Raw genomic sequence first — 57,671 nt, forward strand, 5'->3', positions numbered from 1 at the left:
TCCAGCCGGATCAAGGGTGCGCGCTTCGTCGACCTCGAAGGTGACCAGAAGCTGCTGGCAGCCGAAGCCTGGAGCGCGCGCAAGCCGATCCAGCAAGGTGGCCTGCTGAAGTTCGTCCACGGTGGCGAATACCACGCGTACAACCCGGATGTGGTCAACACCCTGCAAGCCGCCGTGCAGCAGGGCGACTACGCCAAGTTCAAGGAATACACCACGCTGGTCGACCAGCGCCCGGTGTCGATGATCCGCGACCTGTTGAAAGTGAAAGTGGCCGACGAGGCCTTGCCGCTGGATCAGGTCGAGCCGCTGGAGGCCATCCTCAAGCGCTTCGACTCCGCCGGTATCTCGCTGGGCGCATTGTCGCCGGAAGCTCACGAGGCCCTGGCCGAGGCGATGAACCGCCTGGGTGCACGCTCCAACTCCGGTGAGGGCGGTGAAGACCCGTCGCGCTACGGCACCATCCGCAGCTCGAAGATCAAGCAGGTGGCCACTGGCCGCTTTGGCGTGACCCCGGAATACCTGGTCAACGCCGAAGTGCTGCAGATCAAGGTTGCCCAGGGCGCCAAGCCCGGCGAAGGCGGCCAGCTGCCAGGCGGCAAGGTCAACGGCCTGATCGCCAAGCTGCGCTATGCGGTACCGGGCGTGACCCTGATCTCGCCACCGCCGCACCACGACATCTACTCTATCGAAGACCTGGCCCAGCTGATCTACGACCTCAAGCAGGTCAACCCGCAGGCCCTGGTTTCGGTCAAGCTTGTGGCCGAGGCTGGCGTTGGTACCATCGCCGCCGGCGTGGCCAAGGCCTATGCCGACCTGATCACCATCTCCGGCTACGACGGTGGTACCGGTGCTTCGCCGCTGACCTCGATCAAGTACGCTGGCGCCCCGTGGGAACTGGGCCTGGCTGAAACCCACCAGACCCTGCGCGGCAACGACCTGCGCGGCAAGGTGCGGGTACAGACCGACGGCGGCCTGAAGACCGGCCTGGACGTGATCAAGGCCGCCATCCTCGGCGCCGAGAGCTTCGGCTTCGGCACCGCGCCGATGATCGCCCTGGGCTGCAAGTACCTGCGCATCTGCCACCTGAATAACTGCGCCACCGGCGTGGCCACGCAGAACGAGAAGCTGCGCAAGGACCACTACATCGGCACCGTCGACATGGTGATCAACTTCTTCACCTTCGTCGCCGAAGAAACCCGTGAGTGGCTGGCCAAGCTGGGCGTGCGCAGTCTTGGCGAGCTGATCGGCCGTACCGACCTGCTCGACGTACTGCCAGGCGACACCGAGCGCCAGCAGTATCTGGACCTGTCGCCCCTGCTGGGCAGCTCGCACATCCCGGCCGACAAGCCGCAGTTCTGCGAAGTCGACAAGAACCCGCCGTTCGACAAGGGCGAGCTGGCCGAGAAGATGGTCGAGATGGCCCTGCCGGCGATCCGTGACCAGGCCGGTGGCGAGTTCAGCCTCGACATCTGCAACTGCGACCGTTCCATCGGTGCCCGTATTTCTGGCGAAATCGCCAAGCTGTACGGCAACCAGGGCATGGCCGACAAGCCGGTAACCTTCCGCTTCAAGGGTACTGCCGGGCAGAGCTTCGGCGTGTGGAACGCCGGTGGCCTGAACCTGCATCTGGAAGGCGACGCCAACGACTACGTCGGCAAGGGCATGACCGGTGGCAAGGTCACCATCGTGCCGCCAGCCGGCAGCCCGTTCGCCACCCAGCACAGCGCCATCGTCGGCAACACCTGCCTGTACGGTGCCACCGGCGGCAAGCTGTTTGCCGCAGGTACCGCAGGCGAGCGTTTCGCTGTGCGCAACTCCGGCGCCCACGCTGTTGTCGAGGGTACTGGCGATCACTGCTGTGAATACATGACCGGTGGCTTTGTCTGCGTCCTGGGCAAGACCGGTTACAACTTCGGTTCTGGCATGACTGGCGGCTTCGCCTACGTGCTCGACATGGACAACAGCTTCGTCGACAAACTCAACCACGAGCTGGTGGAAATCCAGCGCATCAGTGGTGAGGCGATGGAAGCTTACCGTAGCCACTTGGCGCGGGTCCTTGGCGAATACGTGGAAGAGACCGGCAGCGAGTGGGGGCGTGAGCTCTTCGAGAACCTGGACGACTACGTGCGGCGCTTCTGGCTGGTCAAGCCGAAGGCGGCCAACCTCAAGCAACTGCTGTCCAGCACCCGTGCCAACCCGCAGTAAGAACAGCTGCAAGTGACGGCCCCGTGCGCGGGGCCCGTCGTGCTCAAGTGATCGTCTTGCAGCTTGCAGCCTGAGGCTGGCAACTGCGGTAAAGAGGTTTTGAAAAATGGCTGAACGTCTGAACAACGACTTCCAGTTCATCGAAGTGGGCCGCAAGGACCCGAAGAAAAAGCTGCTGCGCCAGCGCAAGAAGGAGTTCGTGGAGATCTACGAACCATTCAAACCGCAGCAGTCCGTGGAACAGGCGCATCGCTGCCTGGGCTGCGGCAACCCGTATTGCGAATGGAAGTGCCCGGTACACAACTTCATCCCTAACTGGCTGAAGCTGGTCTCCGAAGGCAACATCCTGGCCGCGGCCGAACTGTCGCACCAGACCAACACCCTGCCGGAAGTGTGCGGCCGTGTGTGCCCGCAGGACCGTCTGTGTGAGGGTGCCTGCACCCTGAACGACGGTTTCGGCGCGGTGACCATCGGCTCGGTGGAGAAGTACATCACCGACACCGCCTTTGCCATGGGCTGGCGCCCGGACATGTCCAGGGTCAAACCAACCGGCAAGCGCGTCGCCATCATTGGTGCGGGCCCGGCTGGCCTGGGCTGCGCCGACGTGCTGGTGCGAGGTGGCGTGACCCCGGTGGTGTTCGACAAGAACCCGGAAATCGGTGGTCTGCTGACGTTCGGTATCCCCGAGTTCAAGCTGGAAAAGACCGTGTTGAGCAATCGTCGCGAAGTCTTCACCGGCATGGGCATCGAGTTCCGCCTGAACACCGAGGTGGGCAAGGACATCACCATGGAACAGCTGCTCGCCGAGTATGACGCAGTGTTCATGGGCATGGGCACCTACACCTACATGAAGGGTGGCTTCCCGGGTGAAGACCTGCCAGGCGTGCATGACGCGTTGGACTTCCTGATCGCCAACGTCAACCGCAACCTGGGCTTCGAGAAGTCGCCGGAAGACTTCGTCGACATGCAGGGCAAGAAAGTCGTGGTGCTGGGCGGTGGCGACACCGCGATGGACTGCAACCGCACCTCGATTCGTCAGGGCGCCAAGTCGGTGACCTGTGCCTATCGCCGTGACGAAGCCAACATGCCGGGTTCGCGCAAAGAGGTGAAGAACGCCAAGGAAGAAGGCGTCAAGTTCCTCTACAACCGCCAGCCCATCGCCATCGTCGGCGAGGACAAGGTCGAAGGCGTGAAGGTGGTCGAGACCCGTCTCGGCGAGCCAGATGCCCGTGGCCGTCGCAGCCCCGAGCCGATCCCGGGCTCCGAAGAGATCCTGCCGGCCGACGCCGTGGTGATCGCCTTCGGCTTCCGCCCGAGCCCGGCACCGTGGTTCGACCAGCATGGTATCCAGCTGGACAGCCAAGGTCGCGTGGTGGCCCCTGAGAAAGCCAAGTTCAAGCACCAGACCAGCAACCCGAAAGTATTCGCCGGTGGTGACATGGTGCGCGGTTCGGACCTGGTGGTGACGGCGATCTTCGAAGGTCGCAACGCTGCCGAAGGTATCCTGGACTACCTCGAAGTCTGATCGATTGCTTGGGGCCGCTTTGCGGCCCCAAGCATTTTTGTATACAAAATCGTTTGATCTGTGGCACCCAATAGACAAAACGCATGGCCATGACCGTGCCTTTTGCGCTGGCGTCTGAGAAAATGCCCGCACTATTTTTCCGGATGCCGACATGACTGCCCTGAAGAACGATCGATTCCTGCGCGCGCTGCTCAAGCAACCCGTTGACGTCACCCCTGTCTGGATGATGCGCCAGGCCGGCCGCTACCTGCCGGAATACCGAGCTAGCCGAGCCAAGGCTGGTGATTTCATGAGCCTGTGCATGAACCCGCAGTTCGCCTGCGAGGTCACCCTGCAGCCGCTGGACCGCTATCCGCTGGACGCGGCGATCCTGTTCTCGGACATCCTCACCATCCCGGACGCCATGGGACTGGGCCTGTACTTCGAAACCGGCGAAGGCCCGCGCTTCAAGAAGGTCATCAGCACCCCGGCCGACATCGAAGCGCTGCCGATCCCTGACCCGCAGAAAGACCTCGGCTACGTGATGGACGCGGTCAGCACCATCCGCCGCGAGCTCAATGGTCGTGTACCACTGATTGGCTTCTCCGGCAGCCCGTGGACACTGGCCACCTACATGGTCGAAGGCGGCTCGTCCAAAGACTTCCGCAAGACCAAGGCCATGGCCTACGACAACCCGCAAGCCCTGCACCTGCTGCTGGACAAGCTGGCCCAGTCAGTCACCAGCTACCTCAACGGCCAGATCCTTGCTGGCGCCCAGGCGGTGCAGATATTCGACACCTGGGGCGGCAACCTGTCGGCGGCGGCTTACCAGGAGTTCTCCCTGGCCTACATGCGCAAGATCGTCAGTGGCCTGATCCGCGAGCACGAAGGGCGCAAGGTGCCGGTGATCCTGTTCACCAAGAACGGCGGCCTGTGGCTGGAAAGCATCGCCGAAGCCGGCGCTGATGCGCTTGGCCTGGACTGGACCTGCGAAATCGGCGACGCTCGCCGCCGCGTCGGTGACAAGGTAGCGCTGCAGGGCAACATGGACCCGACCGTGCTTTACGCCAAGCCAGAAGCTATCCGCAACGAGGTGGCACGCATTCTGGCCAGCTATGGCCAGGGCTCCGGCCACGTATTCAACTTGGGTCATGGCATCACGCCGGAAGTCGACCCGGAGCACGCGGGCGTGTTCATCAACGCCGTGCATGAACTGTCGGCGCAGTACCACCAGTAAGTGCGCTGAAACGAACAGCCCGGCCAAGTGCCGGGCTTTTTGTTGCGATTGATACGCCACCCCACCTTTGAAGCCGACGCCATCAAGCCGAGAAGGAGATACCTGAAGAACTCCAGGTCTTTTCCTACATATCTGCGCCTTGGTCATCCCTAGACTCGCGCACTCCTGTCGGGCCTCCCCGACGCAAGCTTTGGTAGTTCGGAGTGCGTCATGAGTACAAGAAAGAATCTGCGGAGGTTTGCTGCCAGCGGTATATGGCACAGCAGTTGCTGTGCCACGGTATGTCTGATGCAACAACATAATTATTGCTGGCAGCAGATCCTGTTGCACTGGGTCTCTGCCTTGGTCATCGTCTGGGCGTTGGTGAGTGGTTTTTACGTGACCGGCTTTGTTGTCGAGCCCGCCACTGCACAATGGGTCGGTTTCGTGAATGTTGGCCTGACCACGCTGTTTATTCCGGTCTTTCTGTTGCGCTGGTTGATGCGCTACCTGAAGGCCAGGCCGAGCGCACTGAACGAAAATGCCTTGGCACGGCGTATGGCGCATGTTGTCCACGAAGGCATCTATTGGCTCATCGCATTGGTGCTGACTTCAGGCGTGCTGATGATGGATCATGCGATTGACGTGTTTGGCTGGTTTGCAATAGCGCCCTTTCTGACGGATCCATTTTGGCTAAGCGCCTGGCTCACGGTGCATATAGGAGCAAACGTCGCCCTGGCTTTGACTGTGGCGGTGCACGTGTGTGCAGTCGCCATGTATGAATTTGCCGGGCGGAGTATATTGCGTCGAATGCTGCCTTGAGCTAATGAAGCATTCTTCTGTCTGGTCTTGGATGGCAAACCCTCTGCTGGCTGCGGTCATGCTCGTCTGGCGCGAAGCCATCGACGAGGCATGACGCCTCGGCATTTCAGGCAGTTTTGGGTTGCAACTTGCTCAAGTGCAGGGCCACAAGCAAGGCCACCGCCAGCAGGCTGCCGATGAAGTAGCCGATCCCGTTCCACCCCCATTGATGCCAGAATACCCCACCGGCCGTACCAGCGACGCTGGACCCCGCGTAATAACTGAACAGGTATAGCGACGAAGCCTGTCCCTTTGCTTTCAGCGCGCGGCGGCCGATCCAGCTGCTGGCCACCGAGTGCGCACCGAAGAAGCCGAAGGTGAACACCAGCATGCCGACGATCACCAGCGCCAGCGGGTTGGCCAACGTCATCAGCAAACCCCCGGCCATCACCACGATACTGGCCCAGAACACCTTGCGCCGGCCCAGCTTGTCAGCCAGGGCACCGACCTGCGCCGAGCTGTAGATACCCGACAGGTACACCACCGACAGCAAGCCGACCAGCGCCTGGTTCATGTGGTAAGGCTCGGCCAGCAGGCGGTAGCCGATGTAGTTGAACAGGGTGACGAAGGCGCCCATCAGCAGGAAGGCTTCGAGGAACAACCACGGCAACCCGGCATCCTTGAAGTGCATGACGAAGCCGTCCAGCAGGCTGCGCGGGTTCATCGACTGCGGGCGGAAATTGCGCGATTCAGGCAGCACTTTCCAGAACACCAGTGCAGCCACCAGGGCCAGGCCACCGATGGTCAGCATCGCGGTGTGCCAACTGACGAAATCGATCAGTACCCCGGTAATCAACCGCCCGCTCATGCCACCGATGGCATTGCCGCCGATGTACAGGCCCATGGCCAGGCCGATGTGCTGCGGGTGGATTTCTTCGCTCAGGTAGGTCATCGCCACCGCCGCCAGGCCACTCAGCGACAGGCCCACCAGGGCGCGGGTGACCAGCACCAGCTCCCAGCTCGGCATCACCGCGCTGGCCAGGGTCGACAGGGCGGCACAGACCAAGGCAAACACCATCACCGGCTTGCGGCCGATGCGGTCGGAGATCGGGCCGGTGATCAGCAGGCCGAACGCCAACATCGCAGTGGATACCGACAGCACCAGGCTGCTCTGCGCCGCGTTGATGGAAAATTCCTTCGACAGCAGCGGCATCATCGGTTGCACGCAGTACAGCAGGGCGAACGTGGCGAAGCCGCCGCTGAACAGGGCCAGCACGGTTTTCATGAAGGCGGGGGTGCCTTTTTCGATCCACATGTCGTTCAGGGGGGCAGGTTCTGGGCCGGCAGGAAGGGGGGCTACAGCAGTTTTCACGGGCGGTACCTCTGGCGCAATGAAAAAAGCATATAGCTGGCTAATGATTAGATCCAATATATTGTTCGACCTATTTGAGACGTTTAGCGACCTGATTGGAGCCGATCATGGAACTGCGCCATTTGCGTTACTTCATCGCCGTTGCCGAAGAGCTGCACTTCGGCCGTGCGGCCCAGCAACTGGGCATCTCCCAGCCACCGTTGAGCCAGCAGATCCAGGCACTGGAACAGGAACTGGGCGCCCGCCTGTTCGAGCGGACCAATCGTCGGGTCGAGTTGAGCGAGGCGGGTCGCCTGTTCCTTGAAGAGGCGCGCCAGGTGCTGGCGCAGGTGGAGAAGGCGGCCGATGTGGCGCGCCGTGCGCAGCTGGGTGAACTGGGTGAGATGAAAATTGGCTTCACGTCGTCGGCGCCGTTCACGTCTAAGATTCCCAAGGCCATTCATGCCTTTCGCCAACGCTTCCCCGCCGTGCACCTGAACCTCAAGGAAATGAGCAGCCGGGATGTCGCCGAAGGGGTGTTCGACGAATCCATCGAGGTCGGTCTGATGCGGCCGATGCCGCTGCCGGAAGGCCTGGTGGCAACGGAGCTGTTCCGCGAGCCGCTGGTGGCAGTGATCAATGCCTCGCATCCGTTGGCGGAAGGCACGGAACATGGCGTGCACATGGCCGCCCTGGCCCATGAACCGTTCGTGTTCTTCCCGCGCAGCTACGGCAGCGGGTTGCATGCGCAGTTGCTGAGCCTGGCACGCGAGGCCGGGTTCAGCCCGCACTTTGCCCAGGAAGCGGGGGAGGCGATGACCATCATCGGCCTGGTATCGGCGGGGCTTGGGGTCTCGGTGCTGCCGGCATCGTTCCAGCGCATGCGCATCGAAGGCGTGGTGTACCGCACGCTGCTGGATGAAGGGGCGATGTCGGCAGTGTGGCTGGTGCAGCGCGAGCGTGGCGGTTCGGCGATGGCCCGGGCGTTTGCCGAGTTGCTGACGGGACTGATGGCGGCCTGAACCGGCGAACGGGCAAATGGCACTGGCCATTGCCGCTGCGCCGCCACATACTCGGGCATTCGTTGATACACGGAGGTCAATCATGCGGCGCGTGGTGTTCAATCAGAAAGGTGGCGTGGGCAAGTCGAGCATCGCTTGCAACCTGGCGGCAGTAAGCGCCAGCGAAGGTTATCGGACCTTGCTGATCGACCTGGATGCCCAGGCCAACTCGACCCAGTACCTGACCGGCCTCACCGGCGACGATATCCCCATGGGCATTGCCGACTTCTTCAAGCACAGCCTGTCCAGCGGACCGTTCAGCAAGAAGAACAAGGTCGACATCTACGAAACCCCCTTCGATAACCTGCATGTGGTCACCGCCACGGCGGAGCTGGCCGACCTGCAGCCGAAGCTTGAAGCCAAGCACAAGATCAACAAGCTGCGTAAGTTGCTCGACGAGTTGGACGAGGACTACGAGCGGATCTACATCGATACGCCACCGGCGCTTAATTTCTATGCAGTTTCCGCATTGATCGCCGCTGATCGCGTGCTGATCCCCTTCGACTGTGACAGCTTCTCGCGCCAGGCACTGTACGGCCTGCTGGCAGAGATCGAAGAGCTCAAGGACGACCACAACGAAGACCTGGTGGTCGAAGGCATCGTGGTCAACCAGTTCCAGTCTCGCGCCAGCCTGCCGCAGCAGATGCTCGACGAACTGCTGGCCGAAGGGCTGCCGGTGCTACCGGTGTACTTGGGCAGTTCGGTGAAGATGCGTGAATCCCACCATGCCAGCCTGCCGCTGATCCATCTGGAGCCGCGGCATAAGCTGACACAGCAGTTTGTAGAATTGCATTCACTACTTGAAGAAAACGCTTAGACCCCTTGGCTTCGCAGCCACTCCAGCAACGACTGGAGTGGAAACGCCCCGGCCTGGCGGCTGATTTCTCGGCCGTTCTTGAACAGTATCAGGCTGGGGATCGAGCGGATACCCAGCTGCCCTGCCAGGTTGCGATTGGCTTCGCTGTCGAGCTTGGCCAGGCGGCAGCGGCCGCTGAGCTGGCGAGCGGCCTGCTCGAAGGTTGGGGCGAAAGACTTGCAGGGGCCGCACCAGTCGGCCCAGACGTCGATCAGCAGTGGCAGGTCGCCCTTGATCTGGCTGGCGTAGTTGGCTTCGCTGAGCTCGAAGGGCTGGCTCAGCAGCACGTCCTGTTTGCAGCGGCCGCATTTCGGGGCGTCGCCCAGGCGTGCCGCCGGCAGGCGGTTGAGGCCGTTGCAGTGGGGGCAGGGGATTACCAGTGGGTCGGACATTTGGGTTCCTTGAACATTATGAAGAACAGCTGATTTCCAGGTGCTTGCCCCACTCCGGTGGGCGCTCGGCATAGGCCTGCATGCCGGCTTGCTCCTCGAACGGCTGGCTCAGCACCTGGTGCAGGCGGCGCACCTCACTGTAATCCCCCGCTTCGGCCGCTTCGATGGCCTTCTGCGCCAGGTAGTTGCGCAGCACGTAAAGCGGGTTCACTGCACGCATGCGCTCACGACGGCCTTCGGCATTGCCCGCCTCGCGCTCGCAGCGGGTCAGATAATCTGCGCCCCAGGCATCGAACCCGGCGAGATCAATGAAGTCGTCGCGCACTGCCTTCAGCGCCTCGGCGGCAGGCTGCTCACCCAGCTTGCGGAAGAACAGGTTGTAGTCAACGCCACCACTCTGCATGCGCTGCAGCAGGCGTTCGACCAGCGCCATGTCGTCGTCTTCTGCAGTGGTCAGGCCCAGGCGCCGACGCATCAGGTCCAGGTAGTGCGCCTGATACAGCGGCAGGAACAGGCCCAGCGCTTCCTTGAGCGGTTCCACCTCGATCACCGTGGTCAGGGCCTGGGCCAGGGCGCTGAGGTTCCAGTGGGCAATCGGCACCTGGTTGGCGTAGCTGTAGCGGCCGCGGTCGTCAGAGTGGTTACAGATGAAGTTGGCGTCGAAGTCGTCGAGGAAGGCATAGGGGCCAAAGTCGAAGGTGATGCCGAGGATCGACATATTGTCGGTGTTCATCACCCCGTGGCAGAAGCCATAGGCCTGCCAGCGGGCGATCAGCTCTGCATTGCGCTCGACGATGGTGCGGAACATGGCCAGGTAAGGCTGCTCGGCATCGCGGCATTCCGGGTAGTGCTGCTCCAGCACGTGGTCGATCAGCACACGCTGCTGTTCCGGCTGCTTGGTGTAGTAGAAGTACTCGAAATGCCCAAAACGCACATGGCTCTGCGCCAGGCGGGTGAGCATTGCCGCGCTCTCGCGGGTCTCGCGCCACACCGGGGTGCTCGAACCGATCACGCACAGTGCCCGGCTGGTGGGGATGCCAAGCGCGTGCAGAGCCTCTGAAGCGAGGAACTCGCGGATCGACGAGCGCAGCACGGCGCGGCCGTCGCCCATGCGCGAGTAAGGCGTCTGGCCGGCGCCCTTGAGGTGCAGGTCCCAGTGCTCGCCCTGATCATTCAGCACTTCGGCCAGCAGCAGGCCGCGGCCATCGCCCAGGCGAGGGTTGTAGGAGCCGAACTGGTGACCGGAATAGACCATCGCCCGCGGGTCGGCCTCTTCCCAGAGCTTGTGGCCGCTGAACAGCTCGGCGAATACCGGCTCATTGGCCTGGGCCGGGTCGAGGTCGAGGAGGGCCATGGCCGACTCGCTGGCCACCACCAGGCGCGGCTCGGCAATCGGCTCGGGCAGGACCTGGGTGGAGAACGCATCGCCCAGGCGGGCGAAGCGGTTGTCGAAGGTGAGTTGGTCGAGGGCTTTCACGGGCTGCTCCTGAGATTCAGCACAGAATAAAGCATTCGAGCCTACTCAGGCCGGTGCAGTGCCATCCGGTTTAGGTTGCTCCATCGGGATCAGCTGCTGCTTGCCGCCTTTCGGGTCCATCAGGAACACCTCGACCTGGCGTACCGAGATCTTGATGTTGTGGGCCTTGAACTCGCGGTTGATGTAGCGGTTGATCTCGTCAAGCGTCGGGTTGCGGTCACCGAGGTCACGCACGTGCATGCGCAGCTCGTGGTCCAGCGAGCTCTCGCCGAAGTTGAGGAAGTACACGATCGGCTCCGGGTCCTTGAGCACCCTTGGGTTGTCGTGTGCGCCCTTGAGCAGCAGGTCGCGCACCAGGTCGAGGTCGGAGCCGTAGTCGATGCCCAGCTTCAGCGTCACCCGGGTGACCGTGTCGGTCAGCGACCAGTTGATCAGCTGGCCGGTGATGAAGGTCTTGTTGGGGACGATGATGTCCTTGCGGTCGAAATCGGTGATGGTGGTGGCGCGGATGCGGATCTTGCTCACCGTGCCGGACAGGTTGCCGATGGTGATGGTGTCGCCGATCCGAACCGGGCGCTCGAACAGGATCATGATGCCGGAGATGAAGTTGGCGAAGATCTCCTGCATGCCGAAACCCAGGCCCACCGACAGCGCGGCCACCAGCCACTGCAGCTTGTCCCAGCTGACCCCGAGGGTCGACAGGGTGCTGACGATGCCGACGCCGACGATGGTGTACGAAAGCAGTGTGGTGGTGGCATAGGCGCTGCCCTGGGCCAGGTTCAGGCGCGACAGCACCAGCACTTCCAGCAGGCCCGGCAAGTTGCCGGCCAGGGCGAAGGTGATGCCGACGATCACCAGCGCGCCAAGCAAGTCACCGAGGCTGATCGGCACCATGCTGGCGGCGGTGCCGGTGCCGCTGGTGTATTCGTACAGGACGAAATTGTTGAGGTAGGCGAATACCGTGATCAGGTCCGACCAGACCCAATACAAGCCGGCGATGAAGCCACCGAGCAGGGCCAGGCGGATCAGACGCAGCGACTGCTGGTTGACCTGTTCGATGTCCAGGGTCGGCTCTTCGGTGATGACTTCGCCATCCAGCCCTTCCTTGGCCGCCTGGCGCTTGCTCAGCGCCCGCTGGTAGGCCAGGCGCCGTGCCGCCACCGACAGGCCGCGCACGAATGCGGCTTCGATCACCAGCCAGAACATCAGCAGGTAGAGGGTGTAGATGAGCCGGTCGGTGAGCTTGAGCGCGGTGTAGTAGTAGCCGAAGCACACCGCCACGAACAGGGCGATCGGCAGGGCGGTGAAGGCCACCCCGACCGCCCGGCGGAACAACGAAGTGTCGCGGTGAGCCGGGCTGCTTGCCAGCAGCCGGCTGAGCAGCCAGGCCATCAGCGCATAACAGGTGAGCACCACACCGATGCCCAGCACATCGTCGGCCAGCGCCGAAGGCTGGTGTTCCGCGACCGCCACCACGCCGACCAACGCCAGCACCACGGTACCCAGCCGGCGTACCCAGCCACGCAGAAACTCGACTTGCGGCTTGTGCCAGCGGAAATGGATTTCTGCCACGCCACCGGGAGCGAGGATACGGTAGGCGGTGTAGAACACCAGCCACGCCTGGGCCAGTTGCCAGAGTGCGGCGCCGAGGTTGGCGTTCTGCCCGCGGGCGTCGATCTGCAGGGCGTAGCTGCACAGCGCAAGGCCCAGGCTCACCGGCATCGCCAGAAGGATGTTGATCAGGATCGCCTGGGGCGTGTGCCACTGGCTGTCACGCCGGAAATGGCCGATATCCTGATGCACCTTGCTCAGCCGCTGGTAGAGGTACTTGCGCCGCCACAGCAGCGCGCCGATCACCAGCAGCAACGGCAGGAACAGCAAAGGGCGCTGGCTCAGGCCGTCGCCCAATTCCTGGAGGCCGGAGCCCCAAGGCAGGTCGGCAACCTGCTTGGCAAAGCGCTCCGGTACATATTTCAACCAGTCCCAGTCCAGCGGCTTGTTGCTGGGAATCCAGAACATCTGCTCATCCAGGGTAGTGCGCAGGCCCTGCGCGGTACCGAGCAGTTGCTTCTGGTTGAGTTGCAAGGTGATCGATTCGTTGAGCAGTGCCGAAAGTTCGCGGTTCAAGCGTTCGAGCAGGTCGCTGCGGGTGATCGCCACTTCCAGCAAGGCTTTGCGCAGGGCCGGGGTGACGTCTTCCTGCGGCTGGCTGGCCAGCAGCTTGTCAACGTAGGTCACCGGGTTGCTCATCTGCTCGCGCTGCTGGTTGATCTCGAACTGGTACAGGCGGATGTCGGCGATCTGATCGGCCAGGTCACGGTCGAGTTTGAGGTGCGGCAGCGCCTGTTTCTGTTTGTAGAGAATCTTCGACAGCAACAAGCTGCCTTTGAGTACGCTGATCTGTTCATCCAGCGCCTGGTCCGCCTGGGTCAGGCTGTCGAGCTGCTGCTTGGTGCGCAGGTTCTGCTGAGTCAGTTCGTTGAGGCGGTCGGTGCTCTTGAGCAAGTAGTCGGACAACTTCAGGTTGGCCGCACTTTCGCTGGCCAGCAGGCTGCTGCCGCCAGCCTTCTGTGCTTCGATCGACTGCTGAGTGACGGTTTGCTGGGATTGCGCCAGGCGTTTTTCGTTGATCAGGGTCTGCAGGTCCTGGATTTCCTGTTCCAGGCGCGCTGCGCGCTCGATCAGCAGGTCATGGCGAGCATTGCCCAGGTCCTGCAGCAGGCCGTTGCCGGCCAGTTCCTGGCGGCGGAGCAAGGTCACGGCGTTAAGCGAGGCCAGTTCCGCGGCGAGCTGGTTGCGCTGGTCGGCGTTGATCGACTTGCCGCCGTCCTTGCCGCTCTTGAGGATGTTGTTGATTTGCTGGGTGCGGGTCTGATTGCTACTGATCTCGGCCTGGGCGCGCTCGGGGCGGGTCTGCGAGTTGATGATCAGGCTATTGGCTTCGGACAGCGCCTTCTGCAGCTCACCCTGCAAAGTGTTGCGCTCGCTGAGCAGCTGCTCCAGCTGCGGAACCGTGAGGCTGGCATAGCGCTGTGCTACCGGTTGCGGCTTGCTTTCCTTGAGCCTGGCCAGTTCTTTCTGGCTGTCGCTGGTTTCCTTGGGGGCACTGGCCAGCTGCTGCTTGAGCGCGGCCAGCTTCTTCTCGCTGTCTTCTTTGCCATTGAGCAGGCTCAAGGTCTGTTCTAGCACCTGCTGCAAGGCCTTCTGGTCGGCTTCGGGCAGCTTGCGCTCGGCGATCTTGTCGAGGCTGTTCTGGATGCTGGCGGTGGTCGGGGTTTCCGCCGCGTTGACCGCAAAAGAAAGGGACAGGCACAACCCCAGCAGGGCTGTGCGAAGGTACACGCGCAGGGACATAGGCAGACTACTTGTGGATCAGGCAGAAACGGAGTTTAGAGGAACAATCCTGGTCCGGGTCGCGTTCCCTCGGGGAATCTGACGCCGACTTTCTGGATCTTGTTCCCGTCCATGGTCGCCACGGTCCAGATCGTGCCGTGCCAATCGACCTGGTCGCCTACTACTGGAGCGCCTCCGACCTTCTGTCGGATGAACTGCGCCAGCGGCATTTTCGCGTCCAGACCGTCCAGTTTCAGGCCATAAAGGGCCGCCACCGCGCCCAGCTCGGCATCGCCTTCGAGCACGAAGTCGCCGAAGAAACGCAGGTCCAGGCCACGCTGTGGTGCCTGGCTGAACAGTTTGCCCAAGGCCGGAAGGTTATGTTCGTGGCCGATCACGCAGAGCATGTCGCCGACTTCCAGTACCGTGCTGCCGGACGGGTGCAGCAGTTGCTCGGCGCGGAACAGCGCGGCGATGCGGGTGCCTTCGGGCATTTTCAGCTCGCGCAGGGCAGCACCGATGCACCATTTTTCCGCGCCCAGGCGGTACACGAACAGCTCCCACTCGCTGGTGACGTGCACTTCCAGCGCCGAGCGGGAAATGGGTGCCGGGTCTGGCGGCACGGTGACTTTCAGCAGCTTGGCCATCCACGGCAGGCTGGTGCCTTGCACCAGCAGCGACACCAGCACGATGAAGAACGCCAGGTTGAAGAACAGCTGGGCGTCCGGCAGGCCGGCCATCAGCGGGAACACCGCCAGGATGATCGGTACCGCACCGCGCAGGCCAACCCAGGAGATGAAGCCTTTTTCGCGGCCATGGAAGGCCTTGAACGGCAGCAGGCTGGCGACCACCGACAGGGGGCGCGCCACCAGGATCATCCACAGCGCCAGGCCCAGTGCGGGCAGGGCGATCGGCAGCAGGTCGTGCGGCGTGACCAGCAGCCCCAGCACCAGAAACATGCCGATCTGGGCCAGCCAGGCCATGCCGTCGAGCATGTGCAGGATGCCGTGGCGGCTACGGATCGGCTTGTTGCCCAGCACCAGGCCACACAGGTAAACGGCGAGGAAGCCGCTGCCGTGCAGGGCGTTGGTCAGCGAGAACACCACCAGGCCGCCAGCGACTACCAGGATCGGGTACAGACCGCCGGCCAGGTTGATGCGGTTGACCAGCTGCAGCATCAGCCAGCCGCCGCCAAGACCAAGCAGGGCTCCGATGCCAAACTCGCGCAGCAAGTGGCCCAGCAGGCTCCAGTGCAAGCCGGTCTGGCTGCTGGCGATCATGTCGATCAAGGTAACGGTGAGGAACACCGCCATCGGGTCGTTACTGCCCGATTCGATTTCCAGCGTGGCGGTCACCCGTTCGTTCAGGCCTTTGCCGCCGAGCAGCGAAAACACTGCCGCGGCGTCGGTAGAGCCGACGATGGCGCCGATCAGCAGGCCCTGGATCAGGCTCAGGTTGAACAGCCAGGCGGCGACCATGCCGGTGAGCCCGGTGGTGATCATCACACCGACGGTGGCCAACGACAGCGCCGGCCACAGGGCCACGCGGAAGCTCGCCACCCGGGTGCGCAGGCCACCGTCGAGCAGGATCACGGCCAATGCCAGGTTGCCCACCAGGTAGGCGGTCGGGTAGTTGTTGAAGATGATGCCGCCACCATCGACACCGGCGACCATGCCGACGGCGAGAATGATGACCAGAATAGGGATGCCCAGGCGCGACGACAGCGAGCTGACCAGGATACTTGCGCCCACCAGCAATGCGCCGATCAGAAACAGGCTGTTGATGGTACTGGCATCCAAAGGCAGGTACTCCGGGGTAGCGCGGGAAAAGGAACTGACTGGCAAGTCGCGTGCCAATCGATTCTAACCTGATGAATTGGCAGCCTGTAAAGCGTTTCTGCAGATGAAAAAGGCACCGCGGTGGGTGCCTTTTCTTGTGTTGCCTGTGAGAGGACCCTTTTGCGGCTAAAGCCGCTCCCACAGGTACTGCACAGATTTCGAAACCTGTGCGAACCCTGCGGGAGCAGCTTTAGCCGCGAAGAGGCCAATGCGGGCTTACGCCTGTTTCACCTCGCGCATCGGTTTGCCCTTCACCGGTGCACCGTTAGCCACGTAGTACTTGGCGGTGCTGCGCGGCAGCGGCTTGCGATTGCGGATCTTGTCCGAAATCTTCTCGGCGATCATGATCGTGGTGGCGTTGAGGTTGCCGGTGATGATGATCGGCATGATCGACGCATCGACCACGCGCAGGCCCTTCATGCCGTGCACGCGGCCTTCGCCGTCGACCACTGCCATGTCATCGGTGCCCATCTTGCACGAGCAGGATGGGTGGAAGGCGGTTTCGGCGTGCTCGCGGATGAACTTGTCCAGCTCTTCATCGGTTTGCACGTGTTCGCCTGGGCTGATCTCGCGACCACGGTACGGGTCCAGCGCCGGCTGGGCCATGATTTCGCGGGTCAGGCGGATGCCGTCACGGAATTCCTGCCAGTCCTGCTCGGTTGCCATGTAGTTGAACAGGATGCTCGGGTGCTGGCGCGGGTTCTTCGACTTGGCCTGGATGCGGCCACGGCTTGGCGAACGCATCGAGCCCATGTGCGCCTGGAAACCGTGTTCCTTCACGCCGTTGGAGCCGTTGTAGTTAATCGCGACCGGCAGGAAGTGGTACTGGATGTTCGGCCACTCGAACTCAGGGCGGGTGCGGATGAAACCACCGGCCTCGAACTGGTTGCTGGCGCCGATACCGGTGCCTTTGAACATCCACTCGGCGCCGATGGCCGGCTGGTTCCACCACAGCAGCGATGGGTACAGCGACACGGGCTGGGTGCAAGCGTACTGCAGGTACAGTTCGAGGTGGTCCTGCAGGTTCTCGCCGACGCCCGGCAGGTCGTGCACCACCGGGATGTCGAGGCTCTCCAGCAGGGCGCGAGGGCCGACGCCGGAGCGCTGCAGCAGCTGTGGCGAAGCGATGGCGCCGGAGCTGACGATCACTTCCTTGCGGGCGCGGGCTTCGACGCGCTCTTCACTGTCGCCGACCAAGTAGGTCACGCCGATGGCGCGCTTGCCGTCGAACAGCACACGGTCGCTCAGGGCGTGGGTGACGATGGTCAGGTTCGGGCGCTTCTTGGCCTGATCCAGGTAGCCGCGGGCGGTGCTGGAACGGCGGCCGTTCTTGGTCACCGAACGGTCCATCGGGCCGAAGCCTTCCTGCTGGTAGCCGTTGAGGTCTTCGGTGCGTGGGTAACCGGCTTGCACGCCGGCTTCGACCATGGCGTGGAACAGCGGGTTGTTGCCGGCTTTCGGCGTGGCCACGCTGACCGGGCCGTCGCCGCCGTGGTAGTCGTTCGGGCCGATGTCGCGGGTTTCGGCTTTGCGGAAGTACGGCAGGCAGTCCAGGTAGGTCCAGTCTTCCAGGCCTGGCAGCTCTGCCCAGCCGTCAAAGTCCTTGGCGTTGCCGCGGATGTAGCACATGCCGTTGATCAGCGACGAGCCACCCAGGCCCTTGCCGCGGCCACATTCCATGCGGCGGCCGTCCATGTGCGGCTCCGGGTCGGTCTCGTAGGCCCAGTTGTAGCGGCGGCCCTGCAGCGGGAAGGCCAAAGCGGCTGGCATCTGGGTGCGGAAGTCGAAGCGGTAGTCGGGGCCACCGGCTTCCAGCAGCAGTACGGTAACGCCGGCGTCTTCGGTCAGGCGGGTAGCCAGGGTGTTACCGGCGGAGCCTGCTCCGACGATGATGTAATCGAATTCTTGGGACATGGAAGGACCCTCGTGTTGGCGGTGATCAGGGAGCGGAAACGCCCGTGCACAGTGGCACGGGCGTGGCTGGACAGGGCCTTAGAAGACCGAGTTGTAGCCGCCCAGCTCGACCTGGACCGACTTGATGCGAGTGTATTGAGCCAGCGAGCTGACGCCGTTCTCACGGCCGACGCCCGACTGCTTGTACCCGCCAACCGGCATTTCGGCTGGCGATTCGCCCCAGGCGTTGATCCAGCAGATACCGGCTTCCAGCTGGTGGATGATGCGGTGGGCGCGGGAGATGTCGTTGGTGCAGACACCGGCGGCCAGGCCGTAGTCGGTGTCGTTGGCACGGCGGATGACTTCTTCTTCGGTTTCGTAGGTGAGGATGCTCATCACCGGGCCGAAGATCTCTTCCTTGACGATGGTCATGTCGTCAGTGCAGTCGGTGAACACGGTTGGGGCCACGAAGGCACCGTTGGCGAAATCACCGGCAGTCAGGCGCTCGCCGCCGCACAGCACGCGGGCACCTTCTTCTTTACCCTTGGCGATGTAGCCGAGCACGCTTTCCATGTGCTGGAAGCTGACCAGTGGACCGAAGTTGGTATTCTCGTCTTCCGGATTGCCAACGCGGATGCGGGCAACGCGCTCGGCGATCTTGGCTTCGAAGGCAGCCTTCATTTCAGCCGGGATGAACACGCGGGTACCGTTGGTGCAGACCTGACCGGAGCTGTAGAAGTTGGCCATCATGGCGATGTCGGCGGCCTTGTCCAGGTCGGCGTCGGCGCAGATGATCAGTGGCGACTTGCCGCCCAGCTCCATGGTGACTTCCTTGAGCGACGAGCTCGAGGCGCTGGCCATGACCTTCTTGCCGGTGGTGGTGCCGCCGGTGAAGGAGACTTTCTCGATGCGTGGGTGCTCGGTCAGCCAGGTGCCGACTTCGCGACCGCTGCCGGTCAGGACGTTGAACACACCGTTCGGCAGGCCGGCTTCGGTGTAGATCTCGGCCAGTTTCAGGGTGGTCAGCGAAGTGACTTCCGACGGTTTGAAGATCATCGCGTTGCCAGCGGCCAGGGCCGGGGCGGATTTCCACAGGGCGATCTGGATCGGGTAGTTCCACGCGCCGATGCCGACGGTGACGCCCAGCGGCTCGCGGCGGGTGTAGACGAAGGACGATTCGCGCAGCGGGATCTGCTCGCCTTCGATGGCCGGTACCAGGCCAGCGTAGTACTCCAGCACGTCGGCGCCGGTGACGATGTCGACGTAGCGGGTTTCCGAGTACGACTTGCCGGTGTCCAGGGTTTCCAGCATGGCCAGTTCATCGTTGCGCTCGCGCAGGATGTCGACGGCGCGGCGCAGGATGCGCGAACGCTGCATGGCGGTCATCGCGGCCCAGACTTTCTGGCCGCGCTCGGCGCTTTCCACGGCCTTCTCGACGTCAGCCTCGGTGGCACGTTGCACGTGGGCGAGGACTTCGCCGGTAGCCGGGTTGATGGCTTCGAAGGTGGCATCGCTGCCAGCGTCGACGTAAGCGCCATCAATGTAGAGTTTTTGCTTTCCGAAACGGGCCATAGTGTCCTCGCAAGTGCAGTGTGTGGTTGGCTGCGCGTCACGCTCCTGCCGGGTTGGCAAGCGCCGTGCGTGCTTGATCAGCGGCCTGGTCGGTTGTGTCCAGGGTGAGCTGTTTAGCCAGTTGTAGATCCATGTATTCGTATGCAATCCGTACTGCCTGGTCGGTGTCGAATGCATCTCCCGACAGGGCACCACGCAGCCACAGGCCGTCGATCAGGGCCGCCAGGCCGCGGGCTGCCTTGCGCGCATGGTAGAGCGGCAGGGCGCGGCGGAACTGGCAGCACAGGTTGGAATACAGGCGGTGATCGTTGATCCGCTGCAACCTGTGCAAATCGGGCTGGTGCATGCTGGAAGCCCAGAAGGCCAACCAGGTTTTCATTGCCGGGCCGTTCACCTGGCTGGCATCGAAGTTGCCCTCGATGATCACTTTCAGGTGGGCGCGCGGGCTGTCGTCCGTCAGGGCCTGGCGACGTGCTCTAACGCCTTCGTTGAGCATGTTCATGATGTAACCCATCGTCGCTGCGATCAGGCCGTTCTTGTCCCGAAAGTAGTGACTGATGATGCCGTTCGACACACCGGCCAAACGGGCAATCAGCGCAATGCTGGCGTCACCCAGTCCGACCTGATCGACCGCCTGCAACGTGGCTTCGATCAACTGCTGGCGGCGGATGGGCTGCATACCGACCTTGGGCATCTTGCTATCTCCTCAGGCCTGCGAGCAGACGACAAGCGGCTGACTCGGCGAAGGCCAGTCTATTTTGTTTTGATTGAACGTTCAATCAATAAAGAATAAGCTCTGCGACAATTTGTGCCATTGACAGTTTTTCAGGCTGTCCAGAAGGCACCGATTGACACCCCAGGAAATCGCGTAACCCCCGGAATACAAGGCGTTGACGGGCATGAGCGATGCGAAATGCAGATTCTGCCGTACGGTCACTGGCCCTGCGACAGGCCCTTGGAGCGGGCGGGGTGATCTGTGACGAATGCGCGCACCTCAGCTGAGGCGTGGCGTTTTTAGCAGGCCACCTGTCTGTTTTTTTGCAACGTATCGATTCGGGATCGCGGTTTCCAGGGTGCTTTTATAACACCTGATGCAGTGGGGGAATTCCACCAATTGCTCGGGAAAGACTGATTAGCCTCCACAGCCGTACTGCCCGGAGCATTCGTGCAATGAGTTCTGCCTCACTTACCAAGCCCCCCGCCGAGAGGGTACGGGTCAACCGCGTGGTGTTCTTCACCTCCGCGCTGATGATCCTCGTTCTGACTGCCTTGTTGATCGCTGTACCCGAAACCGCCGGCCAGGTGCTGGGCGTGGCCCAGAAATGGCTGACGCGCACCTTCGGCTGGTACTACATGCTGGTGATCGGCGGTTACCTGCTGTTCGTCATTTACCTGGCGTTTTCCGACTACGGCAAGCTCAAGCTTGGCGGCAAGGACGACCAGCCTGACTTCAGCTACGGCGCCTGGGCCGGCATGCTGTTCTCCTCCGGTATCGGCATTTCGCTGCTGTACTTCGGCGCGTCTGAGCCGCTGGACCACTACTTCAATCCACCAGAAGGCACCTCTGCCAGCCTCGAGGCCGCGCGCCAGGGCCTGCAGCTGACCTTCCTGCACTGGGGCTTGCATGGCTGGGCGATCTACGCCCTGGTCGGCCTGGCCGTGGGTTACTTCGCCTACCGCCACAATCAGCCGCTGGCACTGCGTTCGGCGCTGTACCCGCTGGTCGGTGAGCGCTGGGTCAAGGGCGCTGCGGGCAATGCCGTGGACATCTTCGGCATGTTCGTCACCCTGCTGGGCCTGGTGACCAACCTGGGCATCGGTTCGATGCAGGTGGCCTCGGGCCTGGAATACCTGTTCGGCATGGACCATAGCAAGACCAACCTGCTGGTGGTAATCCTGGTCATGGCCGGCGTGGCCACGGTGGCCGCGGTCTCGGGTGTGGAAAACGGCATCCGTCGCCTGTCCAACCTGAACATCATGCTGTTCAGCGGCCTGCTGATCTTCGTCCTGCTGGGTGGTTCGACCCTGCACCTGCTCAACGGCTTCGTGCAAAACGTCGGCGACTACCTCAATGGCATTGTGCTGAAGACCTTCGACCTTTATGTGTATGAAGGCGAAGCCGGAAAGTCCGAGCGCTGGCTGGGCCTGTGGACCGTGTTCTACTGGGCATGGTGGATCTCCTGGGGTCCATTCGTCGGCATGTTCATTGCCCGTATCTCGAAGGGCCGTACCGTGCGCCAGCTGGTCAGCGGCGTGTTGCTGATCCCGCTGGGCTTCACCCTGGCCTGGCTGTCGATCTTCGGCAACACCGCGCTTGACCTGGTGATCAACCAGGGTGCCGTGGAGCTTGGCAAGACGGCCCTTGAACAGCCGTCGATGTCGATCTACCAGCTGCTGGAATACTTCCCGGCGGCCAAGATCGTGATTGGTGTCGCGGTGTTCGTCGGCTTCGTGCTGTTCCTTACCCCGGCCGACTCCGGCGCGGTGATGATGGCCAACCTGTCGTGCAAAGGTGGCAAGGTCGACGAAGACGCCCCGCACTGGATGGTGGTGTTCTGGTCGGTGGTCATCACCCTGGTCACCATCGGCTTGTTGTTCGCCGGCAACTTCGAGGCCATGCAGACCATGGTGGTGCTGGCGGGCCTGCCGTTCTCGGTGGTGCTGGTGCTGTTCATGTTCGGCCTGTACAAGGCCATGAAGCAGGACGTGGCCGTCGAGCAGGAGCGTGCCGAGCTGGCCGCCCGTGGCCGCCGCGGCTTCACTGAGCGCCTGAGCCAGCTGGATCTGCAGCCGACCCAGGCCGTGGTGCAGCGCTTCATGGACAAGCAAGTCAGCCCGGCGCTCAAGGAAGCCGCCGCACAGCTGCAGACCCTGGGCTTCGAGGTGGAGACCCGCGTTGGCCAGTCGCGCAACATGATGGGCTTGCGGGTGATGATGGATGAGGGCAATCCGTTCGTTTACGAAGTGAGCTTGGACGGCTACATGGCTGCGCCGAGTGAAGCGCCGGTGGAAGGCGAGCCGGAAGTGCGCCAGCGCTTCTACCGTGCCGAGGTGTACCTGCACGATGGCAGTCAGGAGTACGACCTGATGGGCTTTGCGCCGGAGCAGATCGTGCGTGACGTGCTGGATCAGTTCGAAAGCCACCGGCAGTTGCTGGGCCGCGTGTATAGCTGATCGCCCTTGAGGCAAACAAAAACCCCGCTCACCTGAGCGGGGTTTTTTTATGCCATTGAGCAGCTGCGGCCGATGTGGGATTTCTGTGGGAGCGGCCTTGTATCGCGAAAGGGCCGCAAAGCGGCCCCGGCAATCTGTGCTGCATGGCTGAAACCCTGGGGCCGCTACGCGCCCCTTTCGCGACGCAAGGCCGCTCCCACAATGACCGTGCGCACTGCAATGTCAGCGGTTGGCGTAGCGCCCGTTCTTACCATGCCCCGGCATCGCCAGGTTGCTGCGCACGGCAATCATCTGCTTGAGCCTTATCAGCTCGATACCCTGGCTCTTGAGCCGAGGCAGCTCGCGCTCCAGCACTTCCAGGGTCTGTGGATAAGGATGCCCGATCAGCACCGCCGAGCCCTGCTTGCGGGCCAGGGCGATGCCCTGCTGCAATTGCCCGGAAATGGCCTCGGTGGTGCGCACGTCATCGAGGAACACATCCCGCGACACATGCGCCAGTCCTTGGGCTTGGGCCTCGGCCGCAGCGACCGTGGCCGCGCTGGTGCGGCTGTCGACGAAGAACAGGTGCCGGCGTTGTAGCTCACCCATCAGCCAGGCCATCGGCTCACGCTGGGCGGTCATGCGGCTACCCATGTGGTTGTTGATGCCAGCGGCGTACGGCACCTTGGCCAGGGCCGCATCCAGGCGCCGCGCCAGCTCTTCGATCGGGATGCCTGGGTGCCAGGCATAGGGCCCGGTCGCCGGGTCCATGGGCATGTGCAGGATCACCGTCTTGCCAGCCTTGTGCGCCTGGCGGGCGAAGTCGGTCGCATGCGGGGTATCGGGCATGATCGCCATGGTCACCGGGCCGGGTAGGGCCAGCGTTCGACTGTCGCGATCGGTACTCTGGCCCAGGTCGTCGATGATGATGCTCAGGTAGGCCTTGCCGGCCGGCGCCGCTTGCGCGACCCCGGCCATCAGGCAGAACAGCAGACACAGCAGATAATGCATGGGGTGGATCAGTCGCCCTTGGTGATGTTCAGGCCCTTGAGCAGGCTCAGGGCCTGGCTCAGCTGGTAGTCACTGTCCTGCGGGCGCTCCTGGCGCTTGCTGCTGCCGGTCGGTCGGTCGGCGCCGCCGTTGCCGTTGCCCAGGTGGCCCTGCAGGTCGGCTTCCTTGAAGGTGTCGTTGTCGCTGGCATCAGCGGTCAGTTTGGCCGGGCGCACTTCGATGTCGGGGACGATGCCCTGGGCCTGGATCGAGCGGCCGTTGGGCGTGTAGTACAGCGCGGTGGTGAGCTTAAGCGCACGGTCGTTGGCCAGTGGCAGCACAGTCTGTACCGAGCCCTTGCCGAAGCTGTCGGTGCCCATCAACACGGCACGCTTCTGGTCCTGAAGGGCGCCCGCGACGATTTCCGAGGCCGAGGCACTACCGCCGTTGATCAACACCACCAGCGGCACGCCTTCGCTGGCGTCGGCCGGGTCGGCATTGAAGCGCAACTCGGAGTTGGCGATGCGGCCCTTGGTGTAGACGATCAGGCCCTTGGTCAGGAAGTGGTCGGCGACTTCCACTGCCGACTGCAACACGCCGCCAGGGTTGTTGCGCAGGTCGAGGACTACCCCACGCAGCTTCTTGCCGTTGTCCTCACGCAGCTTGGCCAGGGCCTTGCCCACTTCGTCGCCGGTCTTGACCTGGAACTGGGTGATACGAATGTAGCCATAGCCGCTCTCAAGCAGCTGGCTCTTCACGCTCTTGACCTGGATCACCGCACGGGCAAGGGTCACGTCGAACGGATTGCCGCCGTCGCGCACCAGGGTCAGGGTAATCTTCTCGCCAATCTTGCCGCGCATCTTGTCGACTGCTTCGGTCATGGTCTGGCCACGGGTAGGTGCGCCGTTGATCTTGACGATCAGGTCACCAGCCTGCACTCCGGCACGCGAGGCCGGGGTGTCGTCGATCGGCGACACCACCTTGATGTTGCCGTCCTCCTGGCCCACTTCGATGCCGAGGCCGCCGAATTCGCCGCTGGTGCTTTCCTGCAGCTCCTGGAAGTCCTCAGGGCCGAGGTAGGCCGAGTGTGGGTCAAGGTTGCTGAGCATGCCCTTGATGGCGTTTTCCAGCAGGGTCTTGTCGTCCACGGGTTCGACGTAGGCGGCCTTGATGCGGTCCATGACCTCGGCGAAGGTGCGCAGTTCTTCCAGCGGCAGTGGCGCCTTGGCGGTCACCTCGGTGGCTGGCACTGCAGCAGTCTTGGCTGGCGAGGCTTTCGCCGGCTCCGCGGCGCTGGCCAGGGGTGCACCGATCGCCAGGGCGATGGTCAGGGCCAGCTGGGTGAGGCGAGGCGAGTGCAGCATGTCGAACGAACTCCTGATCCTGTAAGCGCTCCCTGCGGAGCATCGGCGCAGCGCTTGGCGCCATGCCGTATGTAATGTGTCAGCCGCGGCACCACTGCGAAGGGTCGGTAGGCCGGCCCTGCTGGCGGATGGCGAAGTACAAGCCTGCGCTGTCCTGGCCACCGCTGTCGCCAACGGTGGAGATGGCCTCGCCGGCCTTGACGATGTCGCCGGCGCTCTTGAGCAGGCTCTGGTTGTGGCCGTACAGGCTCAGGTAACCATTACCATGGTCGAGAATGACCAGAAGTCCAGCGCCACGCAACCAGTCGGCAAACACCACGCGCCCGCCGTGCACCGCACGTACCTGGGTGCCAGGGCTGGCGCTGATCATCACCCCGTCCCACTTGGCCCGGGCATCGCTGCCGCGTGCGTCACCAAAGCGTGCCAGCAATCGACCATTGACCGGCCAAGGAAGTTTTCCCCGTGCCGCAGAAAATGCACCACCGTAGCTGGCGCCGTCACTGGAAACCAGTGGCCCGAGGGTTGTGCGGGCCTTTTTCGGTGGCTCGGCATCTTCCTTGTCCGCGCGGGCGGCAAGGGCCTCCTGCTGACGGCGTTTCTCGGCTTCCTGCTGGGCGAGCAGGGCTTTCTTGCGCGCTTCTTCAGCTTCTCGGGCCTGGCGGGCCAGGGTTTCCTCGATGGTCTTGAGCACCTTGGCCAGGTCGGCCTGGTCCTGCTGGCGGGCCTGCAGCTTCTGGTCGCCGTCTTTCACGTCGCTGTTGAGCTTGGCCAGTACCTGCTGGCGCTTGCCGCGCTCGGCGTCCAGCGCCTGGCGGCGGGTGTCGAGATCGGCGCGCTGGGCCAGCAGCTGTTCCTGCTCGCGGGAAATGTTCTGTTCGACACTGGCCAGCTGGCGCAGGGTCTCGTTGAATGCCTTGAGCTGCTCGAGGCGCGCTTTGCTCAGGTAGTCGTAATAGGACAGGGTGCGAGCGAATTTCTCAGGGTTCTGCTGGTTGAGCAGCAGCTTGAGGTATTCCTCGCGGCCGTTGTTCTGGTAGGCCGAACGGGCCTGTATGGCGATCAGCCGTTGTTGTTCAACGCGGGCGCTCTGGAGTTTTTTTTTCTCGGTATCAAGGCGCTCCAGCTCGCCCTCGGTCTTTTTTAGTTCTTGTTGCAGGGCCTCCACCTGCTTCTCCAGATTACCGATGTCGGTTTCAGTGGCCTTGAGGTCTTTTTGCACGCCGGCCTTTTCTTCCTGGAGCTTGCCCAGCGTCTTCTTGAGCTCGGCAATGTCCTGGCGGGTGGCGTCCAGTTGCTGCTGGGTCTGAGCGCGCTCATCGGCGAAGGCCGGGCTGAGCAGGCAGGACAGGGCTAAAGGGATCAGGGCGCGTAGCATGGGGTTTGGCGTACCAAGGATGGAGACTGGCCTAGTATGCCCGTGCGGGCAGGCAAAAAAAACGCCTCGCTGCCGGGGCAGCGGGGCGTTTGTCTGGAATTCATGTGCAAAGGGGCTGCAAGGCGGCCCCGGTACACTGAATCAGGCGTCGACCAGGATCGAAGTACCGGTCATTTCTGCCGGCTTTTCCAGGCCCAGCAGTTTCAGCATGGTCGGCGCCACGTCCGCCAGCACACCGCCTTCGCGGACCTGCACCTTGCGCTTGCCGACATAGATGAACGGCACCGGCTCGCTGGTGTGCGCGGTGTGCGCCTGGCCGGTGCACGCGTCTTCCATCTGCTCGACGTTGCCGTGGTCGGCTGTGATCAGTGCTTCGCCGTCGACCTTCTCCAGCGCCTCGACGATGCGTCCGACACAAGTATCGAGGGCTTCGACTGCTTTGACGGCAGCTTCGAACACGCCAGTGTGGCCGACCATGTCGCCGTTGGCGTAGTTGACCACGATCACGTCAAAACGCTGCTGCTCGATGGCTTCGACGATGCGATCGGTCACTTCAGGGGCGTTCATCTCGGGCTGCAGGTCGTAGGTGGCGACCTTTGGCGACGGGATCAGGATGCGCTCTTCGCCTTCGAACGGCTCTTCGCGGCCACCGGAGAAGAAGAACGTGACGTGCGCATACTTCTCGGTTTCGGCGATGCGTAGCTGAGTCTTGCCGTTCTTTGCCAGGTACTCGCCCAGTACGTTGTTCAGGCTGGACGGGGCATAGGCTGCCGGCGCGGCGATCTTTGCCGAGTACTGGGTCAGGCCGATGTAGGCGGCCATCTTCGGCAGGCGGGCACGCGGGAATTCGTTGAAGTCCGGCTCGACGAAGGCGCGCGACAGCTCGCGGGCGCGATCGGCGCGGAAGTTCATGAAGATCACAGCGTCGCCGTCTTCGACCTTGACTGCCTCGCCAATGCGCGTGGCCTTGACGAATTCGTCGTTCTCTTCGCGGGCGTAGGCGGCTTCCAGGCCTGCCAGCGCGGTGTCGGCGGTGTAGTCGGCAACGCTGTCGACTATCAGGTTGTAGGCGGCGCTGACGCGGTCCCAGCGGTTGTCGCGGTCCATTGCGAAGTAGCGGCCGATCAGGCTGGCGATCCGGCCCTTGCCGAGCTTGGCAAAGGTCGCGTCGAGCAGTTCGATCGACGATTGCGCGCTGCGTGGCGGGGTGTCACGGCCATCGAGGAAGGCGTGCAGGTAGATCTTCTCGGCACCGCGCTGCGCGGCCAGTTCGGCCATGGCAACCAGGTGGTCCTGGTGGCTGTGCACGCCACCGTCGGACAGCAGCCCGAGGATGTGCACCGCCTTGCCAGCGCCCGCAGCCTTGTCCACCGCGCCGGTGAGTACCGGGTTCTGGAAGAACTCGCCATCGCGGATGGCCTTGGTCACCCGGGTGAAGTCCTGGTAAACGACGCGCCCGGCGCCGAGGTTCATGTGACCGACTTCGGAGTTGCCCATCTGCCCGTCCGGCAGGCCGACATCCATCCCTGATCCGGAAATCAGGCCATGCGGCTGGGTGGCGCGCAGGCGGTCATAGACCGGTGTGTTGGCGGAATAGATGGCGTTGTATTCGGGGCTTTCGCTGTGGCCGAATCCATCCAGGATGATCAGGACCAGGGGTTTGGGCGTACTCGTCATCAATCAAACTCACGGTTGTTCAAAGATGATAAAGACACGCATTTTAGGGCAAATGCGCCATCAGCGGCGAATAATCGTCCTGTCGCCCGACCGGCGCAGGCAGCCCGGTAACATGAAGGTACCTTTACCGGCGACCCGTCGGGCTTTGGTGGCACTGGGGGGCTGTGTATACTGGCCGGCATTTTCAATCGCCTGGAACACCGCTGATGGTTGCTCACCTGATTCAATTCGCGACAGATCACTACATCCTGGTGGCGATCTTCGTGGTTCTGCTGGTTGCCCTGCTCGTCAATGAACTGCGCCGTGGCGGCCAGAGCCTGAGCAACGGCCAGCTGACCGCGCTGGTCAATGCCGACAAGGCACTGGTTATCGACATTCGTCCTTCCAAGGAATACTCCGCCGGCCACATCGTCGGTGCGCTGAATATTCCGCAGGACAAGATCGCCAACCGCATGACCGAGCTCGAGAAGCACAAAGAGAAGACCTTGATCATCGTCGATGCGATGGGCCAGCAGTCCGGCGCGGTCTGCGGCGAGCTGATCAAGGCTGGTTACACCGCCGCCAAACTGAGCGGTGGCGTTTCCAGCTGGAAAGCCGATAACCTGCCCCTGGTGAAGTGATATGAAGCCCGTCATCGTCTATTCCAGCGACTACTGCCCCTACTGCATGCGCGCCAAGTACCTGCTCGAGAGCAAGGGCGTGGCCTTCGAGGAAATCAAGGTCGACGGCAAGCCGCAGGTTCGCGCCGAGATGAGCCAGAAGGCCGGCCGTACATCGGTGCCGCAGATCTGGATCGGCGGCACCCACGTCGGTGGATGCGATGACCTCTATGCCCTGGAGCGCGCCGGCAAGCTCGACGCGCTGCTGGCGGCCTGATTTGCACTGCATTCAAAAACATTAGGATTAAGGATCTGCCATGACTGACCAACAGACCAACGGCGCTGCTGCAGAAGACAACAGCCCTCAGTTCTCCATGCAGCGCATCTACGTGCGTGACCTGTCGTTCGAAGCCCCGAAAAGCCCGCAGATCTTCCGTCAGACCTGGGAGCCGAGCGTTGCCCTGGACCTGAACACCAAGCAGAAGGCCCTGGAAGGTGACTTCCACGAAGTGGTTCTGACCCTGTCGGTGACCGTCAAGAACGGCGACGAAGTGGCCTTCATCGCTGAAGTTCAGCAGGCAGGCATCTTCCTGATCAAGAACCTCGACGCTTCGTCGATGAGCCACACCCTCGGCGCGTTCTGCCCAAACATCCTGTTCCCGTATGCCCGTGAAACCCTGGACAGCCTGGTGACCCGTGGTTCGTTCCCGGCCCTGATGCTGTCGCCGGTCAACTTCGATGCCCTGTACGCGCAAGAGCTGCAGCGCATGCAGGAAACTGGCGAAACGCCGACCGTGCAGTAATTCTGCCGGTAACACAAAAGCGCCTCTCGGGGCGCTTTTTTGTTTCCTGTACCGGCATCTTCGCGGACACGCCCGCTCCCACAGATACTGCACAACCTTCAAGTTTTGCGCGGTCTCTATGGGAGCGGGCATGCCCGCGAAAGGGCCGGTACAGGTTAGAGATCAGCTACCGGCAAACCCGTTTTGCCGCCAGGCTTCATACACCGTCACTGCCACGGTATTGGACAGGTTCAGGCTGCGGCACCCCGGCCGCATCGGCAGGCGCAGGCGTTGCTCGGCCGGCAGGCTGTCGAGTACTTCGGCCGGCAGGCCGCGGCTCTCTGGCCCGAACAGGAACGCATCACCGGGCTGATAAGCCACTTCATGGAACGGGTGCGAGCCCTTGGTGGTGAAGGCGAACAGTCGCGGATTGCCCAGGCTTTCCAGGCATCCGGCCAGGCTTTCGTGGCGCTTGAGCGTGGCATACTCGTGGTAATCCAGCCCGGCACGGCGCAGGCGCTTGTCGTCCAGTTCAAAGCTGATCGGCTCGATCAGGTGCAGGGCGCAACCGCTGTTGGCACAGAGGCGGATGATGTTGCCGGTATTCGGCGGAATTTCTGGTTGAAAAAGGATGACGTGAAACATGCACGGCTCCAAACGTGAAGATGGCGAGCATTCTACCCCTGAACCTGACCTGCGTTCGAAGGCCTGGCCACGCATGCTGCTTTCACTGGCGCTGTTCGGCATGTTGGTGGGCCTGATGATTGGTCGTCTGACTGCTCCTGATGAGCATGTGCTGGAACAGGTCGAGGTGGTGCAGGATGGCTTGGACCTGTGGTTCAACGAAGAGCCCAAGCTGCATGGTGAAAACGTAGAAGGCACCGTGGCGCTTTTGTTCGAGGCCGAGGGCAAGGCGCAGCGCGGCCAGTTGGACCTGCAGGGCAAGCCGGTCGGCTGGCGTTTGCAGAAGAGTGACAAGGGGCTGTTGCTGACGGTGATTGCCGCGCGTCCCCTGCACGGCGAATGGGCCGGTGCAGAGGACGCTGGGCGTTGGCGGGTGCAGGTGAAGCTGCACGAATAAAAGAGGGGATATCTCGGCCTGCCTGTACCAAGGTCCCCAAAAGGGCTTACAGCAAATTAAAGAGGGGATGGCCCGGCCTGCCTGTACCGAGGTCCCCGAAAGCGGCGTTACTGCGAATAAAAGAGGGGTCACCCGGCCTGCCTGTACCAGGGCCCCCGAAACTGGACATGTATTAGCTATTGCAGGGGGCGTGCCAGTTTTTAAAACCCATGAATACTGGGTTTTCAGGGTGATTTGGCCGGGTTTCAAGGGGATTTGTGCCTTCGTGAGGTGCACTGGGCACAGCATCGGTGCACCGGAAAGCAGAAATGACTGGGGCCGCAAAAGCGGCCCCAGAGGTTTCACGGGTTAACAGGGATCAGTGGTCCTCACCCTCGTCCTCATCCCCGCCATCGACGTTCATCCCCAACTCCTTGATCTTGCGGGTCAGGGTATTGCGCCCCCAGCCCAGCAGCACTGCCGCATCACGCCGGCGTCCGGCGGTGTGCTTGAGCGCGGTCTCGATCATGATCCGTTCGAAGCTGGGGACCGCACTGTCGAGCAAATTCGACTGCCCGCGCGCCAGGGCCTGGTCAGCCCACTGGCGCAGCGCCTGTTCCCAGTTGGTCACCGGTGCTGCGTCCTGCGGCAGGTTCAGCAGCTCCGGCGGCAGGTCGCCGATCAGCACCTCGCGGCTAGAGGCCATCACGGTGATCCAGCGGCAGGTGTTTTCCAGCTGGCGCACGTTGCCCGGCCACGGCAGGTTACGGATGAACTCTTCGGTTTCCGGCTTGAGCAGCTTCGGCTCTACGGCCAGTTCCTGGGCGGCACGGCCGAGGAAGTGTCGGGCCAGCGCCGGAATGTCCTCGCGGCGGTCGGCCAGGCGCGGAATATGGATGCGAATCACGTTGAGGCGATGGAACAAGTCCTCACGGAATTTGCCGGCCGTCACCAGTGACTCCAGATTCTGGTGGGTTGCCGCAATGATGCGTACATCGACCTTCACCGGCACGTGGCCGCCAACGCGATAGAACTCGCCATCGGCCAGCACCCGCAACAGGCGGGTCTGGGTATCGGCTGGCATGTCGCCGATCTCGTCGAGGAACAAGGTACCGCCGTCGGCCTGCTCGAAGCGGCCGCGGCGCAGGTTGGCCGCGCCGGTGAAGGCACCTTTCTCGTGGCCGAACAGCTCCGACTCCATCAGGTCCTTGGGGATGGCCGCCATGTTCAGGGCGATGAATGGCGATGCCGCACGCGGGCTGTGGCGGTGCAGGGCGTGCGCCACCAGCTCTTTGCCGGTACCGGACTCACCGTTGATCAGGACGGTGATGTTGGAGTGACTCAGGCGGCCGATGGCGCGGAAGACTTCCTGCATCGCCGGCGCTTCGCCGATGATTTCCGGCGTGCGGGCCAAGGCCTGCGGTACATCGAGGCCTTGCTGTTCCTGGGCGTGCTGATTGGCACGTTTGACCAGCGACACCGCTTCGTCGACGTCGAACGGCTTGGGCAGGTACTCGAAGGCACCACCCTGGTACGACGCCACGGCGCTGTCCAGGTCGGAATGGGCGGTCATGATGATGACCGGCAGGCGTGGGTGCTGTTCGCGGATCTGCGCCAGCAGGTCGAGGCCGCTGGCGCCGGGCATGCGAATGTCGGAAATGATCACATCAGGCTGCTGGCGGGCTAGGCGGCCCATGACACCATCGGCGCTGTCGAAGCTCTGGGTGGTCATGCCTTCCTGTTGCAGGGCTTTTTCCAGGACCCAGCGGATGGAGCGATCATCATCGACGATCCATACGGTTTCACTTCGGCTCATGAGGCGGTGGCTCCTTGTTCCAGGGGCAGGAAGATCGAGAAGGCGGTGTGCCCTGCGTGGCTTTCACACTCGATCAGGCCCTGGTGCTGGCTGATGATGTTCTGGGTAATGGCCAGGCCGAGCCCGGTACCGTCCGGGCGCCCACTGACCATGGGATAGAAAAGCGTGTCCTGCAGTTCCGCAGGGATGCCTGGGCCGTTGTCGATGATCTCGATACGCGCCGCCAGGCGATGGCGCACGTGGCCGATGGTGAACTGGCGCACGGCACGGCTGCGCAGGGTGATGCGACCCAGGCGCAACTCGTTCTGCGAACTGATCGCCTGCATCGCGTTGCGCACGATGTTCAGTACGGCCTGGATCATCTGCTCGCGGTCGATCAGCACATCCGGCAGGCTTGGGTCGTAGTCGCGCACCAATGTGATGCATCCCTGACTTTCGGCTTCGACCAGGCTGCAGACCCGCTCCAGTACTTCGTGGATGTTGGTCATGGCCAGCGACGGCAACTTGTTCGAGCCGAGCATGCGGTCGACCAGGTTGCGCAGGCGGTCGGCCTCTTCAATGATCACGTTGGTGTAGTCGCGCAGCCCCTCTTCGGGCAGTTCGCGAGCCAGCAGCTGTGCGGCGCCACGAATACCGCCGAGCGGGTTCTTGATCTCGTGGGCCAGGCCGCGCACCAGCATCTTGGTCGTTTCCTGCTTGCTCAGCTGGGCTTCTTCCTTGGTGATGCGCAGCAAGCGATCACGCGGGTGCACTTCCAGCAGCAGCAAGGTATTGCCCTGATGCAGGATCGGCGTCACGGCATAGTCGACGGTGATGGCCTGCCCGGTCAGCGAGGTCAGTTGCGCTTCACGCTTGGTGAACGGGTGCGCCTGTTCCACGGCCTGGCGCAGCGAGTTGAGCGCCTCGGTCGATTCGGTGAACAGCTCACTGATGAACTGTCCGTGGCTGCGCTGGCCGCTGACGGCCAGGAGCATTTCCGCAGCCGGGTTCATGTATTCCAGGCGCAGCTCGGCATTGAGCAGGAGCGTTGCGGTGGTCAGGTTGTCCAGAAGCAGACGGTGCTGTGCATCGCTGATGGTCATAAGGCGTCGTTGACCTCTTTTGGCGCTTGTCAGGCAGGGCGCGGCCGTGGCCGGGCAGGCGGTGGGTCCGCTGATACCAGTCTCTGTACAGGAAAATGCAAGAAACAAACCAAGGCTCCGAAAAGAAGCGGAATTGCCTGATAAAGACCTGGAATTGCGCTTATTCGGACCAGATTGCCGTGATTTATCGTTTCAAGTGACCCGTTTTGGGTTGCAGGTCGAAGCGCTTGGTACGTTTATGCACCAATATAGAGCATTGCTGAAGTCAGCGTTTTACGCACAGGTGTGCGGTTGCGCGGACCAGGGCCATGTGCCGGAGCGCGTCGCTGGCATGACCGGCTAGGGCGTCGGTCAATTGGCGAGGGCAATCGTCAAGCGGCTTGCGGTCCAGGTTGCCCAGTTCGAACAGCAATGTCGCCTGGAGCATGTCCAGGCGCGGGCGCAATTCATCTGCGAGATTCCGGGCTTGCTGAGGGGGCCGCTTCCCCAGTGCCGTCCAGCGGTCGATCAGGGCGTACTGGACGATTTTGTTGGCTTCGATCTGGTCGGCAAAAAAGGCCGCGGCCCGTTCGGGAGTCAGATCGTAGTCATGGGCTGCAGCTTGAACCTGCTGCAGAACCTCTTGTTCTCGCAGCGGGGCCTCGACTGGCACGCCATTGTCCCATTTGTGCACGGCCACGGCGTAGGCCAGGTCCAGGCGCTGCCCTATTGCCGCGAGCAAAGGTTTGAGGTCGGGTTGTGAGGGGGAACTGCAGCCGAAAAGAGGTATGACGAAGAACAGCACGAAGGGCAGGGGGCGCATGGCAATCTCCTTATTGTCGGAGATTTGATTGTGCGCAGTCAGGTAAGCCTTGCTTGTAGGAAGTATCTGAAAGCGATGAGCGTAAAACAAAAAACGGCCTTCAGAAGAAGGCCGTTTTCGGTGATTCAGATTGGCGCCAGGCGCCAGCCAGATCAGCAGCTGTAGTACAGTTCGTATTCCAGCGGGTGCACGAAGGTGCGGACCTTGATTTCTTCTTCGCTCTTCAGCTCGATGAAGGCATCGATGAAGTCGTCGGAGAACACGCCGCCCTTGGTCAGGAACGCACGGCCTTTGTCCAGCTCTTCCAGGGCCTCTTTCAGGCTGCCGCAAACCTGCGGGATGTCCTTGGCTTCTTCTGGTGGCAGGTCGTACAGGTTCTTGTCGGCAGCATCGCCTGGGTGGATCTTGTTCTGGATGCCGTCCAGGCCAGCCATCAGCAGGGCCGCGAAGGCCAGGTACGGGTTGGCCGATGGGTCCGGGAAGCGTGCTTCGATACGGCGGGCTTTCGGGCTGCCGACGTAAGGAATGCGGATCGAGGCGGAACGGTTGCGAGCCGAGTAGGCCAGCATTACCGGCGCTTCGAAGCCTGGGACCAGACGCTTGTACGAGTTGGTCGACGGGTTGGTGAAGCCGTTCAGGGCCTTACCGTGCTTGATGATACCGCCGATGAAGTACAGGGCGGTATCGGACAGGCCAGCATAGCCTTCACCGGAGAAGGTGTTCTTGCCGTCTTTCCAGATCGACATGTGCACGTGCATGCCCGAGCCGTTGTCGCCGTACAGTGGCTTCGGCATGAAGGTGGCGGTACGGCCGTAGGCGTCGGCAACGTTGTGCACGACGTATTTCAGGGCCTGTACTTCGTCAGCTTTCTTCACCAGGGTGTTGAACTTGACGCCGATTTCGTTCTGGCCGGCAGTCGCCACTTCGTGGTGGTGAACTTCAACGGTCTGGCCCATTTCTTCCAGAGCGTTGCACATGGCGGTACGGATTTCGTGGTCGTGGTCGAACGGCGGAACCGGGAAGTAGCCGCCTTTCACGCCTGGGCGGTGGCCTTTGTTGCCGCCTTCCACGTCAGCGTCAGACATCCACGAGCCTTGCTCGGAGAAGATCTTGAACATCGAACCGGAGATGTCCGACTTGAACTTCACTTCGTCGAAGATGAAGAACTCTGGCTCTGGGCCGGCGAAGACGGTGTCACCGATGCCGGTGCTCTTCAGGTACTCTTCGGCGCGCTTGGCGATCGCACGTGGGTCGCGATCGTAGCCCTGCATGCTCGACGGGTCGACGATGTCGCAGGTGATGATCAGGGTTGGTTCTTCGGTGAACGGGTCCAGAACGGCGGTCTCGTCAACCGGCATCAGGATCATGTCGGACGCTTCGATGCCTTTCCAGCCAGCGATGGAGGAACCGTCGAACATCTTGCCGACTTCGAAGAAGTCTTCGTCCAGGCCATCACGCGCCGGCATGGTCACGTGATGCTGTACGCCCTTGGTGTCCGTGAAACGCAGATCAATCCACTTGACGTCATGATCTTTGATGAGTTGAACCGACTTCGACATGTTGTCCTCCGGAGGGTCTAGAGCGCGGTGGGCCGCTGCTCTGGAAAAAGGGTGTTGCCGGGCGCGGATAGTCGGCCAAGCTTACCTGCCTCACAAGGGAGCAAATTGCATGCCAGTGCCCGAAAATGGCGAGGGCGAGATAAAAAGGGGCGTTTGCGGGCATTTGCTGGGGTCGTAGCGGACAAAAGTGCACCCTTAGGAGGCAGGAATTCAGGGTTGAGCACCAAATGAGTGCATGGCTCGAAAGCTATGCTTACTTTGAGGGCCTTTTCCCGGGTAAACCCGCTCCCACAGGGATTGCACAGTGCTGGAAGCGTGTGTGGTCCCTGTGGGAGCGGGTTTACCCGCGAAAGGGCCGGCACAGGCGCCACAAAACCTGGCCTCTGCATTTATCTGAAAGCTTCTGATCAAAAGTTGGTCAAATCCTGAGCAATTTCCGCTATAATTCGCGCCCCTCATTTTCGGCAGGCCCTGCGCGCGCTGTTAACCCAATGAAACTTATCGTCAAAGTCTTCCCAGAAATCACCATCAAGAGCCGGCCGGTGCGCAAGCGCTTCATCCGCCAGCTCGGCAAGAACATCCGCAACGTGCTCAAGGATCTCGATCCTGAGCTCGCGGTCGATGGTGTCTGGGACAATCTCGAGGTGGTCACCCGCGTCGAGGACGAGAAGATCCAGCGCGAGATGATCGAGCGCCTCACCTGCACCCCGGGTATCACCCACTTCCTGCAGGTCGAGGAATACCCGCTGGGCGACTTCGACGACATCGTCGCCAAGTGCAAGCACCACTTCGGCCACCTGCTGGCCGGCAAGCGCTTCTCGGTGCGTTGCAAGCGCGGCGGCCATCACGACTTCACCTCTATGGACGTCGACCGCTACGTCGGCAGCCAGCTGCGCCAGCAGTGCGGCGCCGCCGGCATCGACCTGAAGACGCCTGAAGTCGTGGTGCGTATGGAGATCCGCGATCAGCGCCTGTACGTGATCCACAACCAGCACAACGGAATCGGCGGCTACCCGCTGGGTGCCCTGGAGCAGACCCTGGTGCTGATGTCCGGTGGTTTCGACTCCACCGTGGCGGCCTACCAGATGATGCGCCGCGGCCTGATGACCCACTTCTGCTTCTTCAACCTCGGCGGCCGTGCCCACGAGCTGGGCGTGATGGAAGTGGCCCACTACCTGTGGAAAAAGTACGGCAGCAGCCAGCGCGTGCTGTTCATCAGCGTGCCGTTCGAAGAAGTGGTCGGCGAGATCCTCAACAAGGTCGACAACAGCTACATGGGCGTAACCCTCAAGCGCATGATGCTGCGCGGTGCCGCGCACATGGCCGACCGCCTGCAGATCGACGCGCTGGTGACCGGCGAGGCGATCTCCCAGGTCTCCAGCCAGACCCTGCCGAACCTGTCGATCATCGACTCGGCCACCGACAAGCTGGTGCTGCGCCCGTTGCTGGCCAGCCACAAGCAGGACATCATCGACCAGGCCACCGAAATCGGCACCGCCGACTTCGCCAAGCACATGCCGGAATATTGCGGCGTGATCTCGGTGAACCCGACCACCCATGCCAAGCGTCACCGCATGGAGCACGAAGAAAAGCAGTTCGACATGGCCGTGCTGGAGCGCGCCCTGGAGCGCGCCAAGTTCATCTCCATCGACCACGTGATCGACGAGCTGGGCAAGGACATCGAAATCGAGGAAGTGGTCGAGGCGCTGCCAGGCCAGATCGTCATCGACATTCGTCACCCCGATGCCCAGGAAGACGAACCACTCGCACTGGACGGTATCGAAGTCCAGGCCATGCCGTTCTATGCCATCAACAGCAAGTTCAAGCACCTGGACCCTACGCGCCAGTACTTGCTGTATTGCGACAAAGGTGTGATGAGCCGTTTGCACGCACACCACCTGCTCAGTGAGGGACATGCCAATGTGCGTGTTTATCGTCCGACATAAGACGCCAGGGCTGTATGGCGGCAGCATCCGCCATCGCCCTCCCGACCATCGGGCCCGCTGAGCCTAAAAGCGTACATATTCGCCGCCTACACTAGGTGGCAACCGAATCCTCTGATCGAGATACAGTTGTGATCGAAAATCTGCGTAACATCGCCATCATCGCCCACGTTGACCATGGTAAAACCACCCTGGTCGACAAACTCCTGCGTCAGTCCGGCACTCTGGAGCGTAACGAGCTCAACGACGAGCGCGTCATGGACTCCAACGACCAGGAAAAAGAGCGCGGTATTACCATTCTGGCGAAAAACACCGCCATCAACTGGAACGGCTACCACATCAACATCGTCGACACCCCCGGCCACGCCGACTTCGGTGGCGAGGTTGAGCGTGTAATGTCGATGGTTGACTCCGTGCTGCTGCTGGTCGACGCCCAGGACGGCCCGATGCCGCAAACCCGCTTCGTGACCAAGAAGGCTTTCGAAGCCGGCCTGAAACCGATCGTCGTGATCAACAAGGTCGACCGTCCGGGCGCGCGTCCTGACTGGGTTCTGGACCAGATCTTCGACCTGTTCGACAACCTCGGTGCCACCGACGAACAGCTGGACTTCAAAGTCGTCTACGCCTCGGCCCTGAACGGCATTGCCGGTCTGGACCACACCGCCATGGGCGAAGACATGACCGCCCTGTACCAGTCGATCGTCGACAACGTACCGGCACCGGACGTTGACCGTGACGGTTCGTTCCAGATGCAGATCTCCGCGCTGGACTACAACAGCTTCCTCGGCGTTATCGGCGTTGGCCGTATCGCCCGTGGCCGCGTCAAGCCGAACACCCCGGTTGTCGCCATCGACACCAACGGCAAGAAGCGTAACGGTCGTATCCTGAAGCTGATGGGCCACCACGGCCTGCACCGCGTCGACGTCGAAGAAGCCCAGGCTGGCGACATCGTCTGCATCAGCGGTTTCGACGAGCTGTTCATCTCCGACACCTTGTGCGCCCCGGACGCGGTAGAAGCGATGAAGCCGCTGACCGTTGACGAGCCGACCGTTTCGATGACCTTCCAGGTCAACGACTCGCCGTTCTGCGGTAAGGAAGGCAAGTTCGTCACCAGCCGTAACATCAAGGACCGTCTGGACAAGGAGCTGCTGTACAACGTTGCTCTGCGCGTTCAGGAAACCGATTCCCCTGACAAGTTCAAGGTATCGGGCCGTGGTGAGCTGCACCTGTCCGTTCTGATCGAAACCATGCGCCGTGAAGGCTTCGAGATGGCCGTGGGCCGTCCTGAAGTGATCATCCGCGAAGTCGACGGCGTCAAGCAGGAGCCGTTCGAGAACGTCACCATCGACATCCCTGAAGAATCCCAGGGCAAGGTCATGGAAGAGATGGGTCTGCGTAAAGGCGACCTGACCAACATGGTGCCGGATGGCAAGGGCCGTGTGCGCCTGGAGTACAACATTCCAGCCCGTGGTCTGATCGGTTTCCGTAACCAGTTCCTGACCCTGACCAACGGTGCAGGCATCCTGACCTCGATCTTCGATCGTTACGACACCATGAAGTCGGGCCAGATGTCCGGCCGTCTGAACGGTGTTCTGGTTTCGGTTGAAACCGGCAAGGCACTGACCTACTCGCTGGAAACCCTGCAGGCTCGCGGCAAGCTGTTCGTCGAACACGGCCAGGAGATCTACAACGGTCAGATCATCGGCCTGAACAGCCGTGACAACGACCTGGGCGTGAACCCGACCAAAGGCAAGAAGCTCGACAACATGCGTGCTTCGGGCAAAGACGAAGTCATCGCCCTGGTTCCGCCAGTTCGCCACACCCTGGAACAGGCTCTGGAATTCATCCAGGACGACGAGCTGTGCGAAGTCACTCCTAAGTCGATCCGTCTGCGCAAGAAGATCCTGGACGAAGGCGAGCGTACCCGCGCTGCCAAGAAAGCCAAGAACTGAGTTAGCTCAGGCTGAATAAAAACGCCCCCGGTCGAAAGGTCGGGGGCGTTTTTTTTGGTCTGGTCTTTGTGTGTATGGCACCGGCTCTGCCGGTGTTCGCGGGTTAAACCCGCTCCCACAGGGGATGTGCAATGCCCACGGCCGGCGCCGTACCTGTGGGAGCGGGTTTACCCGCGAAAAGGCGAACATCAATGTGAGTAGGAGTGGTGCAGGGATGGGCTTGTCTTTAGGTTGCAGGTGGCCACCATGGGTCCGCCTCGACATTTTCAGCGCCTATGAGATCGAGCGCCGCCACACCATCACAACCCAGGCATGCGCCTGGTGGCCATCACCCGATCAAAAGGCGAATCAGCGGCCAACAACCTTCGGCTTGTAAGCACAATACCCCGGCCGCGGCCCGACCTTGGGGTGATTGCGGCAGGTATCCGGCCGCTTGTCATAGATGGTGCACAGCCGGCTCTTGCGATCCAGGTACATGCAGTCGTCGTTGCTCATCCGGGTCAGGGTGAAGATCCCCGACTTCTGATTGAAGCGCTCGATAATGCCTTCCTTCTGCAAACGCTTGGCCACGTTCTTCGGCGGTTCGTCTTTCTCGAATTCATCTACCACGCCAATGCGGATCAGATCCTTGATCTTCACCTCTACCGGCAGGGTGCAGCAGGTCGAATGGCAGCCATGGCACATGTTGCTGGTGTAGCGCTGCCAGGTCTCGAGGCGGTCGACTTCGGCCGCGGCGATCAGGGTCGTTTTCATCGTTATGGGGGTGAATCACGGTCTTGGGGCGCGCGATCATACCGGAATTGTTCAATTTATGAACAACCTTTTGACCGAATGCGCAAAGGTTCATGAAAACCGCGAACACTGGCTGTCGCTCTTGGTCGAAGCGTCTAGGCTCAACAGTCTCCCTCCGCTTTCGTCAACTTGCCCGAGGATGCCGCATGTCCCAGGAACCTGAAGCTCGTGACGCCGAAGTCGCGGATTTTCGCGCTGCTGTACTGGATAAGCTGACCTACGCGGTCGGCAAGGATCCGGAGCATGCCTTCGACCACGACTGGTTCGAAGCCATCGCTCTGGCCGCGCGCGATCACATGGTCGACCACTGGATGGACCACACCCGTCGCGCCTATCGACGCAGCCAGAAGCGGGTCTACTACCTTTCCCTGGAATTTCTCATCGGCCGGCTGCTCTACGACAGCCTGAGCAACCTCGGCTTGCTGGATATCGCCCGGGATGCCCTCGAAGGCCTGAACGTCGATCTGGAGCGCATTCGCCTGCTCGAACCGGATGCCGCCTTGGGCAATGGTGGCCTTGGCCGCCTGGCAGCCTGCTTCATGGAGAGCATGTCGACCTTGGGCATCGCCGCCCATGGCTATGGCATCCGTTACGAACACGGGCTGTTCCGCCAGGCAGTGGTCGATGGGTGGCAGCAGGAGCAGACCGAGAACTGGCTGGACTTCGGCAACCCCTGGGAGTTCGAGCGCGCCGAGGTAATCTACCCGATCAGTTTCGGTGGCAGCGTCGAAACCGTGCACGATACACACGGCCAGCAACGCCAGGTGTGGTCACCGGGCGAGACGGTGCGGGCGGTAGCCTACGACACGCCCGTGGTCGGCTGGCGCGGTGCCAGCGTCAACACCTTGCGCCTGTGGCGGGCGCGGGCACTGGAAGAGCTGCACCTTGAGCGCTTCAATGCCGGTGACCACTTGGGTGCTGTCGCCGAAGTGGCGCGGGCCGAGAGCATCTCGCGGGTGCTGTATCCGGCCGATAGCACCGAGGCCGGTCAGGAGCTGCGCCTGCGCCAGGAGTACTTCTTTGTTTCGGCGTCGCTGCAGGACCTGCTGCGTCGCCACCTGAACATGCACCAGAACCTGCTCAACCTGCCGGATGCGGCCGCCATCCAGCTGAATGACACGCACCCTTCGATCGCCGTGGCCGAGCTGATGCGGCTATTGGTCGACCAGCATGAAATTCCCTGGGACAAGGCCTGGGAGCTGACGGTCGGCACGCTGGCCTACACCAACCACACCCTGCTGCCCGAGGCTCTGGAAACTTGGCCGGTGGCGCTGATGGAACGCATGCTGCCGCGGCACATGCAGATCATCTACCTGATCAATGCCTACCATATCGACAGCCTGCGGGCCAAAGGCCTGCACGACTTCGATGTGCTGCGCGCGGTATCGCTGATCGAAGAGGACAACGGCCGTCGGGTGCGCATGGGCAACCTGGCATTCCTTGGCTCGCACAGCGTCAATGGCGTGTCGGCGCTGCACAGCAAGCTGATGAAGAGCACCGTGTTCGCCGAGCTGCACAAGCTCTACCCGCAGCGGATCAACAACAAGACCAACGGCATCACCTTCCGCCGCTGGCTGTACCAGTCCAACCCGCAGCTGACCGAGATGCTGGTCGAGGCGCTTGGGCCGGAGCTCAAGGACGACCCCGAAGGGCGCTTGGCCGGGCTGGTGCCGTTCGCCGACAAAGCCAGCTTCCGCAAGCAGTTCGCCGCCCAGCGCCTGCACAGCAAGCGTGCCCTGGCCAGTATCATCCAGGACCGGATAGGCGTCACGGTCAACCCTGAGGCGCTGTTCGACGTGCAGGTCAAGCGCATCCACGAGTACAAGCGCCAGTTGCTCAACCTCCTGCACACCGTGGCGCTGTACCAGGCCATGCGCAACGACCCCGGTACCAACTGGGTACCGCGGGTGAAGATCTTCGCCGGCAAGGCCGCAGCCAGTTACCACCAGGCCAAGCTGATCATCAAGCTGGCCAACGACATCGCCCGGGTGGTCAACAACGACCCGACCGTGCGCGGCCTGCTCAAGGTGGTGTTCCTGCCCAACTACAACGTCAGCCTGGCCGAAAGCATCATCCCGGCGGCGGACCTGTCGGAGCAGATCTCCACCGCCGGTTACGAGGCGTCGGGTACCAGCAACATGAAATTCGGCCTCAACGGCGCGCTGACCATCGGCACGCTCGACGGTGCCAACGTCGAGATGTGCGAGCAGGTGGGTGCGGACAACATGTTCATCTTCGGCCTGACTGCGCAGCAGGTGGAGGCGCGGCGCAAGGCGGGGGACTTCGGTGCGAATGCGGCGATTGCGGCGTCCAGCCGATTGGGCGATGTGCTGCAGGCGATTCGCAGCGGGGTGTTCTCGCCGGATGATCCGTCACGCTATGCGGGGTTGATCGATGGGCTGGTGGCCTATGACCGGTTCCTGGTGTGCGCCGACTTCGATGCCTACTGGGATGCCCAGCGGCGGGTCGAGGAGTTGTGGCACACACCGCAGGAGTGGTGGCGCATGGCAGTGCTGAACACAGCGCGGATGGGCTGGTTCTCCTCGGACCGGACCATTCGTGAATACGCCACCGAGATCTGGAAGGCTCTGGATTGAGGCAGGGCATGCGGTCATTGTGGGAGCGGCCTTGTGTCGCGAAAGGGCTGCGCAGCAGCCCCACAATCTATGCAACTCAGCTGAAATCCCTGGGGCTGCTTCGCGGCCCTTTCGCGAGACAAGGCCGCTCCCACAGAGTCCGTGCAGTTGGCCGAATGTGTGCCGTGCAACCGACCATTGGCCGGGCGCTTGCTGAACTCAAGGGCGGAAGTCGAGTCTCTTTGCTCGCTAGGCTGCAACTCTCCCTGTAAACTGCGGGGGTTTTCTCCCCCTATCCTTCGGAGCCATACATGTCCCGCGTTACCCTGAGTCGCTATCTGATTGAGCAGACCCGCAGCAACAATACCCCTGCCGATCTGCGCTTCCTGATCGAAGTGGTGGCGCGTGCGTGCAAGGAAATCAGCCATCACGTGTCCAAAGGCGCCCTCGGTGGTGTGTTGGGCAGCATGGGCACTGAAAACGTGCAGGGCGAAGTCCAGAAGAAACTGGACGTGATCTCCAACGACATCCTGCTCGAAGCCAACGAATGGGGCGGCCACTTGGCCGGCATGGCGTCCGAGGAAATGGACAACGCCTACCAGATCCCGGGCAAGTACCCGAAAGGCGCCTACCTGCTGGTCTTCGACCCACTGGACGGTTCGTCCAACATCGACGTCAACGTGTCGGTCGGCACCATCTTCTCGGTACTGCGTTGCCCTAACGAGTACCTGAGCCAGAACGAAATCCTGAACGAAAACGCCTTCCTGCAGCCAGGCACCCAGCAGGTCGCTGCCGGTTACGCCATCTATGGCCCGCAGACCATGCTGATCCTGACCCTGGGCAACGGCGTCAAGGGCTTCACCCTGGACCGTGAACTGGGCAGCTTCGTTCTGACCCACGAGAACATCCGCGTGCCGGAAAGCACCGCCGAGTTCGCCATCAACATGTCCAACCAGCGTCACTGGGAAGCCCCGGTGCAGCGCTACGTGGGCGAACTGCTGGCAGGCGAGACCGGCCCGCTGAAGAAGAACTACAACATGCGCTGGATCGCCTCGATGGTGGCCGACGTGCACCGCATCCTGACCCGTGGCGGTCTGTTCATGTACCCGCGCGATGCCCGCGATCCAAGCAAGCCGGGCAAGCTGCGCCTGATGTACGAAGCCAATCCGATGTCGTTCATCATTGAACAGGCCGGCGGCGTGTCCACCGATGGTTACCAGCGCATCCTCGACATCAAGCCGGAGGGCCTGCACCAGCGTGTGTCGGTGATCCTCGGCTCGAAGGAAGAGGTCGAGCGCGTCACCGCCTACCACAAGGAGTAAGTCATGCTCGCACCTTGGCAGCCGTTGCTGGAGTGGTGGTTCGGATGGGGCACCAGTCCCCAGGCCGTGGCTGACGAGAAGAGCACGCTGTGGTTCGGCAAGCATCACGATGCCGAAGCCCAGGCGCTGTTTGGCGACCTGGTCGAGCACGCCCTGGCGGGTGGGCTCGACGAGTGGCAGCAGAGCCCGCAGGGTTGGCTCGGTTTGCTGATCCTGCTGGACCAGCTGCCGCGCATGCTCTACCGCGACACGCCGCGCGCCTTCGAAGGTGACCGGCGGGCGCAGGTGGTGGCTATGCAAGGCCTGCAGAAAAACTGGGATTACCAGTTGCTGCCGATCCAGCGGGTGTTCGTGCTGCTGGTGCTCGAGCATGCCGAGGTGCTGGACTGGCAAAACCTTTGCGTCGAGCGTTACCAGGTGCTGCTGGAAGAGCAGCCAGAGGATCACCGGCGTTTGTTCGAAGGTTTTCTCGATTATGCCGAGCAGCATCAGCGGGTGATTGCCCGCTTCGGCCGCTTCCCGCACCGCAATCTGGTGCTGGGGCGGCCGAGTACCAGCGAAGAGATGGACTTTTTGCTGGAGCCTGGGTCCAGGTTCTAGTGCCAGTGGGGGCGCACAGCGGCCCCCGCGGTTTCAGATCCTGAAACTGCCCACCAGATGCTTCAACCGCTCGACCTGATGCTCAAGGTCGGTGCAGGCACGCAAGGTGCTCTGCAGGTTCTGCACCCCTTCCTGATTTAACGTATTGATCTCGGTGATGTCGACGTTGATCGACTCGACCACGGCCGTCTGCTCTTCGGTGGCGGTGGCCACCGACTGGTTCATGCCATCGATCTCGCCAATGCGCTGGGTCACGCTGCCCAGGCGCTCGCCGGCCTGGTTGGCGATGCCCACGCTGTGGTCACTATGCTCGCGACTCTGGTTCATGGTGCTGACCGCCACTTGCGCGCCGGCCTGCAGTTCCTCGATCAGGCGCTGCACCTGCTGTGCCGACTCCTGGGTGCGGTGGGCCAGGTTGCGGACCTCGTCGGCCACCACGGCAAAGCCACGCCCGGCCTCGCCGGCACGGGCAGCTTCGATCGCGGCGTTGAGTGCCAGCAGGTTGGTCTGCTGGGAAATACCGCTGATCACATCGAGGATCTGACCGATGTTGGCGGTGTGGGCATTGAGCGTCTCGATGTTGCCGCACGAGTCGCTGATGCGTGCCGATAACTGGTTCATCACATCGATGGTGCGCCCGACCACTTGCTGGCCGTCCTCGGCCAGGCCACGCGCTTCGCTGGAGTGCTGCGAGGCCAGCGCGGCGTTCTGGGCGATTTCCTGGGCGGCGGCGCCCAGCTCGTTGATGGCTGCCGCCACGCTGCTGGTACGGCTGGACTGCTGGTCGGCATTGTTGATCGAGGCATTCGAAGCGGTCACCACCTGGGCGGCCACGGCGTTGACCTGGCCGGTGGCCGAGGCCACTTCGCGGATCGACTCGTGAATACGTTCGACAAAGCGGTTGAACGATTGGCCAAGGCTGCCGAATTCATCCTGGGCGTGGATGGCCAAGCGTCGGGTAAGGTCGCCTTCCCCTTCGGCGATGTCATGCATGGCACGGCCCATCAGGTGCAGTGGCTCCATCAGCACGCGAATCAGCAGGCCGAGCAGGGCGATGATGGCCACCACTGCGATGAAGGTGGCGATGATGGCGGAGGTGCGCAGTTCACCCAGCATGGCGAACGCTGCGTCCTGGTCGAGTACCAGGGCCACATACCAGTCCGCCGACGGCACACCGTCGACGTGGGTGAAGCTGATGAACTGCTTGTGGCCATCGACTTCGACTTCCTTCAGGCCGCTGCCGATACGCGGCGTGTCCTGCGGGTAGACGTCGGCCAGGGTTTTCAGGGCCAGGTCGGCTTTGGGGTGGATGAGGATCTTGCCTTCGCCATTGACGATGAAGGCATGGCCCTGGCCGTCGAAGTTCAGGGCGTTGATCAGGTTGCTGATGGTCTGCAGGTCGGTGTCGACGCCGCTGACGCCGATCAGTCGGCCCGCTTGCTGCACAGGGGTGGCCAGGGTGATCACCAGCTTGCCGGCAGAGGCCGAGATGTACGGTTCGGTAACGATGGTCTGGCCGCTGGCACTGGCCGCCTTGTACCAGCCCCGCACCCGCGGATCATAGTCGGCGGCGCGGTTTCCCACCGGTACCGACTGCATGCTGCCGTCCTGGCCACCGAAATAGGTGAGCTGGAAATTCTTGCCATACACCGGCAAGGCCAGGCTGCGGTCCAGGCTGGCTTTGCCCGGCCCATCGACTGCAACTTGCTGGGCCAATGAGTCGAGCAGCTGGATGCGGCTGTCGAGCCAGTTGCGGATGTTGCCGGCGGTGAGGTTGCCCAGGTCCTGCAGGTTGGTCTGCGTATCGCTGCGCAGGGACTGGCGTTGTCGGTAGTCGTTGAATAGCACGAAACAGGTAAAGGCAACGGCCACCACCAGGGCGGCGGCCATCAGGATCTTGTGGCTGAACTTGAGGTTCTTGGTCATTTTTCTGGTCTGCACAAGGCAAGGCATAGGAGGGCGCCGTGGCAATGCGCCACAGCGTGCTCGCTGTGTCGTCGCGGCGCGCCAAAACATTAATCGTTTGCGCAGGTCCAGCCGACCAACGGCGTACGACTAAAGCGGTGTCGCCAGGGAACCAGGGAGGGATTTTCCCGTCGAAGATCACTGCAGGCCACTCGCCTGTGTCTATTTTCCAGGAGTGTCCCTTCATGTCGTTGCGTTCCCTCGCCCTGTTGTCCTTGTGCGTCGTCCTGACTGCGTGCAGCAAGATCAATCAGGAAAACTATTCCAAGCTCAAGGCCGGCATGAACAAGGCCGAGGTCGAACAACTGCTCGGCACGCCCACCGAGTGCTCCGGCGCGCTGGGCATGAGCAGCTGTACCTGGGGGGACGAGAAGAGCTTCATCAGCGTGCAATACGCAGCCGACAAGGTGCTGATCTACTCCGGGCAGGGCCTCAAATGAGGCGTTTGCACGTACTGCTGGGGCTGTGCCTGGTCATGCTGTTGGGGGGATGTGCCACCTCCGCCACCGACCCGCTGGCGCCGAAGACCGCCGGTAATGTCGACCTCAAGCGCTATCAGGGCAAGTGGTACGAACTGGCGCGTCTGCCGATGAAGTACCAGGCCGACTGCGCGCAGTCCGAAGCGCATTACAACCTCAAGCCCGATGGCTCGTACGGTGTGCTCAACCGCTGCCGCACGATGGGGGATGAATGGCTGCGCGCCGAAGGGCACGCCAACATCCAGGAGCCGGGGCATACCGACAGGCTGTGGGTGGAGTTCGACAACTGGTTTACCCGCCTGGTACCGGGCGTGGCCAAGGGAGAATACTGGATCCTGTACGTGGACGACCACTACCGTACCGCGATCGTCGGCAGCCCGGACCGCAAGTACCTGTGGATCCTTTCACGCACGCCGACCTTGCCGGTATGGGAGCGCGAGAGCCTGATGTCCAAGGCCCGCCAGCAGGGCTATGACACCAGCCGCTTGATCTGGCGTACGCCGGACAAGCAGATCGTGCAGATGCATTGATAAGACGGGGGCCGCTTTAGCGGCCCCTCTGCATTCAGCCCAATAGCGCTCGCAACACGCCGGCAAACGCCTGTCGGCTTTCCTCTTCATGGGCATGCTGCCCTTGGCGCACTACCCATTTTCCATTGACCATCACATCCCGCACCTGACGGTCGCCGCCCGCGAACAGCCAGCGGTTGAGAATGCCGTCTCCCTCGGCCATGGCGATATACGGGTCCTGCCCATCCAGCACCAGCCAGTCGGCCCGCTTGCCTACCGCCAGCTCGCCAACGGCTTGCCCCAACGCCTGCGCCCCGCCGACCAGTGCCGCGTCATACAGCGTGCGCCCGACCATTGGCTGGTCGCCACGGTACAGCCGGTTGCGCCGCTGATCGCGCAGGCGCTGGCCATATTCCAGCCAACGCAGTTCCTCGACCACGCTCAGCGACACATGGCTGTCCGAACCGATGCCCATGCGCCCGCCCTGGGCCAGGAAGTCCACCGCCGGGAAGATGCCGTCACCCAGGTTGGCTTCGGTGGTCAGGCACAGCCCAGCCACTGCACCACTGCGCGCCATGGCCGTGACTTCGTCGGCTTCAGCGTGGGTGGCGTGCACCAGGCACCAGCGGCGGTCCACTTCGACATGTTCATACAGCCATTGCAGCGGCCGCAGCCCGCTCCAGGCCAGGCAGTCATCGACTTCCTTCTGCTGTTCGGCGATGTGGATATGAATCGGGCATTGCTGATTGCCGGCCGCTAGCACTTCGGCGATCTGGCCGGGCGTGACCGCGCGTAGCGAGTGGAAGCACAAGCCGAGCTGTTGCGCGGGTTGTGCTGCCAGCGCTGGCGCCAGCTGCGCTTGCAGTTGCAGGTACTGCTCAGTGGTATTGATGAAGCGTCGCTGCCCTTCGTTCGGTGCCTGGCCGCCGAAACCGGCATGGCTGTACAGCACAGGCAGCAGAGTCAGGCCGATGCCGCTGCTGGCCGCAGCCGAACTGATGCGTCGGGACAGTTCGGCCGGGTCGGCGTAGGCTTTGCCGGCCTGGTCATGGTGCACGTAGTGGAATTCTGCCACCGAGGTGTAACCAGCCTTGAGCATCTCGATATACAGCTGGCGGGCAATGACCTGCAGCTGCTCCGGGGTGATCTTGCCGACCAGCCGATACATCAGTTCACGCCAGGTCCAAAAGCTGTCGTTGGGGTTGCCCGCGACTTCCGCCAGCCCCGCCATGGCCCGCTGGAACGCATGCGAGTGCAGGTTGGGCATGCCTGGCAGCAGCGGCCCGGCCAGGCGTTCAGCGCCGTCGGCCGAAGCGTCGGCTTCGATCCGGCTAAGCAAGCCGTCACTGGAAACTTCGAAGCGGACGTTACTGGCCCAGCCCGTGGGCAGCAGGGCACGTTCTGCAAAATAGGCGGACATCGGCAAAAATCCTGTTATTGTTTAACTTGTATATACATATACAGGCGTTTGCCTGCCGGGTAAACTGCGGCAAGCTACCGCTCATTCCATTGCCTAAGGACTCAACGCCGTGCCGACACCTCCTGTCTCCGCGCTGGTTGCCCAGATGGGCGAGGGCCCGGCGCCGCTGTATGCCCGGGTCAAGCAGATGATCATCCAGCAGATCGAAAACGGCAGCTGGCCACCGCATCACCGGGTGCCTTCGGAGAGCGAACTGGTCAGCGAGCTGGGCTTCAGCCGCATGACCATCAACCGCGCCTTGCGTGAGCTCACTGCTGAAGGCCTGTTGGTGCGGATGCAGGGCGTAGGCACCTTCGTTGCCGAGCCCAAGTCCCGTTCGGCGTTATTCGAGGTCAACAACATCGCCGACGAGATCGCCGGCCGTGGCCACCAGCATAGCTGCCAGGTGATCAAGCTGGCCGAAGAGGCCGCCGGTTCCGAGCGCGCCCTGGCCCTGGACATGCGCGAAGGGCAGCGGGTGTTCCATTCGTTGATCGTGCATTACGAGAACGGCGTGCCGGTGCAGATCGAAGACCGCTACGTCAACGCGGCGATTGCCCCCGAGTACCTCAAGCAGGACTTCACCCGGCAGACGCCTTATGCCTATCTGTCCCAGGTCGCGCCGCTGACCGAAGGCGAGCACGTGGTCGAGGCGATTCTCGCCGAGCCCGAAGAGTGTCGCCTGCTGCAGATCGAACGCGGCGAGCCCTGCCTGCTGATCCGCCGTCGCACCTGGTCTGGCCGTCAGCCCGTGACTGCAGCGCGCCTGATCCACCCGGGTTCCCGTCACCGCCTTGAAGGACGTTTCAGTAAATGACCCAGTTGCAGTTGCTGCGTGCGCAGGACTACCCGCGCATGCCCTGGAAAAACGGTGGCGGTTTCACCGAAGAGATCACCCGCGACAACGGCGAGGGGCTTGATGGCTTCGGCTGGCGCCTGTCGATCGCCGATATCGAGGAATCGGGCGGGTTTTCCGTGTTCGCCGGTTACCAGCGGATCATCACTGTGCTCCAGGGTGACGGCATGCGTTTGCTGGTCGATGACCAGGCCAGCCGGCCGCTGCTGCCGTTCGATGCATTCGCCTTCAGTGGCGAGAGCCAGGTCAGCTGCAAATTGCTCGGTGGGGCGATCCGCGACTTCAACCTGATTTACGCGCCGCAGCGCTATCGGGCGCGCTTGCAGTGGTTCGACGGTACCAGCCGGCTGTACAGCTCGGCGTCGACGGTGTTGCTGTTTGCGGCGAGCAATCAGGTTGAAGTGGCGATGGCTGGGCATGAAACGCAGCAATTGGGCTTGTATGACTGCCTGCGGCTCGAGGGCAATGACGCGTTGCTGGGGCTGGATGTGCAGGGGCGATTCTGCCTGATCGAACTCATTTCAGCTTGAGATAGTCGGGGCCGCTGCGCAGCCCTTTCGCGACACAAGGCCGCTCCTACAGGAGAATGCATATCCCTGTAGGAGCGGCCTTGTGTCGCGAAAGGGCTGCGCAGCGGCCCCATCTTTTTCAGCCATTCAGCGGAATCGTCCGACAATTTTGGTTGTCCATGCTTGTACATACAAGTAAAGATGTGTTTGTATATCAACCACGACACAACTGCCCGCGGACAACCGCCGAGGACCTTCCCGTGACCGACAACAACAAATACCGTGACGTTGAAATCCGTGCCCCACGTGGCAACAAGCTGACCGCCAAAAGCTGGCTGACTGAAGCGCCACTGCGCATGCTGATGAACAACCTCGACCCGCAGGTCGCGGAAAACCCGAAAGAGCTGGTGGTGTATGGCGGTATCGGCCGCGCCGCACGCAACTGGGCCTGCTACGACAAGATCGTCGAAACCCTGACCCGCCTGGAAGACGACGAAACCCTGCTGGTGCAGTCGGGCAAGCCGGTCGGCGTGTTCAAGACCCACAGCAACGCCCCGCGCGTTCTGATCGCCAACTCCAACCTGGTGCCGCACTGGGCCAACTGGGAACACTTCAACGAACTGGACGCCAAGGGCCTGGCCATGTACGGCCAGATGACCGCCGGCAGCTGGATCTACATCGGCAGCCAGGGCATCGTCCAGGGCACCTACGAAACCTTCGTCGAAGCAGGTCGCCAGCACTACGGTGGCAGCCTGAAAGGCAAGTGGGTACTCACCGCCGGTCTCGGCGGCATGGGCGGCGCCCAGCCACTGGCGGCAACCCTGGCCGGTGCCTGCTCGCTGAACATCGAATGCCAGCAGAGCCGCATCGACTTCCGTCTGGAAACCCGCTACGTCGACGAACAGGCCACTGACCTCGACGACGCCCTGGCACGCATCGCCAAGTACACCGCCGAAGGCAAGGCGATCTCCATCGCCCTGCACGGCAACGCCGCCGAAATCCTGCCAGAGCTGGTCAAGCGTGGCGTGCGCCCGGACATGGTCACCGACCAGACCAGCGCCCACGATCCACTGAACGGCTACCTGCCAGCCGGCTGGACCTGGGAGCAGTACCGCGACCGCGCACAGACCGAGCCGGCTGCCGTGGTCAAGGCCGCCAAACAGTCGATGGCCGTGCACGTACAAGCCATGCTCGACTTCCAGAAGCAGGGCATCCCGACCTTCGACTACGGCAACAACATCCGCCAGATGGCCAAGGAAGAGGGCGTGGCCAATGCCTTCGATTTCCCAGGCTTCGTCCCGGCCTATATCCGCCCGCTGTTCTGCCGCGGCATTGGTCCGTTCCGCTGGGCGGCGCTGTCGGGTGATGCCGAAGACATCTATAAGACCGACGCCAAGGTCAAGGAATTGATCCCGGACGACGCCCACCTGCACCGCTGGCTGGACATGGCCCGCGAGCGCATCAGCTTCCAGGGCCTGCCGGCACGTATCTGCTGGGTGGGCCTGGGCCTGCGCGCCAAGCTGGGCCTGGCCTTCAACGAAATGGTGCGCAGCGGCGAGCTGTCGGCGCCGGTGGTGATCGGCCGTGACCACCTGGACTCAGGTTCCGTGTCCAGCCCTAACCGCGAAACCGAAGCCATGCGTGACGGCTCCGACGCCGTCTCCGACTGGCCGCTGCTCAACGCCCTGCTCAACACCGCAGGTGGCGCCACCTGGGTTTCGCTGCACCACGGCGGCGGCGTGGGCATGGGCTTCTCCCAGCACTCGGGCATGGTCATCGTCTGCGACGGTACCGATGAAGCCGCCGAGCGTATCGCTCGCGTGCTGACCAACGACCCGGGGACCGGCGTGATGCGCCACGCCGATGCCGGTTACGACATCGCCATCGACTGCGCCAAGGAGCAGGGCCTCGACCTGCCAATGATCACGGGCTGATCGCTGCGCTTTGAGTGATACTGAACACTAAGAGGGGCCTGCGGGCCCCTGACAGAATTGGAGTAGCGAAGTGACCGTACTGACCCTCAAGCCCGGCACCCTGACCCTGGCCCAGCTGCGCGCCATCCACGCCGCACCGGTGCGCCTGCAACTGGACGCCAGTGCCGGCCCGGCCATCGACGCCAGCGTCGCCTGCGTCGAGCAGATCATTGCCGAGGACCGTACCGCCTACGGCATCAATACCGGTTTCGGCCTGCTGGCTTCGACCCGTATCGCCAGCCACGACCTCGAGAACCTGCAGCGCTCGCTGGTGCTGTCCCACGCTGCCGGTATCGGTGCGCCGCTGGACGACGCCCTGGTGCGGCTGATCATGGTCCTCAAGATCAACAGCCTCAGCCGTGGTTTCTCCGGTATCCGCCGCAAGGTCATCGATGCGCTGATCGCCCTGGTCAACGCCGAGGTCTACCCGCACATTCCGCTCAAGGGCTCGGTCGGCGCTTCCGGCGACCTGGCACCGCTGGCGCACATGTCGCTGGTACTGCTGGGCGAAGGCAAGGCGCGTCATCAGGGCCAGTGGCTGTCGGCTACCGAAGCCCTGGCGGTCGCCGGCCTCGAGCCGCTGACCCTGGCTGCCAAGGAGGGCCTGGCCCTGCTCAACGGTACCCAGGCTTCCACTGCCTACGCCCTGCGTGGCCTGTTCCAGGCGGAAGACCTGTATGCCGCCGCAATCGCCTGCGGTGGCTTGAGCGTCGAAGCGGCGCTGGGTTCGCGTTCGCCGTTCGATGCGCGTGTTCACGAAGTGCGCGGTCAGCGTGGCCAGATCGACACCGCTGCCTGCTTCCGCGACCTGCTGGGCGACTCCAGCGAAGTGTCGCTGTCGCACAAGAATTGCGACAAGGTCCAGGACCCGTACTCGCTGCGTTGCCAACCGCAGGTCATGGGCGCCTGCCTGACCCAGATCCGCCAGGCCGCCGAGGTGCTGGGCATCGAAGCCAACGCCGTGTCGGACAACCCGTTGGTGTTCGCCGCCGAAGGCGACGTGATTTCCGGTGGCAACTTCCACGCCGAGCCGGTGGCCATGGCCGCCGACAACATCGCCCTGGCGATCGCCGAAATCGGCTCGCTGAGCGAGCGCCGCATCTCGCTGATGATGGACAAGCACATGTCCCAGCTGCCGCCATTCCTGGTGGAAAACGGCGGGGTCAACTCCGGCTTCATGATCGCCCAGGTCACCGCAGCTGCCTTGGCCAGCGAGAACAAAGCCTTGTCGCACCCGCACAGTGTCGATAGCCTGCCGACCTCGGCCAACCAGGAAGACCACGTGTCGATGGCCCCGGCTGCTGGCAAGCGCCTGTGGGAAATGGCCGAGAATACCCGTGGCGTGCTGGCCATCGAATGGCTGGGTGCGTGTCAAGGGCTGGACCTGCGCAAAGGCCTGAAGACTTCGGCCAAGCTGGAGCAGGCGCGTCAGGCGTTGCGTCGTGAAGTGCCGCACTATGACCGTGACCGCTTCTTTGCGCCGGACATCGAGGCAGCTGTCGAGCTGCTGGCCAAGGGCAGCCTGACCGGGCTGCTGCCTGCTGGTGTCCTGCCTAGCCTGTGATGCCCCCGGGGCCGCCTTGCGGCCCATCGCCGGCGAGCTGGCTCCCATATTGAAAGCGATAACCCGCTCTCTGAGGGAGCCGGCTTGCCGGCGATTGGGCTGCACTGCAGCCCCCTTCGATCTCACGACCACAAAAACAATTTAAGGACGTGACATGCAACAAGCTCAAGGTCTCAAGCGCGGGCTTACGGCCCGCCACATCCGTTTCATGGCCCTTGGCTCTGCCATCGGCACCGGCCTGTTCTACGGCTCCGCCTCGGCCATCCAGATGGCCGGCCCGGCCGTGCTGCTGGCGTACCTGATCGGCGGCGCTGCGGTGTTCATGGTCATGCGCGCCCTTGGCGAGATGGCCGTGCACAACCCGGTGGCTGGCTCCTTCGGCCACTACGCCACCACTTACCTCGGCCCCATGGCCGGCTTCATCCTCGGCTGGACCTACGCCTTCGAGATGGTCATCGTGGCCATCGCCGACATCACCGCCTTCGGTATCTACATGGGCTTCTGGTTCCCGGAAGTGGCCCGCTGGATCTGGGTGCTGGGCATCGTCTTCGTGATCGGTGGCCTCAACCTGTGCAACGTCAAGGTGTTCGGCGAAATGGAATTCTGGCTGTCGCTGCTCAAGGTCGGCGCCATCGTGGCGATGATCCTGGCCGGCCTCGGCATCATGGCCTTCGGCTTCAGCCAGGTGAGTGGCGAACATGCCGTGGGCATCAGCAACCTGATCGAGCATGGCGGGTTCATGCCTAATGGTATTGGCGGCCTGATCGCGTCGTTTGCCGTGGTGATGTTCGCCTTCGGCGGCATCGAGATCATCGGGGTCACCGCCGGTGAAGCCAAGGACCCACAGCGTGTCATCCCCAAGGCGATCAACGCCGTGCCGCTGCGCATCCTGCTGTTCTATGTGCTGACCCTGTTCGTGCTGATGTGCCTGTACCCGTGGCCGCAGATCGGCAGCGAAGGCAGCCCGTTCGTGCAGATCTTCAGTCATCTCGGCATCGGCTCCGCCGCCGCCGTGCTGAACATTGTGGTGATCTCGGCCGCCATCTCGGCGATCAACAGCGACATCTTCGGGGCCGGCCGCATGATGTACGGCCTGGCGCAGCAAGGCCATGCGCCGCGCAGCTTCGGCAAGCTTTCGAAACACGGCGTGCCATGGATGACCGTGGTAGTGATGGGGGCCGCGCTGCTGGTCGGCGTGCTGCTCAATTATCTGATCCCGGAAAACGTGTTCCTGTTGATCGCCTCCATCGCCACCTTCGCCACCGTATGGGTGTGGCTGATGATCCTGGTTACCCAGGTGGCCATGCGCCGCAGCATGAGCGCTGAAGAGGCGGCCCAACTGAAGTTCCCGGTACCGTTCTGGCCATACGGCCCGGCCATGGCCATCGCCTTCATGGTGTTCATTTTCGGTGTGCTCGGTTACTTCCCGGATACCCAGGCAGCCTTGCTGGTCGGCGTCATCTGGGTGGTGTTCCTGGTGGCGTCCTACCTGCTGTGGTGCAAGCCGCGTGCAGGCAAGCACGTGCCGGTCGAGCTGCACCGCTAGTCAAGGAGATTGCACATGAGAACCCTCTGGCAGCACTGCCACGCGGCCACCCTGGCCGAAGGCCGTTACTCGATCATCGAGGATGCGGCGATCGTCACCAGCGCCGGGCTGATCGAATGGATCGGCCCGCGCGCCGAGCTGCAGCCCTTCGAGGTTGATCGCACGGTGGACCTGGGCGGTGCCTGGGTCACCCCGGGGCTGATCGATTGCCACACCCATGCGGTGTTCGGCGGCAACCGTAGTGGCGAGTTCGAACAGCGCCTGCAGGGTGTGAGCTATGCCGAGATCGCCGCCCAGGGCGGCGGTATCGCGAGCACCGTACGGGCCACCCGCGCGGCCAGCGAAGATGAGCTGTTCGCCAGTGCGCGTCAGCGGGTTCAGGCATTGATGCGCGATGGCGTCACCACCATCGAGGTCAAGTCGGGCTACGGCCTGGACCTGGCCAACGAGCGCAAGATGCTGCGCGTGGCCCGGCGCCTGGCCGACGAGCTGCCATTGGCCGTGCGCGCTACCTGCCTTGCCGCCCATGCCTTGCCGCCGGAGTATGCCGGACGGTCCGACGACTATATCGCCCATATCTGCGACGAGATGCTGCCCGCCCTGGCTGCCGAAGGCCTGGTGGATGCGGTGGACGCCTTCTGCGAACACCTGGCGTTTTCGCCGGCACAGGTCGAAAAGGTGTTCATCAAGGCACATGAACTGGGCCTGCCGGTGAAGCTGCATGCCGAGCAGCTGTCTTCGCTGCACGGCTCCAGCCTGGCAGCGCGCTATCAGGCGTTGTCGGCCGACCACCTGGAGTTCATGACCGAGGAAGACGCGATCGCCATGGCCAAGGCCGGCACCGTTGCCGTGCTGCTGCCGGGCGCTTTCTATTTCCTGCGCGAAACTCAGTTGCCGCCAATGGACGCCCTGCGTCGCCACGGCGTGAAGATCGCCCTGGCCAGCGACCTCAACCCCGGCACCTCGCCTGGCTTGTCGCTGCGCCTGATGCTGAACATGGGTTGCACGCTGTTCCGCATGACCCCGGAAGAGGCCTTGGCCGGCGTCACGCTGCATGCCGCCACGGCACTTGGCCTGGGTGACAGCCACGGCTCGCTGGAGGTCGGCAAGGTCGCCGACTTCGTCGCCTGGCAGATTGCCCGTCCTGCCGACCTGGCCTACTGGCTGGGCGGCGACCTGCCCAAGCGCGTGGTGCGCAAGGGCCACGAAATCTCCAACTGAGCGAGGCACGATGGACAAGGTACTGAGTTTCCACCAAGGCCGCCTGCCGCTGCTGATCAGCATGCCCCATGCCGGCCTGCGGCTGAGCGACGCCGTGCGCGACGGCCTGGTCGACCAGGCGCGCAGCCTGCCGGACACTGATTGGCACATTCCCCGGTTGTACGAATTTGCCAGCGAGATGGGTGCTAGTGTCGTGGCGGCGGAGTATTCGCGCTTCGTCATCGATCTGAACCGCCCGGATGACGACAAACCGTTGTACGTGGGGGCTACCACTGGTTTGTACCCGGGCACGTTGTTCGAGGGCGAGCCGCTGTTCAAGGATGGCCTGGCGCCGACCGGCGAGCAGCGCAAGCACTACCTGGAGCAGATCTGGCGCCCTTACCACGATACGATTCGCAGCGAGCTGAACCGCTTGCGTGAGCAGTTTGGCTACGCATTGCTGTGGGATGCCCACTCGATCCGGTCATTGATCCCGCACCTGTTCGACGGCAAGTTGCCGGACTTCAATCTGGGCACTTTCAATGGTGCCAGTTGTGATCCGGCACTGGCTGAGCGCCTGCAAGGCGTATGTGCCGAAGCGTCAGGCTACAGCCATGTGCTCAACGGTCGCTTCAAGGGTGGGCATATCACCCGGCATTATGGTGACC

Annotated in this window: 45 protein-coding genes and 1 pseudogene (2 of these 46 only partly in view); 25 read left to right on the top strand and 21 right to left on the bottom strand. The window is 62.6% G+C overall.

What is annotated here, in order from left to right; translation table 11 throughout:
• The 4 genes from gltB to ACLEJU_RS06270 form a co-directional block, all read left to right on the top strand.
• Positions 1 to 2,205, top strand: partial view of a glutamate synthase large subunit gene (gene gltB / locus ACLEJU_RS06255; protein ID WP_435422369.1) — the end only. The gene continues 2,241 nt to the left of window position 1, outside the view; only the last 2,205 of its 4,446 coding nucleotides appear in the window; its start codon lies off the left edge, out of view; it ends in the stop codon at positions 2,203 to 2,205.
• Between the two features lie 106 nt (positions 2,206 to 2,311).
• Complete coding sequence (locus tag ACLEJU_RS06260) at positions 2,312 to 3,730, top strand: FAD-dependent oxidoreductase (protein WP_435422370.1); 1,419 nt, start codon at positions 2,312 to 2,314, stop codon at positions 3,728 to 3,730.
• Positions 3,731 to 3,881: 151 nt separating this feature from the next.
• A complete protein-coding gene (gene hemE / locus ACLEJU_RS06265) occupies positions 3,882 to 4,946 on the top strand; it encodes a uroporphyrinogen decarboxylase (RefSeq protein ID WP_435422371.1) in 1,065 nt (354 codons plus the stop codon).
• A gap of 288 nt (positions 4,947 to 5,234) precedes the next feature.
• Positions 5,235 to 5,747 (top strand): cytochrome b, encoded by a 513-nt coding sequence (locus tag ACLEJU_RS06270; protein ID WP_435422372.1) that lies wholly within the window; start codon positions 5,235 to 5,237, stop codon positions 5,745 to 5,747.
• Between the two features lie 106 nt (positions 5,748 to 5,853).
• Here ACLEJU_RS06270 and ACLEJU_RS06275 read toward each other — a convergent pair whose 3' ends face one another.
• A complete protein-coding gene (locus tag ACLEJU_RS06275) occupies positions 5,854 to 7,041 on the bottom strand; it encodes an MFS transporter (RefSeq protein WP_435422373.1) in 1,188 nt (395 codons plus the stop codon).
• A gap of 164 nt (positions 7,042 to 7,205) precedes the next feature.
• On the opposite strand from ACLEJU_RS06275, the gene ACLEJU_RS06280 reads away from it, so the two are divergent.
• Positions 7,206 to 8,099: a LysR family transcriptional regulator gene (locus ACLEJU_RS06280; RefSeq protein ID WP_159412459.1), complete on the top strand. Its 894-nt coding sequence runs from the start codon at positions 7,206 to 7,208 to the stop codon at positions 8,097 to 8,099.
• An 82-nt stretch (positions 8,100 to 8,181) separates the two neighbouring features.
• Positions 8,182 to 8,955, top strand: coding sequence for a ParA family protein (locus tag ACLEJU_RS06285; protein WP_435422374.1), 774 nt, complete (start codon positions 8,182 to 8,184; stop codon positions 8,953 to 8,955).
• Here the strand turns inward: ACLEJU_RS06285 and trxC are convergent.
• The 7 genes from trxC to betI all read right to left on the bottom strand — a co-directional run bounded on the left by trxC (position 8,952) and on the right by betI (position 20,193).
• Entirely contained in the window at positions 8,952 to 9,386 is a 435-nt protein-coding gene (trxC, locus tag ACLEJU_RS06290) for a thioredoxin TrxC (protein WP_435422375.1), read from the bottom strand. The two genes, ACLEJU_RS06285 and trxC, sit on opposite strands and share 4 nt — an antisense overlap.
• Positions 9,387 to 9,402: 16 nt before the next feature.
• The gene (gene selO, locus ACLEJU_RS06295; RefSeq protein WP_435422376.1) at positions 9,403 to 10,863 is read right to left on the bottom strand and encodes a protein adenylyltransferase SelO; all 1,461 of its coding nucleotides are present in this window, start codon (positions 10,861 to 10,863) and stop codon (positions 9,403 to 9,405) included.
• Between the two features lie 45 nt (positions 10,864 to 10,908).
• Positions 10,909 to 14,217 carry a mechanosensitive channel MscK gene (gene mscK / locus ACLEJU_RS06300; protein ID WP_435422377.1) on the bottom strand — a complete coding sequence of 1,103 codons (3,309 nt, stop codon included), beginning with the start codon at positions 14,215 to 14,217 and terminating at the stop codon, positions 10,909 to 10,911.
• Positions 14,218 to 14,252: 35 nt separating this feature from the next.
• Complete coding sequence (locus ACLEJU_RS06305) at positions 14,253 to 15,995, bottom strand: potassium/proton antiporter (RefSeq protein WP_435422396.1); 1,743 nt, start codon at positions 15,993 to 15,995, stop codon at positions 14,253 to 14,255.
• Positions 15,996 to 16,250: 255 nt separating this feature from the next.
• Positions 16,251 to 17,948, bottom strand: a complete 1,698-nt coding sequence (gene betA, locus ACLEJU_RS06310; RefSeq protein WP_435422378.1) for a choline dehydrogenase — start codon at positions 17,946 to 17,948, stop codon at positions 16,251 to 16,253.
• Positions 17,949 to 18,026: 78 nt separating this feature from the next.
• Positions 18,027 to 19,499: a betaine-aldehyde dehydrogenase gene (gene betB / locus ACLEJU_RS06315; RefSeq protein ID WP_435422379.1), complete on the bottom strand. Its 1,473-nt coding sequence runs from the start codon at positions 19,497 to 19,499 to the stop codon at positions 18,027 to 18,029.
• Positions 19,500 to 19,536: 37 nt separating this feature from the next.
• Positions 19,537 to 20,193 (bottom strand): transcriptional regulator BetI, encoded by a 657-nt coding sequence (gene betI, locus ACLEJU_RS06320; RefSeq protein WP_435422380.1) that lies wholly within the window; start codon positions 20,191 to 20,193, stop codon positions 19,537 to 19,539.
• 533 nt (positions 20,194 to 20,726) lie between these two features.
• Between betI and ACLEJU_RS06325 the strand changes: the two genes are divergently transcribed.
• Complete coding sequence (locus ACLEJU_RS06325) at positions 20,727 to 22,673, top strand: BCCT family transporter (RefSeq protein ID WP_435422397.1); 1,947 nt, start codon at positions 20,727 to 20,729, stop codon at positions 22,671 to 22,673.
• Positions 22,674 to 22,895: 222 nt separating this feature from the next.
• On the opposite strand, the gene ACLEJU_RS06330 is transcribed toward ACLEJU_RS06325, so the two are convergent.
• From ACLEJU_RS06330 to gpmI, 4 genes are all read right to left on the bottom strand, one after another.
• The gene (locus ACLEJU_RS06330; RefSeq protein WP_435422381.1) at positions 22,896 to 23,663 is read right to left on the bottom strand and encodes a divergent polysaccharide deacetylase family protein; all 768 of its coding nucleotides are present in this window, start codon (positions 23,661 to 23,663) and stop codon (positions 22,896 to 22,898) included.
• Between the two features lie 8 nt (positions 23,664 to 23,671).
• Positions 23,672 to 25,006, bottom strand: a complete 1,335-nt coding sequence (locus ACLEJU_RS06335; protein ID WP_435422382.1) for a S41 family peptidase — start codon at positions 25,004 to 25,006, stop codon at positions 23,672 to 23,674.
• A 79-nt stretch (positions 25,007 to 25,085) separates the two neighbouring features.
• The gene (locus ACLEJU_RS06340; protein ID WP_435422383.1) at positions 25,086 to 26,381 is read right to left on the bottom strand and encodes a murein hydrolase activator EnvC family protein; all 1,296 of its coding nucleotides are present in this window, start codon (positions 26,379 to 26,381) and stop codon (positions 25,086 to 25,088) included.
• A gap of 141 nt (positions 26,382 to 26,522) precedes the next feature.
• Positions 26,523 to 28,058 (bottom strand): 2,3-bisphosphoglycerate-independent phosphoglycerate mutase, encoded by a 1,536-nt coding sequence (gpmI, locus tag ACLEJU_RS06345; RefSeq protein WP_435422384.1) that lies wholly within the window; start codon positions 28,056 to 28,058, stop codon positions 26,523 to 26,525.
• Positions 28,059 to 28,264: 206 nt separating this feature from the next.
• Between gpmI and ACLEJU_RS06350 the strand changes: the two genes are divergently transcribed.
• Genes ACLEJU_RS06350 through secB form a run of 3 tightly spaced genes read left to right on the top strand, consistent with a single transcriptional unit; the run spans position 28,265 to position 29,460 of the window.
• On the top strand, positions 28,265 to 28,678 hold the full coding sequence (locus tag ACLEJU_RS06350; protein ID WP_435422385.1) for a rhodanese-like domain-containing protein: 414 nt from the start codon (positions 28,265 to 28,267) through the stop codon (positions 28,676 to 28,678).
• 1 nt (position 28,679) lies between these two features.
• A complete protein-coding gene (gene grxC / locus ACLEJU_RS06355) occupies positions 28,680 to 28,934 on the top strand; it encodes a glutaredoxin 3 (RefSeq protein ID WP_258703394.1) in 255 nt (84 codons plus the stop codon).
• Between the two features lie 40 nt (positions 28,935 to 28,974).
• Entirely contained in the window at positions 28,975 to 29,460 is a 486-nt protein-coding gene (gene secB / locus ACLEJU_RS06360) for a protein-export chaperone SecB (RefSeq protein WP_060480433.1), read from the top strand.
• A 162-nt stretch (positions 29,461 to 29,622) separates the two neighbouring features.
• Here secB and trmL read toward each other — a convergent pair whose 3' ends face one another.
• Positions 29,623 to 30,084 (bottom strand): tRNA (uridine(34)/cytosine(34)/5-carboxymethylaminomethyluridine(34)-2'-O)-methyltransferase TrmL, encoded by a 462-nt coding sequence (trmL, locus tag ACLEJU_RS06365; RefSeq protein ID WP_054884254.1) that lies wholly within the window; start codon positions 30,082 to 30,084, stop codon positions 29,623 to 29,625.
• Here trmL and ACLEJU_RS06370 point away from each other — a divergent pair.
• Complete coding sequence (locus ACLEJU_RS06370; protein ID WP_435422386.1) at positions 30,083 to 30,520, top strand: hypothetical protein; 438 nt, start codon at positions 30,083 to 30,085, stop codon at positions 30,518 to 30,520. The two genes, trmL and ACLEJU_RS06370, sit on opposite strands and share 2 nt — an antisense overlap.
• A gap of 358 nt (positions 30,521 to 30,878) precedes the next feature.
• Here the strand turns inward: ACLEJU_RS06370 and ntrC are convergent, their stop codons facing one another.
• The 4 genes from ntrC to glnA form a co-directional block, all read right to left on the bottom strand.
• Positions 30,879 to 32,315 carry a nitrogen regulation protein NR(I) gene (gene ntrC, locus ACLEJU_RS06375; protein ID WP_060484298.1) on the bottom strand — a complete coding sequence of 479 codons (1,437 nt, stop codon included), beginning with the start codon at positions 32,313 to 32,315 and terminating at the stop codon, positions 30,879 to 30,881.
• Complete coding sequence (glnL, locus tag ACLEJU_RS06380; protein WP_103446038.1) at positions 32,312 to 33,397, bottom strand: nitrogen regulation protein NR(II); 1,086 nt, start codon at positions 33,395 to 33,397, stop codon at positions 32,312 to 32,314. The genes ntrC and glnL overlap by 4 nt, the downstream gene beginning before the upstream one ends.
• A gap of 265 nt (positions 33,398 to 33,662) precedes the next feature.
• Entirely contained in the window at positions 33,663 to 34,199 is a 537-nt protein-coding gene (locus ACLEJU_RS06385; RefSeq protein WP_435422387.1) for a chorismate mutase, read from the bottom strand.
• 152 nt (positions 34,200 to 34,351) lie between these two features.
• Positions 34,352 to 35,758, bottom strand: coding sequence for a type I glutamate--ammonia ligase (gene glnA, locus ACLEJU_RS06390; RefSeq protein ID WP_103446036.1), 1,407 nt, complete (start codon positions 35,756 to 35,758; stop codon positions 34,352 to 34,354).
• 491 nt (positions 35,759 to 36,249) lie between these two features.
• Between glnA and thiI the strand changes: the two genes are divergently transcribed.
• Positions 36,250 to 37,704 carry a tRNA uracil 4-sulfurtransferase ThiI gene (gene thiI, locus ACLEJU_RS06395; protein WP_435422388.1) on the top strand — a complete coding sequence of 485 codons (1,455 nt, stop codon included), beginning with the start codon at positions 36,250 to 36,252 and terminating at the stop codon, positions 37,702 to 37,704.
• Positions 37,705 to 37,832: 128 nt separating this feature from the next.
• Complete coding sequence (gene typA, locus ACLEJU_RS06400; protein ID WP_027921032.1) at positions 37,833 to 39,653, top strand: translational GTPase TypA; 1,821 nt, start codon at positions 37,833 to 37,835, stop codon at positions 39,651 to 39,653.
• Positions 39,654 to 40,001: 348 nt separating this feature from the next.
• Here typA and ACLEJU_RS06405 read toward each other — a convergent pair whose 3' ends face one another.
• Positions 40,002 to 40,406 (bottom strand): YkgJ family cysteine cluster protein, encoded by a 405-nt coding sequence (locus ACLEJU_RS06405; RefSeq protein WP_003249225.1) that lies wholly within the window; start codon positions 40,404 to 40,406, stop codon positions 40,002 to 40,004.
• Between the two features lie 185 nt (positions 40,407 to 40,591).
• On the opposite strand from ACLEJU_RS06405, the gene ACLEJU_RS06410 reads away from it, so the two are divergent.
• From ACLEJU_RS06410 to ACLEJU_RS06420, 3 genes are all read left to right on the top strand, one after another.
• Entirely contained in the window at positions 40,592 to 43,042 is a 2,451-nt protein-coding gene (locus ACLEJU_RS06410) for a glycogen/starch/alpha-glucan phosphorylase (protein WP_435422389.1), read from the top strand.
• A 290-nt stretch (positions 43,043 to 43,332) separates the two neighbouring features.
• Complete coding sequence (locus ACLEJU_RS06415; RefSeq protein ID WP_435422390.1) at positions 43,333 to 44,343, top strand: class 1 fructose-bisphosphatase; 1,011 nt, start codon at positions 43,333 to 43,335, stop codon at positions 44,341 to 44,343.
• A gap of 3 nt (positions 44,344 to 44,346) precedes the next feature.
• Complete coding sequence (locus ACLEJU_RS06420) at positions 44,347 to 44,943, top strand: DUF924 family protein (protein WP_103446027.1); 597 nt, start codon at positions 44,347 to 44,349, stop codon at positions 44,941 to 44,943.
• A 33-nt stretch (positions 44,944 to 44,976) separates the two neighbouring features.
• Here the strand turns inward: ACLEJU_RS06420 and ACLEJU_RS06425 are convergent, their stop codons facing one another.
• Both ACLEJU_RS06425 and ACLEJU_RS06430 read right to left on the bottom strand, forming a co-directional pair.
• The gene (locus ACLEJU_RS06425) at positions 44,977 to 45,807 is read right to left on the bottom strand and encodes a methyl-accepting chemotaxis protein (RefSeq protein WP_371922759.1); all 831 of its coding nucleotides are present in this window, start codon (positions 45,805 to 45,807) and stop codon (positions 44,977 to 44,979) included.
• Between the two features lie 24 nt (positions 45,808 to 45,831).
• Positions 45,832 to 46,959: pseudogene (locus ACLEJU_RS06430) on the bottom strand (HAMP domain-containing protein); the annotation flags it as partial.
• A gap of 134 nt (positions 46,960 to 47,093) precedes the next feature.
• Between ACLEJU_RS06430 and bamE the strand changes: the two are divergent.
• Both bamE and ACLEJU_RS06440 read left to right on the top strand, forming a co-directional pair.
• Complete coding sequence (gene bamE / locus ACLEJU_RS06435) at positions 47,094 to 47,348, top strand: outer membrane protein assembly factor BamE domain-containing protein (protein ID WP_027921036.1); 255 nt, start codon at positions 47,094 to 47,096, stop codon at positions 47,346 to 47,348.
• Positions 47,345 to 47,917 (top strand): lipocalin family protein, encoded by a 573-nt coding sequence (locus tag ACLEJU_RS06440; protein ID WP_110633122.1) that lies wholly within the window; start codon positions 47,345 to 47,347, stop codon positions 47,915 to 47,917. The genes bamE and ACLEJU_RS06440 overlap by 4 nt, the downstream gene beginning before the upstream one ends.
• A gap of 34 nt (positions 47,918 to 47,951) precedes the next feature.
• Here ACLEJU_RS06440 and ACLEJU_RS06445 read toward each other — a convergent pair whose 3' ends face one another.
• On the bottom strand, positions 47,952 to 49,316 hold the full coding sequence (locus ACLEJU_RS06445; protein ID WP_435422391.1) for a formimidoylglutamate deiminase: 1,365 nt from the start codon (positions 49,314 to 49,316) through the stop codon (positions 47,952 to 47,954).
• Between the two features lie 145 nt (positions 49,317 to 49,461).
• Between ACLEJU_RS06445 and hutC the strand changes: the two genes are divergently transcribed.
• The 7 genes from hutC to hutG all read left to right on the top strand — a co-directional run.
• On the top strand, positions 49,462 to 50,172 hold the full coding sequence (gene hutC, locus ACLEJU_RS06450) for a histidine utilization repressor (RefSeq protein WP_178083372.1): 711 nt from the start codon (positions 49,462 to 49,464) through the stop codon (positions 50,170 to 50,172).
• Complete coding sequence (locus tag ACLEJU_RS06455) at positions 50,169 to 50,741, top strand: HutD/Ves family protein (RefSeq protein WP_435422392.1); 573 nt, start codon at positions 50,169 to 50,171, stop codon at positions 50,739 to 50,741. Before hutC ends, ACLEJU_RS06455 begins: the two co-directional genes overlap by 4 nt.
• A 239-nt stretch (positions 50,742 to 50,980) precedes the next feature.
• Positions 50,981 to 52,654 (top strand): urocanate hydratase, encoded by a 1,674-nt coding sequence (gene hutU / locus ACLEJU_RS06460; RefSeq protein ID WP_051099534.1) that lies wholly within the window; start codon positions 50,981 to 50,983, stop codon positions 52,652 to 52,654.
• Positions 52,655 to 52,724: 70 nt separating this feature from the next.
• Positions 52,725 to 54,257 carry a histidine ammonia-lyase gene (hutH, locus tag ACLEJU_RS06465; RefSeq protein ID WP_159412433.1) on the top strand — a complete coding sequence of 511 codons (1,533 nt, stop codon included), beginning with the start codon at positions 52,725 to 52,727 and terminating at the stop codon, positions 54,255 to 54,257.
• 154 nt (positions 54,258 to 54,411) lie between these two features.
• The gene (locus ACLEJU_RS06470) at positions 54,412 to 55,803 is read left to right on the top strand and encodes an amino acid permease (RefSeq protein ID WP_435423472.1); all 1,392 of its coding nucleotides are present in this window, start codon (positions 54,412 to 54,414) and stop codon (positions 55,801 to 55,803) included.
• 15 nt (positions 55,804 to 55,818) lie between these two features.
• Positions 55,819 to 57,024, top strand: coding sequence for an imidazolonepropionase (hutI, locus tag ACLEJU_RS06475; protein ID WP_435423471.1), 1,206 nt, complete (start codon positions 55,819 to 55,821; stop codon positions 57,022 to 57,024).
• A 10-nt stretch (positions 57,025 to 57,034) separates the two neighbouring features.
• Positions 57,035 to 57,671, top strand: partial view of an N-formylglutamate deformylase gene (gene hutG / locus ACLEJU_RS06480; RefSeq protein WP_435423470.1) — the 5' portion only. It continues 167 nt past the right edge of the window; the window shows 637 of its 804 coding nt (coding positions 1-637); it begins with the start codon at positions 57,035 to 57,037; its stop codon lies beyond the right edge, outside the window.

The sequence above is a fragment of the Pseudomonas sp. SMN11 genome (assembly GCF_052041945.1).
Taxonomy (GTDB): Bacteria; Pseudomonadota; Gammaproteobacteria; order Pseudomonadales; family Pseudomonadaceae; genus Aquipseudomonas.

What these genes read in the sequence shown, in the direction of transcription:
- ACLEJU_RS06260 (WP_435422370.1), top strand. Translation starts at nt 2,312, where the DNA reads ATGGCTGAACGTCTGAACAACGACTTCCAGTTCATCGAAGTGGGCCGC.
- ACLEJU_RS06420 (WP_103446027.1), top strand. Translation starts at nt 44,347, where the DNA reads ATGCTCGCACCTTGGCAGCCGTTGCTGGAGTGGTGGTTCGGATGGGGC.
- ACLEJU_RS06405 (WP_003249225.1), bottom strand. Translation starts at nt 40,406, where the DNA reads ATGAAAACGACCCTGATCGCCGCGGCCGAAGTCGACCGCCTCGAGACC.
- glnL (WP_103446038.1), bottom strand. Translation starts at nt 33,397, where the DNA reads ATGACCATCAGCGATGCACAGCACCGTCTGCTTCTGGACAACCTGACC.
- ACLEJU_RS06330 (WP_435422381.1), bottom strand. Translation starts at nt 23,663, where the DNA reads ATGCATTATCTGCTGTGTCTGCTGTTCTGCCTGATGGCCGGGGTCGCG.
- thiI (WP_435422388.1), top strand. Translation starts at nt 36,250, where the DNA reads ATGAAACTTATCGTCAAAGTCTTCCCAGAAATCACCATCAAGAGCCGG.
- ACLEJU_RS06270 (WP_435422372.1), top strand. Translation starts at nt 5,235, where the DNA reads ATGCAACAACATAATTATTGCTGGCAGCAGATCCTGTTGCACTGGGTC.
- ACLEJU_RS06370 (WP_435422386.1), top strand. Translation starts at nt 30,083, where the DNA reads ATGCACGGCTCCAAACGTGAAGATGGCGAGCATTCTACCCCTGAACCT.
- ACLEJU_RS06415 (WP_435422390.1), top strand. Translation starts at nt 43,333, where the DNA reads ATGTCCCGCGTTACCCTGAGTCGCTATCTGATTGAGCAGACCCGCAGC.
- trxC (WP_435422375.1), bottom strand. Translation starts at nt 9,386, where the DNA reads ATGTCCGACCCACTGGTAATCCCCTGCCCCCACTGCAACGGCCTCAAC.
- ACLEJU_RS06440 (WP_110633122.1), top strand. Translation starts at nt 47,345, where the DNA reads ATGAGGCGTTTGCACGTACTGCTGGGGCTGTGCCTGGTCATGCTGTTG.
- ntrC (WP_060484298.1), bottom strand. Translation starts at nt 32,315, where the DNA reads ATGAGCCGAAGTGAAACCGTATGGATCGTCGATGATGATCGCTCCATC.
- ACLEJU_RS06285 (WP_435422374.1), top strand. Translation starts at nt 8,182, where the DNA reads ATGCGGCGCGTGGTGTTCAATCAGAAAGGTGGCGTGGGCAAGTCGAGC.
- ACLEJU_RS06335 (WP_435422382.1), bottom strand. Translation starts at nt 25,006, where the DNA reads ATGCTGCACTCGCCTCGCCTCACCCAGCTGGCCCTGACCATCGCCCTG.
- grxC (WP_258703394.1), top strand. Translation starts at nt 28,680, where the DNA reads ATGAAGCCCGTCATCGTCTATTCCAGCGACTACTGCCCCTACTGCATG.
- ACLEJU_RS06280 (WP_159412459.1), top strand. Translation starts at nt 7,206, where the DNA reads ATGGAACTGCGCCATTTGCGTTACTTCATCGCCGTTGCCGAAGAGCTG.
- ACLEJU_RS06385 (WP_435422387.1), bottom strand. Translation starts at nt 34,199, where the DNA reads ATGCGCCCCCTGCCCTTCGTGCTGTTCTTCGTCATACCTCTTTTCGGC.
- hutI (WP_435423471.1), top strand. Translation starts at nt 55,819, where the DNA reads ATGAGAACCCTCTGGCAGCACTGCCACGCGGCCACCCTGGCCGAAGGC.
- betI (WP_435422380.1), bottom strand. Translation starts at nt 20,193, where the DNA reads ATGCCCAAGGTCGGTATGCAGCCCATCCGCCGCCAGCAGTTGATCGAA.
- ACLEJU_RS06470 (WP_435423472.1), top strand. Translation starts at nt 54,412, where the DNA reads ATGCAACAAGCTCAAGGTCTCAAGCGCGGGCTTACGGCCCGCCACATC.
- ACLEJU_RS06275 (WP_435422373.1), bottom strand. Translation starts at nt 7,041, where the DNA reads ATGTGGATCGAAAAAGGCACCCCCGCCTTCATGAAAACCGTGCTGGCC.
- mscK (WP_435422377.1), bottom strand. Translation starts at nt 14,217, where the DNA reads ATGTCCCTGCGCGTGTACCTTCGCACAGCCCTGCTGGGGTTGTGCCTG.
- ACLEJU_RS06350 (WP_435422385.1), top strand. Translation starts at nt 28,265, where the DNA reads ATGGTTGCTCACCTGATTCAATTCGCGACAGATCACTACATCCTGGTG.
- betB (WP_435422379.1), bottom strand. Translation starts at nt 19,499, where the DNA reads ATGGCCCGTTTCGGAAAGCAAAAACTCTACATTGATGGCGCTTACGTC.
- trmL (WP_054884254.1), bottom strand. Translation starts at nt 30,084, where the DNA reads ATGTTTCACGTCATCCTTTTTCAACCAGAAATTCCGCCGAATACCGGC.
- ACLEJU_RS06410 (WP_435422389.1), top strand. Translation starts at nt 40,592, where the DNA reads ATGTCCCAGGAACCTGAAGCTCGTGACGCCGAAGTCGCGGATTTTCGC.
- secB (WP_060480433.1), top strand. Translation starts at nt 28,975, where the DNA reads ATGACTGACCAACAGACCAACGGCGCTGCTGCAGAAGACAACAGCCCT.
- glnA (WP_103446036.1), bottom strand. Translation starts at nt 35,758, where the DNA reads ATGTCGAAGTCGGTTCAACTCATCAAAGATCATGACGTCAAGTGGATT.
- ACLEJU_RS06340 (WP_435422383.1), bottom strand. Translation starts at nt 26,381, where the DNA reads ATGCTACGCGCCCTGATCCCTTTAGCCCTGTCCTGCCTGCTCAGCCCG.
- hutC (WP_178083372.1), top strand. Translation starts at nt 49,462, where the DNA reads ATGGGCGAGGGCCCGGCGCCGCTGTATGCCCGGGTCAAGCAGATGATC.
- gpmI (WP_435422384.1), bottom strand. Translation starts at nt 28,058, where the DNA reads ATGACGAGTACGCCCAAACCCCTGGTCCTGATCATCCTGGATGGATTC.
- hemE (WP_435422371.1), top strand. Translation starts at nt 3,882, where the DNA reads ATGACTGCCCTGAAGAACGATCGATTCCTGCGCGCGCTGCTCAAGCAA.
- betA (WP_435422378.1), bottom strand. Translation starts at nt 17,948, where the DNA reads ATGTCCCAAGAATTCGATTACATCATCGTCGGAGCAGGCTCCGCCGGT.
- ACLEJU_RS06455 (WP_435422392.1), top strand. Translation starts at nt 50,169, where the DNA reads ATGACCCAGTTGCAGTTGCTGCGTGCGCAGGACTACCCGCGCATGCCC.
- bamE (WP_027921036.1), top strand. Translation starts at nt 47,094, where the DNA reads ATGTCGTTGCGTTCCCTCGCCCTGTTGTCCTTGTGCGTCGTCCTGACT.
- ACLEJU_RS06445 (WP_435422391.1), bottom strand. Translation starts at nt 49,316, where the DNA reads ATGTCCGCCTATTTTGCAGAACGTGCCCTGCTGCCCACGGGCTGGGCC.